The sequence below is a fragment of the Streptomyces sp. NPDC003034 genome (assembly GCF_053591375.1).
This window is the reverse complement of record NZ_JBSFTS010000015.1, coordinates 1-57,671: the sequence shown is the minus strand read 5'-3', so window position 1 is coordinate 57,671 and position 57,671 is coordinate 1. Positions and strand designations below refer to the sequence as shown.

The window sequence follows — 57,671 nt, the reverse complement described above, 5'->3', positions numbered from 1 at the left end:
GCCACCTGCGCCTTGCCCTCTCGGGACTTGGCGTGCTGGGCGAAGATGTCGAGGATGAGAGCGGTGCGGTCGACCACCTTCACCTTGACGACGTCTTCGAGGGCGATGAGCTGGCCGGGGCCGAGCTCACCGTCGCAGACGACCGTGTCGGCGCCGCTCTCCATCACGATGTCGCGCAGTTCCCGCGCCTTGCCGGAGCCGATGAAGGTGGCCGGGTCGGGCTTGTCGCGACGCTGGATCACACCGTCGAGCACGAGGGCACCCGCCGTCTCGGCGAGCGCGGCGAGCTCCGCGAGGGAGTTCTCCGCATCGCTCACCGTGCCGGAGGTCCAGACACCGACGAGTACGACCCGCTCCAGGCGGAGCTGGCGGTACTCGACCTCGGTGACGTCTTCGAGCTCGGTGGAGAGGCCGGCCACGCGGCGCAGGGCCGCGCGCTCCGAGCGCTCGTACTGCTCGCCGTCCCGGTCTCCGTCGATCTCGTGGCTCCAGGCGACGTCCTCTTCCATCAGGGCATCGGCCCGAAGGCTCTCGGTGAAGCTCTGCGGGTCCGGCACGTCCTGGGCCGCCCGCGGGTCCTGGGAAGGGGAAGAAGAGGAGGTCATTGGATCCTTACGTCGTCTCGAATGGTCCGCGCCGGCTCGGCGTCCGGGGCTGCCCGGAGCCGCTGCCACACGTCCCTGAACTGCTATGTCCAACGTTTCACACCATCGGGAGATTCCCCGAACGGCCTTGTCGATGGTGACATGCCCGTTCCTCGCCCGTCACACCCTTTTCGGGCGTCCGGGGCGGTCACCGCGGCTCAGGCCTTCTTCGGACCGCCCCACTCCGGGCGGCCGGGCATCGCCGGGGTCGTCGCCCCGTACAGCCAGGGCTCCAGGAAGGCCTGGAGGTCCCGGCCGGCCTCCTGCGAGGCGAGCCGTACGAAGTCGGCCGTGCCCGCGACCCCGTCCCGGTGCTCCAGCACCCAGCGCCGCTCGACGCGGTCGAAGGCCGCGGCGCCGATCTCCTGCCGCAGGGCGTACAGGATCAGCGCGGCCCCGTCGTAGACCGCCGGCCGGAACAGCCCGATCTTTTGGCCCGGGGCGGCGGCCTTCGGGGCGGCCGGGGGGCCTCCGGCCGCCCGCCACTGGTCGGAGCGCTGGTACGCCTCGCGCATCCGCCGCTCCAGGGAGTACTTGCCGAGCCCGTCCGCGTACAGCGCCTCATACCAGGTGGCGTGTCCTTCGCTGAGCCACAGGTCGGACCAGGTCCGCGGGGAGACGCTGTTGCCGAACCACTGGTGGGCCAGCTCGTGGATCATCACGGACTCGACGTACCACTCCGGGTAGCCCTCGCCCGAGAACAGGTTGCGTTCGAAGAGGGAGAGGGTCTGCGTCTCCAGCTCGAAGCCGGTCTTCGCGCGCGCGATCAGCAGCCCGTAGTTCTCGAAGGGGTAGGGGCCGACCCGCTTCTCCATCCACTCGACGTGCCCCGGGGTCTTCCTCAGCCAGGGCTCCAGCCGCTCGCGGTCCGCGGCGGGCACCACGTCGCGCAGCGGCAGGCCGTGCGGTCCGGTGCGGTGGACGACGGCGGAGTCGCCGACCGAGACCTGCGCGAGCTCGGTGGCCATCGGGTGCAGCGTCCGGTAGGTCCACGTCGTAGCGTCGGCGGCCGCGCGGTGGGCCGGCCGTGCGGTGGGCACCCCGTTGGCGACGGCTGTCAGCGCGGCGGGGGCGGTGATCCGGAAGGTGAAGTACGCCTTGTCCGCGGGGTGGTCGTTGCACGGGAAGACGCGGTGGGCGGCGTCCGCCTGGTTGGCCATCGCCAGGCCGTCCTCGGTGGGCACCCAGCCCCCGTCGCCGCGGCCCCGCGGGTCGCTGGTGTGCCGGATGGTGATGTGCAGCGGCATGCCGTCCGCCACCGCGCGGGCGGGGGTCAGTACGAGATCCTCGCCGACGCTCTCGAACCGGGCCGGATGCCCGTTGACCTCGGCGGTGGCCACCTTCCCGTGGGTGAAGTCCAGGTTGATCCGCTCCAGCGCCCCGAGGGCGCGCGCGTCGATGACGGTCACCGCGTCGAGCGGGGTGCGGTTGTCCTTGTAGGTGAAGGACAGGTCGTACGAGAGCACGTCGTAGCCCGGGTTCCCGAGCTCCGGGAAGAGCCGGTCTCCGATGCCCAGGGGCCGCGGCGGCGGCAGGACGGCGGCGACGAGCGTGAGGGAGGCCGCGGCGAGCAGGGCCGCGCGCAGGCGGGGGGAGGTGAGCTGCATCCACCTCGCTTACCAGCGCGCGGGGGGCGGCCGCGTACGGCGCGCGACGGCTCCACCCGAACGGGTCAGTCCGGCGATGAGGCGGACTACACCGCGCTAGGTCCTGTCGTCGAAGTAGCTCCGGTAAGGCGCGGGGCGTCTGGTGCCGTGCATCGCAAGGCGGAGGGGCGCCCGTGTACTGGACGTACTCGGGCGCTCCGACAACGCAGGGAGGTGCGGTGCCGGGCGCCCCGGGCCGGGAGGGACTTTGCCGACAGCGCCTAGGCCCGGCTGACGTCGTACACGCCCGGTACCTCCCGCATCGCCCGCATCAGAGCGGGCAGCCCCGTCGCGTCGGGGAGCTGGAGCGTGTAGGTGTGCCGGACCCGCTGTTCCACCGGGGGTTCCACGGTCGCGGAGACGACCTCGACCCCCTCGCGGGCGATGGCTTCGGTCAGGTCGGCCAGCAGGTGCGGGCGGCCGAACGATTCCGCGACCAGCGTGACCCGGCAGTCCGCCGTCGCCCGCCAGTGCACGGCGACGGAGGTGCGCCCCACCGCCCGCATCCGGGCCACCGCCTCGCAGTGGACGCGGTGCACGGTGACGGCCCCGCCGCGTACGACGAACCCCGCGACCGCGTCCGGCGGCACGGGGGTGCAGCACCCGGCCAGCCGTACGGTGGCGTTCGGCAGGTCGGCGACCGCGTTGCCCCCGCCGCCCCGGACCCCGACCACGGACAGCGGCGCCCGCGCGGCCGTGGTGTTGGCCATCGCGCGGTCGGGATGCGACTGGAGCCAGGTGCTGATGGCGATCCGGGCGGCCGGGGTCCGCGCGTGCTCCAGCCATTCGGCGGCGGGCCCCGAGGAGGCGTCGTGTGCGAGCAGCAGTTGCACCGTGTCCCCGTCGGACAGCCGGGAGGCCAGCGAGGTGAGGCGGCCGTTGACCCGGGCGCCGATGCAGCCGTGGGCCGCTTCGCCGTACCGCGCGTAGGCGGCGTCGATACAGCTGGCCCCGGCCGGGAGGCTGATCGTGCCGGAGGCGCCCGCGTCCTCGGTGAAGACGGCGATCTCGCGGTCCTGCGCCAGCTCCGCGCGCAGGACGCTCCAGAAGGTGTCGGGGTCGGGCGCGGACTGCTGCCAGTCGAGCAGCCGGGACAGCCAGCCGGGCCGGGTCGGGTCGATCCGCTCCTCGTCCGCGTCCTCCGCGGCGGCTTCGGACGTGCCGGTGGCGTACGGATTGCCGAGCGCGACCACGCCCGCCTCCGCGACGCGGTGCATCTGCCGGGTCCGCACGATGACCTCGGCGACGTACCCCTCGGGCGTGGCGATGGCGGTGTGCAGCGACTGGTAGAGGTTGAACTTGGGGACGGCGATGAAGTCCTTGAATTCGGAGACGACCGGGGTGAAGCAGGTGTGCAGCTCGCCGAGCACGCCGTAGCAGTCGGCGTTCTCGCCGACGAGGACGAGGATGCGGCCGAAGTCGGAGCCGCGCAGCTCGCCGCGCTTGAGGGCGATGCGGTGCACCGAGACGAAGTGCCGCGGCCGGACCTGCACCTCGGCGGTGATGCCGGAGTCGCGCAGGACGGCCCGTACGGAGTCGGCGATGGCCGGCAGCGGGTCGCGCTCCCCCGTGTGGGCGGCGATGAGCGCGCGGGTGCGCTCGTACTCCTCGGGGTGCAGGATCGCGAAGACGAGGTCTTCCAGCTCGGTCTTGAGTGCCTGGACGCCGAGCCGTTCGGCGAGGGGGATCAGGACGTCCCGGGTGACCTTGGCGATGCGCGCCTGTTTCTCGGGACGCATCACGCCGAGGGTGCGCATGTTGTGCAGCCGGTCGGCGAGTTTGATGGACATCACGCGGACGTCGTTGCCGGTGGCGACGAGCATCTTGCGGAAGGTCTCGGGCTCGGCGGCGGCGCCGTAGTCGACCTTCTCCAGCTTGGTCACTCCGTCGACGATGAAGCGGACCTCGTCGCCGAACTCCTCGCGGACCTGATCGAGGGTCACCTCGGTGTCCTCGACGGTGTCGTGGAGGAGCGAGGCCGTCAAGGTGGTGGTCTCGGCGCCCAGTTCGGCGAGGATCAGGGTGACGGCGAGGGGGTGGGTGATGTACGGCTCGCCGCTCTTGCGCATCTGGCCGCGGTGCGAGGACTCCGCGAGGACGTACGCCCGCCGCAGGATGGAGAGATCGGCGTCCGGATAGTGGGCGCGGTGTGCCTCGGCGACGTGGCCGATGGCGTCCGGGAGGCGGTCGCGGGACGTGGGCCCGAGCAGGGCCGCGCGCCCGAGCCGGCGCAGATCGAGCCGGGTCCGTCCCCGTCTGCGGAGCTCAGGGCGCGCTTCGGGGTGTGCTTCGGGGTTCGTGGCCTCTGCACTCATGGGCACCTCCGGCGGCTTCGACCGGCGGTGGCGGGCTGGGTGAGCCCTCAGGGCCGGTGCCTGATGCTACCGACCCCACCACGTGGCTCAGTCCACCTCTCGCCCAGCGTGAAACGGATCACCCATTAGAGGGAAGCCTCAGCCGAAAGCCGTTTCGGTGAGCCAGGCCGGGTCGAACTCGCCCCTGGCGACGATGACGGCCGGTCCGGTCATGTCGATCTGCCCGTCGGGGTGTTCGGTGATGACCAGGGTGCCGCCGGGGAGGTCGACGGTGTACGCGACGGGCTCCCCCGTGACGGCGGGGTCCGCGCCGTCACGGCGGATCGCGGCCACGGCGACGGCGCAGGCGCCGGTGCCGCAGGAGCGGGTCTCGCCGGAGCCGCGTTCGTGGACGCGCATGGCGACGTGGCGGGGGGCCCGGTCGACGACGAACTCCACATTGACGCCGGTCGGGTAGGCGGACGCCGGGGTGAACTGCGGGGCGGTGAACAGATTCCCGGCGTCGTCAAGGCTTTCAACGAACGCCACCGCGTGCGGGTTCCCCATGTTCACGTTCCGGGCGGGCCAGCTCTGTTCCCCCACGGTGACGGTGACCTCGCCCTGCGGGAACCGTGCGCGGCCCATCGAGACGGTGACCTGCCCGCCCTTGTCGAGGTGGACCCGCTTGACGCCGCCGCGCGTGGCGACCGCGAGATCGCCGGCCTCCACGTGCCCGGCGTACTCCAGGTACCGCGCGAAGACGCGCACACCGTTGCCGCACATCTCGGCGACGGAACCGTCGCTGTTGCGGTAGTCCATGAACCACTCGGCCTCGTCGGCCAGGTGCGCCGCCTCGGGGTGCGCGGCGGACCGGACGACGTGCAGGACGCCGTCCGCACCGATGCCGGCCCGCCGGTCGCACAGCTTGGCGACGGCGGACGCGGGCAGGTCGACGGCGTTGTCCGGGTCCGGGACGATCACGAAGTCATTCTCCGTCCCGTGGCCCTTGAGGAAGGAGAGGGTGCTCTGCGTCACCCGTCCATGGTACCGAGCCGCTGGTCAGCAGCTCGGAGCGGTCCCGTACGGCGGCGCGCGCGCCAGGGCGGGACGGCCGGGTCGCGTCCGGGCCGTGCCCGGGGCGTCGAGGCGGGGCCTACGGGCGGAGCCGGGCCACGCGGTACACGGCGAGGGTGACGACGGCCAGCGCCATCACGGCGTACAGGGCGGCCATGCGCCAGTCCGGGCGGCGGCCGCTGCCCCGGGGCGGGAAGCCGGGCCAGGTGTAGCCCACCCGGCGGGCGGCCATCATCCCCCAGCCTCCGGCGCAGCAGCTGATGAGGAAGCCGAGCATGGCCACCACCGCTCCGCCGTCGCCGAACTCGAAGGCGAGCGGGAAGGCGAACATCAGCGAACCGGCGGCACCGAGCATGACGATGGGGGCGATCTGCCACAGGCGCAGGCGGCGCTGCGGGCGCAGCTCCACCTCGAACTCGGGTCCGGAGGCGGCCTCGGCCTCCGTGGAGTCCGGCGCGTCCGGACCGTCGGGGCTCAGGCGCGACGGGTTGGCGGGCAGTCCGAGCCCGTCGGGCACGTCTGGGCCGACGGCCACGTCCGGCCTGTCGGCTGCGTCGGTCCCGTCCGTCCCGTCGAGAAGCATCGGGTCCGCTTCCCGCGGGGCGTCGTCCCGCCCGGTGTCGCGAGGGCCGGCCTCCATCACCACGCGCCCTCCCCACTCGGACTTCGTACGCCGCCGTTCACCGCCGGTGACCGCACCGGCAGAAGTTCGATGATGGCACGCCCCCGACCCCCCGACGGGCGCCCGGGGCGTCCCGATGCCATCACGTGATCAGGCTGTGACCGGTCGTTCGACCAACGACTGTGCGCGTCCCAGGAGTTCCCCCCGGTCGGCCGCGGCGCCGCTGAGCCAGTGCACCCGCGGGTCCCGGCGGAACCAGGAGTCCTGGCGGCGCGCGAACCGCTTGGTCGCCCGGACCGTCTCGGCCCTGGCCTCGTCCTCGGTGCACTCCCCCGCCAGGGCCGCCAGTACCTGCTGGTAGCCGAGCGCCCTGGAGGCGGTGATTCCGTCGCGCAGCCCGCGCGCCTCCAGGGCCCGCACCTCCTCGACCAGCCCGGCTTCCCACATCCGGTCCACGCGCAGCGCGATCCGCTCGTCGAGCTCGGGCCGGGCCACGTCCACGCCGATCTGCACGGTGTCGTAGACGGACTCGTGGCCGGGCAGGTTGGCGGTGAAGGGCCGGCCGGTGATCTCGATGACCTCCAGCGCGCGGACGATGCGGCGGCCGTTGCTGGGCAGGATCGCCCGGGCGGCGGCCGGGTCCGCGGCGGCGAGCCGCGCGTGCAGGGCGCCGGGGCCGCGCAGCGTGACCTCCTCCTCCAGGCGGGCGCGGACCTCGGGGTCGGTGCCGGGGAACTCCATCGCGTCCAGGGCCCCCCGGACGTACAGGCCGGATCCGCCGACGAGGACCGGCGTACGGCCCTCGGCGAGGAGCCGGTCGATCTCGGCGCGGGCCAGGCGCTGGTACTCGGCGACGCTGGCGGTCTCGGTGACGTCCCAGATGTCGAGGAGGCGGTGCGGGACACCGCCGCGTTCCTCGGTCGTCAGCTTGGCGGTGCCGATGTCCATCCCCCGGTACAGCTGCATGGAGTCGGCGTTGACGACTTCGCCGTCGAAACGGCGGGCCAGGGCGACGCCCAGATCGGACTTTCCGGCCGCGGTGGGACCGACGACGGCGATGACCCGCGGGGCGGGGGCTGCTTTCCTCACCGCCTTAGTCTCGCAAACCCCGCGGCATGTACCCGATCGAGTTACGTGACGGGGTGGAGGAGCGGTCGTTGCCCTGGCGAGGTTCCGCCCGGCGTACGCCCGGCGGCGACCGGTCGGGTCAGGGTGGAACTTCACTCACACGAGTAACGTTATGGGAGTAGACATGGGCGTTTTTGATCGGTTTTTTCGTCGTAAGGACGAGGCTTCGACCGCGGAGGTCGCAGCCGAGGCACTGACGGCGGAGCCCGCCACGGCCGAAAAGGCAGCCGAAAAGGCAGCGGCCGAGGCCGAGCCTGTTGGCGCGGAGGCTCCGGCGGCGGACGCCGTGGAGATTCCGAAGCAGCAGTCGGCCGAGGTGGCCGCGGACAGCGAAGCCGGCGAGGGCGCCCGTACGTAGATCCGCCAGTGGAAGGTGGCCCATGGGCCTGCTCGACAATCTGAAGGCCAAGTTCGCTCCGGCGAAGGAGAAGGTCGGCGACCTCGCCCAGCAGCACGAGGGCAGGATCGGCCAGGGTCTGGACAAGGTCGCGAAGGTCGTGGATTCCAAGACCAAGGGCAAGTACAGCGGCCCCATCGCGAGCGGCGCGGGCAAGGCGAAGGACGCCCTGGGCAAGATCGCCCACAAGGACACTCCCGGCGGTCCGCCGACGACGCCGACGACACCACCGGCGGCGGGCTGACGCTGGCCTGGAAGGGGCGCGGGATCGGCTGATCCCGCGCCCCTTCCACGCGTCCGGAGGCCCTGCCCAGGACAGGCCGGGGCAGGCAGGCCCGGGCGGCCTCAGGACCAGGCAGCCACGAAGTAGCCGACGCCGTAGGGCGCGTCCTCGTACAGCAGGCGCCCGTCCAGGTCCGCGCCCTCGGACGCCCCGGCCAGTACCTGCCACGGGGCCCGGCCGGCGGCCTGCAGCTCGTGCGCGAGCTCCGCGTCGAGGTCGGCGAGTGCGGCCGCGTCAGCGGCGCCCAGCGCGCGGGCGGCGGCGGCGTCGAAGGCGGCGGCGCGCTCGTCGAGGTATCCGGGGGCCTTCAAGGACCGGCGGGCGCTGCCGTCGCCCATGACGAGCAGCGCGACGCGCGGGGCGCGCGCGGCGAGCTCCCGCCCGGTGTCCAGGCACCGCCGGGTGTCCAGCCGCTCCGCGATCCCGAGCCCCTCGACCAGGGAGGCGCCCCACCGCGCGTGCTGGAGCAACCAGGCGCCCACGGCCAGCGAGGCGGGCAGCGGGCGCTCACCGCCCGCTCCGCCCTCCCCCAGCTGTACGTCGGTCTCGACGCCGAATCCGCGGAAGGTGCCGCGGGATCCCTGCGGGTAGGGCCCGGGCTCGTCCTCCCCGGCGGTCCCGACGACGACCAGCAGGTCGGGCCGGGAGGCGGCCAGTACGGCGAGCGCGTCGGAGCAGGCGGTACGGGCCTCACCGAGTTCGGCGGCGGCCCCCGCGGCCACCTCCGGCACGAGCAGGGGCGGGGCAGGGCAGACGGCGGCGGCTACGAGCATGATCCCCAGCCTAGGGGGTGCTTTTCGGTTCGTGCCGGGCGCCACGGGAGGCCACTGCGTTCCATGGCGGCCACGGTCTCGGAGGCAGGGCGCAGCAGACCGCTGCGACGCCGGGCCGAGGGGTGTTCTCGGATCTCCGAGAACACCCCTTCATCGATTCAATCGATCGCGCAGCCGGAGGTCGCGGCCGGCAGCGGGGCCGGGACGCCGAGCGTCGGGATGCCGAGCATGACGCCCGCCGGCTGGGCCGGTGCGGCGTTGCGCTTCTCCCAGGCGTCGCCGGCGCGGGTGCGCCGTACGGTCAGGGTCGGCCCCTCGGCCAGCAGGTGGTGCGGGGCCGCGTAGGTGATCTCCACGGTGACCACGTCACCCGGCCGGACCGGCGCCTCGGGCTTCGTGAAGTGCACCAGGCGGTTGTCGGGCGCCCGGCCGGAGAGGCGCAGCGTCGCGCCGTCCTTGCGGCCCTCGCCCTCCGCGACCATGACCTCCAGCGTGCGGCCGACCTGCTTCTTGTTCTCCTCCCAGGAGATCTCCTCCTGGAGGGCGACCAGGCGCATGTAGCGGTCCTGCACGACCTCCTTGGGGATCTGCCCGTCCATGTCGGCAGCGGGGGTGCCGGGCCGCTTGGAGTACTGGAAGGTGAAGGCGTTCGCAAAGCGGGCCTCGCGCACGGTGTGCATCGTCTGCTGGAAGTCCTCCTCCGTCTCACCGGGGAAGCCCACGATGATGTCGGTGGAGATCGCGGCGTGCGGGATCGCGGCGCGGACCTTCTCGATGATGCCGAGGAAGCGCTCCTGCCGGTACGAGCGGCGCATCGCCTTCAGGATCCGGTCCGATCCGGACTGCAGCGGCATGTGCAGCTGCGGCATCACGTTCGAGGTCTGCGCCATCGCCGCGATCACGTCGTCGGTGAAGTCGCGCGGGTGCGGAGAGGTGAAGCGCACCCGCTCCAGGCCCTCGATCTCGCCACAGGCGCGCAGCAGCTTGCTGAACGCCTCGCGGTCGCCCAGGTCGGAGCCGTACGCGTTCACGTTCTGGCCGAGCAGGGTGATCTCCGAGACTCCCTCGGCGACCAGGGCTTCCACCTCGGCGAGAATGTCGCCGGGACGGCGGTCCTCCTCCTTGCCGCGCAGCGCCGGGACGATGCAGAAGGTGCAGGTGTTGTTGCAGCCGACGGAGATCGAGACCCAGGCGGCGTACGCGGACTCGCGGCGGGTCGGGAGCGTGGAGGGGAACGCCTCCAGCGACTCGGCGATCTCGACCTGCGCCTCCTCCTGAACGCGTGCGCGCTCCAGCAGCACGGGGAGCTTGCCGATGTTGTGCGTACCGAAGACGACGTCGACCCAGGGGGCCCTCTTGACGATCGTGTCGCGGTCCTTCTGCGCGAGGCAGCCGCCGACGGCGATCTGCATGCCGGGGCGCTTGGTCTTCATCGGAGCCAGCCGGCCGAGGTTGCCGTACAGCTTGTTGTCGGCGTTCTCGCGGACGGCGCAGGTGTTGAAGACGACGACGTCGGCGTCCCCGTCGGAGCCCTCGGGTGCGCGGACGTAGCCCGCGTCCTCCAGCAGACCGGAGAGCCGCTCGGAGTCGTGCACGTTCATCTGGCACCCGTAGGTGCGCACCTCGTATGTGCCCTTGAGGTCCACTGCCGATGTTTCCTTGAGGTCCGCTGCCGGGCTCCGGTCGCTGCTGCTGGTCATGCAATAAGGGTAGGCGGTACGCGGGAGCCCTCCGGTCCCCCGTTCAGCCGCCCCGCGGGCAGGCGGCGGCCGAAGAGGACGAGCAGCACGTCCTGCGCGCTGCCGTGGACCGGTGTCCCCTCGCCGTGGGACCAGTCGAGGTCGTCGGCGCACAGCCGGATGCCGGTCAGGTCCACGCCGAAGAAGCGCAAGGCCCGGGGGGCGGTCGCGGCGGCGAGGAGGGGCCGCAGCCGGTCCTCGGGGACGCGGCGCGGGTGGCCGAGCGCGACGGTGATGTCCAGGCCGTGCACGACGTCGTGGGCCAGTCCGGCGGTGGGGCCGCCGGCCGGCGGCTTCCAGGGGTGGCGGGCGTTCTCGCGCAGCAGCTCCGCCAGCTCCTTCGGGGTGAACGCGGCGGCGTCGCGGCGGGCGGTGCGGTCGGTCATCCGGTGCAGGCTTCCGCGCGCCCGCAGCAGTTCGGCGGCGAAGCCGGGCAGCGAGGTGCGCAATCCCAGCGACATGTGGGCCGCGACCTCGCGCACGCGCCAGCCCGCGCAGAGGGACGGGGCGTCCCATTGGGCGGGGGCCAGGGTGTCGAGCAGGTCGGCCAGCTCGCGGCGCTCGGCGGCGGTGGCCGTGAGGATGTCGGTGGTGGGTCGGCTCATGGGCTCAGCGTCCGTGCCGGGCGGCGTGGAGGCGGGCGCCGCTCCGGAGCCGGGTTCTCCGAGCAGCCCCCTGGTGGATCCGGTCGCCGCCGCCGGTTTGCGCGCGCTGCGGATCACCGAACCGGGGCTGAGGGGGCGGGTGGCGCTGGCGTGGCGTACGGACGGCCCGTCCGGACCCGCGGCACGGAAACTGCTGGCACGGCTGCGCTCGGGGGCGGCGAACGGGGCCGGGGGGCCGGGTGCCGAGCGGGGCCCGCGGTGCGCGGCGCCGGCCGCGCCGTGACAGGACGGCGGGCGGGTGGCAGGATCGCGGCCATGCCTCTCGTACCGCCCCGGATCAGCAGGCGCCGCGCCCTGCAGGGGCTGGTGGGCCTGCTGGCCGTGCTCGGACTCCTGGTGTGGTGGCTGAAGCCGTTCGGTGAGCCGGAGCTCAAGGGCCAGCTGACCTTCAGTACGGGTGTGCGCACCGGGGTCTACCACCGGTACGGAGAGCTGCTGGAGGGGGCGCTCAAGCGGGACATGCCCGGGGTGAAGGTACGGCTGGAGACCAGCGAGGGCTCGCAGGAGAATCTGGAGCGGGTGGCCTCGGGCAAGGCCGACTTCACCATCGCCACGGCGGACGCGGTCGCCAAGTACCGCCTCGACGGGAAACCGGGCGCCCAGTGGCTGCGCGGCTGCGCGCGGCTGTACGACGACTACGTACAACTGGTGGTGCCGGCCGGCTCCCCTGTGCAGTCGGCGCGCGACCTTCGGGGCAAGCGGGTCGCGGTGGGGCAGCCCGGGTCCGGGGTACGGCTGGTCTCGGAGCGGCTGCTGACGGCGGCGAAGCTCGACCCGGTGCGGGACCTCGTCCCCGTGCCCATCGGCATCGACACCATGCCGGCCGAGCTGGAGGCCGGGCGGATCGACGCCTTCTTCTGGTCCGGCGGTCTCCCGACGACCGCGGTGCGCGAGCTGTCGGAGCGGTTCGACATCCGCCTCGTGCAGCTCGGCGACCTGGTGGAGCAGTTGCAGGGCAGCGGCAGCCCGGCGCGCTACTACCGGGCGGCGGTCATGCCGCAGGACGCCTACGCGCGGGCGCGCAACACCAGCGCGGTGTCGACGCTGGCCGTCCCGAACCTGCTGGTGACCACGGAGGCAACGGACCGGGGGCTGACGGAGCAGTTCACGCGGACGGTCATCCTCAGCCGCGACGTCATCGGGCGCAAGGTACACGCGGCGCAGCTGGTGGACCTGCGGACGGCGATCTACACGGACCCGCTGGCCCTGCACGAAGGTGCGCGCCGGTATTACCGCTCCGTCAAGCCGTGACGGCCGCGTCCGGGCGTCCGCCATCCGGGCGTCCGGCGCACTGGCTTCCCGGCGCACTGGCTTCCCGGCGCCCTGGCGTCCGCTTCCTGGCACCGGGGCTCTGACGACCGGATTCCGACACCGGCCCTGACCTTCTGAGCTGGCGGCGGGCGCTTGCGTACATGGCGGGACACCCCGCTCACCCACCGGCGTCACGACCCCGTCGCCGTCCCTGCGTCCAGGCGTGGCGCCCTACGCCGCGGCGTTTGCGGAGGGCAGCAGCATCGTCGCCGCCGCGGCCGCGCCGATCAGGCCCGCGTGGGTGCCGAGGGCGGCCGGCACCACCTGGAGCTCTTTGACGAAGGAGAGCGTGGCGTAGGACGCGAGGTGGGTGCGGATCGGCGTGAAGAGGGTGTCGCCGCTGGCGGCGACGCCGCCGCCGATGACCGCGATCTCCGTTTCCACGAGGGTCGCGGTCGCCGCGATGGCGGCGGCCAGGGCGCGCCCGGCGCGGTCGAAGGCGGCGAGGGCGATCGGATCGCCGTCCGCCGCGGCCGCGGCCACACCGGCCGCCGTGGCATCCGCGGCCGGGGTCCAGCCCTGGGCCAGGGCCCAGCGGGCGATCGCCGTGCCGGAGGCGATCGACTCGACGCAGCCGTGGCCGCCGCAGACGCACTTCTCACCGTCGAAGGCCACGCTCATGTGGCCGATGTGACCGGCGTTGCCCGTGGGGCCGGGGTGGAGCTGGTTGTTCAGGACGAGACCCCCGCCGACGCCCGTGGAGACCACCATGCAGAGCGCGTTCGCATGACCCCGGGCCGCCCCCAGCCAGTGCTCGGCCGCGGTCATCGCCACGCCGTCACCGGCCAGCACCGCCGGGATGTCTGCGCCGCGCGCCGCCAGCTCCGCGGAGACCCGGGCGAGGACCGGGAACTCCCGCCACGCCCCGATGTTGACCGGGCTCACGGTGCCGACGGAGGTGTCCACCGGGCCGGCGCTGCCGATCCCGCACCGGACCGCCGCCCGCCACAGCGGCGAGCCCGACAGGTCCCCGATGACCTCCGTCACCGCTGCCATGACGGCGTCCGCGTCGGCTCCCCGCGGGGTCGGGCGGCGCGTGGTGGCCGTCATCGTGCCGTCGGCGTGCACCAGGGCGCCGGCGATCTTCGTACCGCCGATGTCGATCGCCACCGTCACTCCGGGGGCCGCGGCGCGGGGTCGCGGCGCGGGCGAGGGGGCGGCGGGGGCGGTGGGGGTGATCACGGTGGCGGCTCCAGGGAGGGATCAGGAATCAGTATGCGCCGGGGGCGGCGCCGTACTCTCGCGAGGCTCCAGCCGGGGCCGCTCACTCGCCCGGACCCTAGGCTGGCTCCCCCCGAGAACGGCCAGGAGTTCTTCAGCGGCGAGGCGGCCGAAGCCCGCGGTGTCACGTACGAGGGCCGTGAGGCGCGGGTGGGTGACCCGGCACAGCGCGGAATCGTCCCAGGCCACGATCGACAGCCGCCCGGGCACCGGGATGCCCAGTTCCGCGGCGACCGCGATACCGGCTACGGCCATCACGTCGTTGTCGTAGACGAGCGCGGTCGGGGGCCGGGGCTCGGCGAGGATCCGGCGGGTGGCCGCCGCGCCCTCGGCGTCGGAGTAGTCGGTGACGGTCGAGCGCACCTGCTCGGGGTCCAGTCCGCGCCGCGCTGCCTCGCTCCGCAGCGACTCGATCCGGCGGGCGGTGTGGGCGAGGCCCGGCAGCCCCGCGATGTGGGCGATGCGGCGGTGGCCGAGGGTGTACAGGTGGTCCAGGACCTGGGCCATGGCCCCGGCATCGTCCGCTGCCACGCAGGAGAGCGCGTCCCCGGCCGGGGACGACGGCGAGGCCGTGGACGACGCGGAGGGCTCGGAAAGCGCGTCGGACGTACGCGGCTGTGGCGTACGGGCCTGCGCCGTATGGGCCACCGCTGTGCGGGCCTCTGGCGTACGGACCTCCGCCGTACGGACCTCCGCCGTACGGGCCGCTGAGGCGCCCTCGGCACGGCCGCCCGTCGCCTCCGGGACGACGGCGTGCGCGGCGCGGGGTGCGGCCGCTCCCACGGTCACCGCCGGCAGGCCGAGCTGCCCGAGCAGCGCCGGGCGCGGGTCCTGCGTCCGCGGGTCGACGACCAGGACGCCGTCCACGCGCCGTTCGGCCCACCACCGGCGGTAGACGGCGCATTCCGCGTCGATGTCCTCGACCACCTGGAACAGCAGGGCGATCCGGGCGGCGGAGAGGACTTCCTGGATGCCGGAGACCAGTTGCAGGAAGAAGGACTCCACACCGAGGGTGTGCGCGGGCCGGGCCAGCACGAGCCCCACCGCGCCGGAGCGTTCGCCGGACAGGGCGCGGGCGGCGCTGTTGGCCTGCCAGCCCAGTTCCTCGGCGACTCGGCGGATCCGGGCGCGCGTGTCCTGGGAGACGCCGGGCCGGCCGTTGAGCGCGAAGGACACGGCGCTCTCGGACACCCCGGCCTGGCGGGCGATGTCCTTGATGGTGGGTCTGCGGGCCATGGCCTGCCTCGTCATCTTTCGGGTGCTTGCGCTGCCGGGTCGGTGGACGGCAATGGCCGGACGGTACGCGATCCTGCCCCGGCGGACCTCCCCGGCGGCGGCCCGTACCCCGCGACCCCCACAGGTGGCCTCACGTGCGGGCCGACCGAACACGGGCCCGCAGCGTCCGGGCCACGATGGCTCGCGCATCGCGCTCGACGGGCCTCCCGGCAACCGCGCCGGGCGCCGAGCCGCGCCCGTGCGCAGCCCGAAAGCCGGAACAAAGGCTGATACGGCTGCCCTTCACCGGACCCCGGGGCGGTTACCCCGCCGACACGGCCAACCCCCGCACGGCCGTTTTTCGGACGGTTTCGTGAACAGGCGGCAGGGGTGAGCGCCCTGACCGAGATACCACTGTCCCCTTTTCGCCCACTTCCTCATGTGCAGTCATTGCGCGAGGCCAGCTAAAGCGCATTAGCCCGCCTCAGCTTGAGACGCCCCATCCCTTCTGTCAACGCTGCTGAAGCGCATAAGTACCCGGACGTGGAAAGTCGCTGCTTTCACCGCCCCCACCGGAACCACCGGCAGCGGACGCCCTGTTGACTTCCCCCTCGGGCACGCGGGAGGTTGTGGGTCATCCGGTGAATTCCTCAGAACTCCAGGATCCCCTTATGCAGGACGAGGCCGCCTCCCGCCCGCTCCGCTTCGGCGCCAACTACACGCCGTCCCGCGGCTGGTTCCACCACTGGCTGGACTTCGACCTCGACGAGGCTAGAGCGGACCTGGACTCGATCGCCTCGCTCGGACTGGACCACATCCGCGTCTTCCCGCTGTGGCCGGTGTTCCAGCCGAACCGGACGCTGATCCGGCCGCGCGCCGTCGAACAGCTCGTCGCGCTCGCGGACGCGGCCGCCGAGCGCGGGCTCGACGTCCATGTGGACGGCCTGCAAGGGCATTTGTCGAGCTTCGACTTCCTGCCCGCCTGGATCAGGACCTGGCACCGGCGGAACGTCTTCAGCGACCCGGACGTCATCGCCGGCGAGGAGGAGTACCTGCGCACCCTCGCCGCCGCTCTCGCCGACCGGCCGAACTTCCTGGGCATGACCGTCGGCAACGAGATCAACCAGTTCTCCGGTCCCCCGCACCCCGACCCCGACCCGATCACCCGGGACCAGGCCGCCCGTTGGCTGGAGCGGATGCTCGCCGCCTGCGAGAAGGGCGCTCCGGGCCGGTTCCACCTGCACGCCGAGTACGACGCCGCCTGGTACCAGGACGGCCATCCGTTCACCGCGGACCAGGCGGCGCGGCTGGGCGCGGCCACCGCCGTGCATTCCTGGGTGTTCAACGGGACCGCCCAGAGCGGACCGACCGGCACGGCGACCGAGCACCACGCCGCGTACCTGATCGAGCTCTCCAAGGCCTGGGCCCGCGACCCGCACCGCCCCGTATGGCTCCAGGAGGTCGGCGCGCCCGCGCCGCTGATCGGGCCGGAGCAGGCGGCGCGGTTCACCGAAGCCACCGTGGAGAACGCCCTGGACTGCCCGGACCTGTGGGGTGTGACCTGGTGGTGCTCGCACGACGTATCCCGGGAGCTCGCGGACTTCCCGGAGCTGGAGTACGGCCTCGGCCTGCTCACCGACCGGCGCCGGGCCAAGCCGGCCGCAGCCGCCCTGGCCCGGATCGCGGCCCGGTGGCACGGCCGGGCGCACCGCCCGGCCGTACGGTCCACCGCGCTGGCCGTCGACGTCGGCGGGGCGCTGGCCGCGCCGCGGCGCTCGGTGTGCGCACCCGGCGGCGCGTTCTTCGAGGCCTGGGCGGCGCTCACCGCCGAGGGCGTCCGGCCGGCCGTGGTCCTCGCCGAGCGGGCCGAGGACCCCGCGCACCTTTCCGCCCGCGGCATCACCGAGGTGCTGCGCGTCCCCGAGGTCAGCTGACGCCCCCTTCCCGAGGAGCCCCGCATGTCCGAGACCGACCACGGCGCCGAACCCCGTACCGCCGCCCGTCCTCGCACCGCCGGCGCTCCCACCGCCCGCGCCCGCAGCGGTCCGGCGGCCCCCGGCCCGTCCCGGCGCGGGGTGCTCGCCGCCGGGGCGGGGGCGGGAGCCGCCGCCCTGCTGGGCGCCCCGGGCGCGAGCGCCTGCGCCGCCGAGGTGCCGCCGGCCGGGTCCACGAGCCCGGCCGACCTGGCCCCGTACGCCTCTTACTGGTTCCCGGACTCGCTCCCCGAGGGCGCCCCCGGCCCGGGCATCACCTGGCGCTCCCTCAAGCAGTGGACCCCCGAGAACGACCCCGACCTTGCCCACAACACCGCCAGCGTGCCGCTCGCGGAGCGGTTCACCCCGGTCCCGCCGCATCCGGACGCGCGCGCCGGGCAGGCCCGGATTGCCTCCCTCGTCTCCTTCGGGCCCACCGCCGGGAATCCGTCCCAGGGCTCCCCGACCGCCGACTACTACGCCCTCACGCACTGGGCGTACCTGGACGAGCTCGTCTTCTGGGGCGGCTCCGCGGGCGAGGGGATCGTGCTCGCCCCGAACGCGCCCGTGGTCGACGCCGCCCACCGCAACGGCGTCCGGGTCATGGGCAATGTGTTCCTGCCGCCCGTCCCCTACGGCGGTGATCTCCAGTGGACGCGGGACCTGGTCCAGCGTGATTCCCTCGGCCGCTTCCCGATCGCCGAGAAACTGGTGCGGGTGGCGTCGGCGTACGGCTTCGACGGATGGTTCGTCAACGCCGAGACGGAGGGCGGCGACAGTGGACTCGCCGCGCGGATGCGGGACTTCCTGCGGGCTCTGCGGGCTGCGGGGGAGCCGGAAGGGCTGCGGATCACCTGGTACGACGCCATGAACACCACCGGCCGGGTCGGCTGGCAGGGCGCCCTGAACGCGCTCAACCAGGAGTTCTTCGAGGACCGGGCGGGCAAGGTCGCGGACACCCTCTTCCTGGACTTCCGCTGGACCCCGCAGAAGCTTGAGTCCTCCGGCGCGCTCGCGGACCGGCTCGGGCGCAGCCGCCACGAGCTGTGGGCGGGCGTGGACGTGGAGTCCAAGGGGTGGGACAGTCCGGGGCGTTGGGACGCGATCATCCCGCGCGGCCGCGACCATGTCGTGAGCTACGGCTTCTACCGGCCCGAGTGGACCCGCAATCACCTCACCGACCGCTCCCCCGGCGCCTTCCACCACGCCGACGACCGGTTCTGGACGGGTGAGTCCCTGGATCCGGCCCGCCCCGCGCCCGAGGGGGGCGGCTGGCGGGCGCCCGCCACGGCCGTCGCCGACCGGTCCACGGTCACCGCCCTGCCGTTCGCCTGCGCCTTCAACACCGGGCACGGAGAGCGTTGGTACGAGGGCGGCCGGGTCACCTCCGACACCCCGTGGAACCACCTCGGCCTGCAGGACCGGCTGCCGGGCCGCCGGTGGGTCGTGGAGACCGCCGGGGAGCGCCCGGCCGTCGCCCTGGACTTCGCGAGGGCCTGGCGCGGCGGATCCAGTGTGCTCGTCGTGGGCCGGCTGACCGCGCCGGCCGCCGTCGGGCTGCACTCCACGCGGCTGCCGCTGGGCCGCTCCGCCGTCCTGGAGCTGGTGCACGCCACGGAGTCCGGCCCGGTCTCGGTCGAGGTCGGCGTGGCCACCCGCGAACCGGCGGCCCCGGGCGAGCCCGTCCCGTACGTCTGGCTGCCCGCCGAAACCCCGGGCACCGCAGCCGGAACGGGGGCCGGGAGGGGGGCCGGGCGGGGCTGGCGCACGACGCGGGTCGCCCTCGCGTCCCTGGCGGGCAGGACGGCGTACGGACTGGCCGTACGGATCACCGCGCGCGGGAAGCAGCCGGTGCGGTGGCGGCTCGGGGCCCTGTCGGTACGCGAAGCCGCCCACCAGCGGCGCCCGGCCCCGCCCACCGCGCTCAGGGTGGACGCCTCGGCCCGGCGGGACGACAGGTTCTGGCTCCGCCTGTCGTGGCGCCGGGCGGCCGGGCCGGTCCGCCATTACGAGCTGTCCCGGATCCTGCCCGACGGCTCGCGCCGCTTCCTCGGCGGCACCTGCGCCGCCGCCCTCTACGTCCCCGCCCTGCCCCGCGCCGGCCGGGAGCGGGAGGCCGCCTTCGAGGTCCGGGCCGTCGACGAGCTGTACGCGCTCTCGGCGGGAGCGCGCACCGCCCTGCCCTGGTAGGGGCGCGCAGCGACGGTCAGGAGGAGCCGTGGGGGGCGGTGCGCGGGACGGCCACCGTGACACGCAGCCCGTGCGGCGGGTTCGTCTCGTACGAGAGGGACCCGCCGCCGGCGGCGAGCAGGGCGCGGGAGATCGACAGGCCGAGTCCGGAACCCTTGACGTTCTGGTGGCGGCCGCTGCGCCAGAACCGGTCCCCCACGCGCAGCAGCTCCTCCTCGGTGAGGCCGGGCCCCCGGTCGGCGACGACGACGCGTACGGAGCGCCCTTCCGCGAGGACCGACACCTCGACCTCCTCACCGGCGGGGGTGAACTTGAGGGCGTTGTCGATGACGGCGTCGAGCGCGCTGGAGAGGGCGATGGGGTCGGCCCAGCCCGTGACGGCGGTGCGGCCCGTGCTGGTGAGCCGTACGCCCTTCTCCTCCGCGTACGGGCGCCAGGCGGCCACCCGCTCGGCGGCCAGCGCGCCGACGTCGGTGAGGCTGATCTCGGCGGATGCGTGCTCGGCCAGCGCCAGGTCGAGCAGGTCGTCCAGGACCTGTGTCAGGCGCTTGCCCTCGGTGCGCACGGAGGCGATCTCCTCGTTCCCCTCGGGCAGTTCGAGGGCGAGCAGTTCGATCCGCAGGAGTAGCGCGGCGAGCGGGTTGCGCAGTTGGTGGGAGGCGTCGGCGACGAACGCCCGCTGCTGCTCCAGTACCTCTTCGACGCTGTCGGCCATCTCGTTGAACGAGCGGGCCAGGCGCTGGAGTTCCGGGGGGCCGCCCGCGGCGGCGACGCGGGAGTTCATCCGCCCGGTGGCGATGCCGTGGGCCGCCACGTCCAGGGTCCGCACGGGCTTGAGCACCCAGCTGGTCAGGCGCAGGGCCGCACCGAAGGCCAGCAGCATGGCGGCGCTGAGCCCGCCCGCGATGATCAGCCAGCCCCGGAGGATGCGGCCCCGCATCTGGTCGGTGGGCGATTCGGTCGCGACGACGGCGACGACGTCCCCGTCGAGGACGACCGGGGAGGCGACGAGGAGCTTGCCGTCGCTCTGCCAGGGCCAGACCTGGGCGGGGTCGTGGCTGCGCCGCCCGGCGAGCGCCGCCTCGAAGGCGAGGCGGTCCTCGCCCGCCTCCGGCAGCTGCCACCAGCCGGGGGCCCGCTCCAGGGCGTTGTCATCGCGGTAGAAGATGCCGACGCGGATGCCGTACAGCTCCTGGTAGCGGGCGAGTTCGAGCCGGAGGGTCTCGCGGCGCTCGTCGGCGCCGGTGGATCCGGAGCCCTCCGCGTCGATGACGAACTGGGCGAGGGCGGCGAACCGGGCGCTGTCGTCGATCCGGTCGACCACCACGTGCTGCTGCTGCCCGGCGGCCAGGCTCACGGCGAGCGGGAAGCCGAGGGCGAGGAGCACGCCCGCCATGAGGACGACGAGCAGCGGGAGCAGCCGGGCGCGCACGACAGGGCCCGCTAGGGGGCGGCCGGGGTGACGAGCCGGTAGCCCACCCCGCGGACCGTCTCGATGAGCGCGGGCAGGCCCAGCTTGGAGCGCAGCGAGGCGACGTGGACCTCCAGGGTCCGCCCGGTCCCCTCCCAGCTGGTGCGCCAGACCTCGCTGATGATCTGCTCGCGGCGGAAGACCACGCCGGGGCGCTGCGCGAGCAGGGCCAGCAGGTCGAATTCCTTGCGGGTGAGGGGCACGTCGGCGCCGCCGACGCTGACCCGGCGGGTGGGCAGCTCGATGCTCACCGGTCCGAGCCGGACCACGGCGGGCGCACCGGTGCCGTTGGCGGCGGCCTCCTCGGAGGCGCCGGTGCGGCGGGCGACGGCGTGGATGCGGGCGAGGAGTTCGCCGGTGTCGTACGGCTTGACCACGTAGTCGTCGGCGCCCATGTTCAGGCCGTGGATGCGGGAGCGGACGTCGGCCCGCGCGGTCACCATGATGACGGGCGTGGCGGTGCGCTTGCGGATCTTGCCGCACACCTCGTAGCCGTCCTGGTCGGGCAGGCCGAGGTCGAGCAGGATCACACCGTAGGGAGAAACGCAGGGCGGGGATCCGGCGGGCAGCAGTGCCTGGAGGGCCTCTTCGCCGCTGCGGGCGTGGGTCACCTGGAAGCCGTGCCGGGCTAGGATCGCGGACAGGGCGGCGGCGACGTGGTCGTCGTCCTCGACGAGCAGCAGCCTCATGGCGTCCCCCTCTCCTCTTCGTCCTCTTCGGCTTCCGTACAGATGACCACCCTGCATCCACGCCGATGCGGACTCCCACGTCAAGGGGGTTCCGGTCCGACGGCGCTTCCGTTATGCACCCGGTACGAGTGGATGGGGAGCGGCGCGGGCGTGCGCACGGAGGGTATCCGGTTGAGGCCGTATCGTTATGCTCAATTCTCCCTCAGATGTGATGACGTTGTGCGCATGTCGTCACTACTGTCCTCCCAACCGACGGAGGACGGAGCAAGAAGCCGATGAGCGGAGTATCAGTGGCCAAGGACGTGCAGGAAGCGGCCGGTGCCGCGGACGACCTGGTCGTACTGAGCAACGTCAACAAGCACTTCGGCGCGCTGCACGTGCTTCAGGACATCGATCTGAGCATCGCCCGCGGTGAGGTCGTCGTCGTGATCGGTCCTTCGGGATCGGGCAAGTCGACGCTGTGCCGGACCATCAACCGCCTGGAGACGATCGACTCGGGCACCATCACGCTCGACGGGAAGCCGCTGCCGGCCGAGGGCAAGGAACTGGCCAGGCTGCGCGCCGACGTGGGCATGGTGTTCCAGTCGTTCAACCTCTTCGCGCACAAGACGGTGCTCCAGAACGTCATGCTGGGTCAGCTCAAGGTCCGCAAGATGGACCAGGCCGCCGCCCTGGAGAAGGCCAAGTCGCTGCTGGACCGGGTGGGGGTCGGCTCACAGGCCGACAAGTACCCGGCGCAGCTCTCGGGAGGCCAGCAGCAGCGCGTGGCGATCGCCCGCGCGCTGGCGATGGACCCGAAGGTGATGCTCTTCGACGAGCCCACCTCGGCGCTCGACCCGGAGATGATCAATGAGGTGCTGGAGGTCATGCAGCAGCTCGCCCGGGAGGGGATGACCATGGTGGTCGTCACGCACGAGATGGGCTTCGCCCGCTCGGCCGCCAACCGGGTCGTCTTCATGGCCGACGGCAAGATCGTCGAAGAGGCCACGCCCGAGCAGTTCTTCAGCAACCCCCGCAGTGACCGCGCCAAGGACTTCCTGTCGAAGATCCTGCACCACTGACGGTTTCGTCTGGTAGTGATCCGGTCGACGGAGCATGTCCCGCTCGTCGCTCAACCACGTCTCACCCGAGGGAAGTTCACCATGAAGGTTTCCAAGGCCGGTGCGGCCGCGGCCATCGCCGCCACCCTTGCCCTGACCGCGACCGCCTGCGGCGGCGGATCGAACGGCGACCAGAAGGACAAGGTCGTCATCGGCATCAAGTTCGACCAGCCGGGTGTGGGCCTCAAGACCCCCGACGGCAAGTACACGGGCTTCGACGTCGACGTGGCGACCTACGTGGCCAAGGAGCTCGGCTACGAGCCCGGTCAGATCGAGTTCAAGCAGGCGGTCAGCTCGGAGCGCGAGAACCTCATCTCCAACGGCGACGTCAAGTTCATCGTCGCCAGCTACTCGATCAACGAGAAGCGCAAGGAGAAGGTCGACTTCGCCGGCCCGTACTTCCTCGCGCACCAGGACCTGCTGGTCCGCGCCGATGACACCAGCATCACCAAGGCCGAGGACCTGAACAAGAAGAAGCTCTGCTCGGTCGCCGGCTCGACCTCGGCGCAGAACGTCAAGAACAAGCTGGCCCCGGAGGCCGACCTCAAGGAGGAGCAGGGCTACTCCGAGTGCCTGACCGGGCTGGAGAACAAGTCCCTCGACGCGCTGACCACGGACAACTCGATCCTGGCCGGTTACGCGGCGCAGGAGAACAACAAGGGCAAGTTCAAGCTGGTCGGGCTGAACCTGAGCAACGAGAACTACGGCATCGGCCTGAAGAAGGGCGACACCGAGCTCCAGACGAAGATCAATGCCGCGCTCAAGAAGATGGTCTCGGACGGCTCCTGGGAGGCGGCCGTGAAGAAGAACTTCGGGCCGGCCGACTTCAAGAGCGAGCCTGCGCCGCAGATCACCGAAGGCAGCTGATTTCCCGGTGAGGTGCCTCGCCGCCCGCCTGCCGTGGGCGGCGCCGCACCTCACCGGCCATCTTGGGGAGAGCGCAGGGCAACGTGTTCGACTTTCTTGATTCCGGGCAGTACGACCTGCTCGGAGCCTTCTGGGTGACGGTTCAGCTCACCCTCTACTCGGCGGCCGGATCCCTCATATGGGGAACCATCCTGGTCGGGCTGCGGGTCAGCCCGGTCCCGCTGCTCCGCGGCTTCGCCACGGCCTACGTCAACATGGTGCGCAACACCCCGCTGACGGTCCTGATCATCGCTTGCTCGCTGGGCCTCAGCCAGACCCTCGGCATGAACATGGGCGGCGAGACCTTCAAGGAGACCGGCTTCCGGCTGGCGGTCTTCGGACTGAGCGCCTACACCGGCACCTTCGTCTGCGAGGCCCTGCGCTCGGGCATCAACACCGTGCCCGTCGGCCAGGCCGAGGCGGCCCGCGCCCTGGGGCTGAGCTTCTTCCAGGTGCTCAGCCTGATCGTGCTCCCCCAGGCCTTCCGGGCGGTGGTCGCGCCGCTCACGAACGTACTGATCGCACTCACCAAGAACACCACGGTGGCGGCGGCCATCGGCGTGGCCGAGGCGGCCCTGCTGATGAAGGAAATGGTCGAGAACGAGGCGGACGCGCTCTTCGCCGTCTTCGGCGTCTTCGCCCTCGGCTTCTGTCTGCTGACCCTGCCCACCGGCCTGCTGCTGGGCTGGGTGGCCAAGCGAGTGGCGGTGAAGCGATGACCTCCGTGCTGTACGACACCCCGGGCCCCAAGGCCAAGGCCCGCAACTGGGTCTACAGCGGCGTCTTCCTCGTCCTGTTCGGACTCGGTCTGTGGTGGATCCTGTCCGTGATGGCTGAGAAGAGCCAGCTCGACGCCGACAAGTGGACCCCCTTCGTCACCGACGGCAAGATCTGGACCACCTTCCTGATCCCCGGCCTGCTGGAGACCCTCAAGGCCGGCGCGATCGCCATGGTGATCGCGATCCCGCTGGGCGCGCTGTTCGGCATCGGCCGCCTCTCCGACCACGCCTGGGTGCGGGTCCCGGTCGGCGCCGTGGTCGAGTTCTTCCGCGCCATCCCGGTTCTGATGCTGATGCTGTTCGGCTCGGCCTTCTACGTACAGTTCACCAGCGTCTCCTCTGATGTCCGGCCGCTGTACGCGGTGGTCACCGGCCTGGTCCTCTACAACGCCGCCGTCATCGCCGAGATCGTCCGGGCGGGTGTGCTGTCCCTGCCCTCCGGCCAGACCGACGCGGCCAAGGCGATCGGCATGCGCAAGGGCCAGACCATGGTCCACGTGCTGATCCCGCAGGCCGTCACGGCGATGCTGCCGGCGCTGGTCAGCCAGCTCGTGGTGATCCTCAAGGACACGGCGCTGGGCGGCGCGGTGCTCGGCCTGGCCGAACTGATGTCGATGAACCGGCAGATCTCGGCCAACTACAGCAACACCATCGCGACTCTCGTCGTGATCGCGCTGCTCTTCATCGCGGTCAACTTCGCCCTCACCACCTTCGCCTCCTGGCTGGAGGGCCGACTGCGCACGTCGAGGAAGAGCACCGGCGCGACGGTCGCGATCTCGGAGATGGAAGACGTGGCCGGCGGCACGGCGAACCCGCCCGCGGGCACGACGAACCCGCCCGGCGGCCCTGACCGGGAATGATCCCGCCGCCGTGCGGCCGCCGCGAGGTCCCGTCCTCCCCGGCGGGCCCGCCCGGCCTCCCGGTCCGAGGTTCCCGCCCGAGGTCCCGATAGGCCTGACGTACGGTCAGTCGTAGTGTGTGGCACGTGTGGTGCGGCGGAGCTCTTGCGCCGCACCACACGGCGTTGTCCGGACCGGCGTCACTTGACGCAGGCACCTCCAGTGGGTTGCATACGTTCTGTGATCACATACCGGACATCGGGAGCCGCATCATGGACCCGGTGATCGTCGTCGGCGCGGGCCCCGTCGGACTGTCCCTGTCCCTCGCCCTCGCCGGCCAGGGCGTGCCCTCCCTCGTGCTCGACGAAGGACCCGGCAAGGAGGAGCCCCGGCCCGCCCGTACGGTCGTCCTGCACGCCGACACGGCGGCCATGCTGCACCGGCTGGGCTGTACGACGCTGCGCGACGAGGGCGCGTACTTCGCCGCCTGGCGCACCGTGCGGCGACGGCAGCCCACGCGGCGGATCACCTTCGAGGACCATCCCGCGCCCCTGCACCTGCCGCAGCACGCCCTGACGCGCGGACTGCGCGAAGCGGCCGCCACGCACCCGCTGGTCCAGCTGATCACCGACAGCCACCTGGACGCTCTTGAGCAGGACGGCCACGGGGTCACCGCCCACACCCGGGGCGCCGAGACCACCTGGTGGCGCGGAAGCCACCTGGTCGGCTGCGACGGCGCCCGCTCCACCGTGCGCAAACTGCTCGGCATCCGCTTTCCCGGCCGCACCGCCGTGGAACGGCACGCCGTGGCCGCGCTGCGCACCGAACTGCCATGGCCCGGCGAGGCCTTGCTGCACCGCGGCCCGGCGGACGGACCCTCCGAGGTCACCGCGCGCCCGCTGCCCGACGGGGTGTGGCGGCTCGACTGGCTGCTTGCGCCGCGCGGGGACCTGGTGACCCCCGACCTGCTGGTGACCCTCATCCGCGACAGCCTGGCGACGTGGTGCGGGGGCACGACGCCCCCGTACGACCTCCTCGACACCGGCGTCCACACCCTCCACCACCGCCTCGCCCGCCGCTGGCGCGACGGCCGCGCCTTCCTGGCCGGGGACGCCGCCCACCTGCTGGGCGCGGTCGGCACCCAGGGCGTGGAGGAGGGGCTGCGAGACGCCGAGAACCTGGCGTGGAAGCTGTCCCTCGCCTGGCACCAAGGGGCTTCCGAGGCCCTGCTCGACAGCTACGAGAGCGAGCGGCGCACCGCGGTCGCGGCCCGGCTGCGCGCGGCCGACCAGGCGGTGCCCGTCCTGCGCGGCGGGGGCGGGATCCGGGGCTACCTGCCCGGAGCCGGCCGCAGCGGTGAACTCATGCTCACCGACGGGCACCTCGGGCGGGGACCGCTGGGCGCGGAGCCGGTCTACGCCCCGCCGGTGGCCGTAGGTGAAGTCCCGACGGCTACGGAGCCGGGCGGTCCGGTGGCGAACGTACCGGTGACCGCGCCCGACGGGTCGACCGTCCCGCTGCGCGACCTGCTGGGCCGCGGCCGGCTGCTGGTGGTCCTGGTCGCTCCAGGTACCGGGGTCTGGGACCGGCGCCACTGGCTCGGTGCAGGCCTGATGCCCCGCCTCGCGGCGGCCGTGAGCGCCCTGCCGGTGCGCGCGGACCTCCTGGTGGCGGACGCCTACCCCGGAGCCCCGGCGCACACCGTGCTCCTCGTCAGGCCGGACGGGCACCTGACGGCGACCTTCGCGGGGGTCCGCCCCGCGGAGCTGTACGAGGCGGCGGACGCGGTCCGCGCGGGCGCACCGGCATCACGGGAGGCCGCGCCGGCGCCCTCGCCTTCCCCGGCACCGACCGCGGCGATCGACTGACCGTGGCTGCGCCGCTCATTCCGGTGGTCCTCGGTTCTGGCCGCCGGGATGGTCACCCGGGCTGCGGCGCCGGGTGCGGAGGGATTGCCGGCGGCGTCCTCGGCCCGGACGGTGAAGACGTAGGGGGTCTGCGGGGTGAGGCCGGTGACGCTGGCTGGACCCGCCGGCCGACGGGCGCGCACGCGGGTGGCTTTCCGCAGCTCTTCGCCCGGGACGCGGACGGCAGCCGGATCGGTTGACCGTCCCCCGGGAAGGTCAGCCCCCGAGGCCGCCCAGGTCGTCGGCGTCCTCGCCCTCCGCCTCCAGCGCGCGGCGGACCACCCGCAGGGCCATGCCCTCCGGGTAACCCTTGCGCGCGAGCATCCCCGCGAGGCGCCGGATCCGCTTCTCCCGCTCCAGGCCCCGGGTGGCGCGGAGCTTGCGCTCCACGAGCTCCCGGGCGGTCTGCTCCTCCTGCTCCGGGTCCAGATGCTCCAGCGCCTCCTGGACGAGGGTGGTGTGCACCCCCTTGGTCCGCAGCTCCTGGGCGAGCGCCCGGCGGGCCAGGCCCCGGCCGCGGTGCCGGGACTCGACCCAGGCCCCGGCGAAAGCGGCGTCATCGATCAGGCCCACCTCCTCGTACCGGGAGAGGACCTGCTGCGACACCTCCTCGGGGATGCCCCGCTTGGCGAGGGCGTCCGCGAGCTGCCGCCGGGTGCGGGGCATCCCGGTGAGCAGGCGCAGGCAGATGGCCCGCGCCTGCTCCTCGGGGCTCTGGGGCGGCAGCTCGGGCCGGCCTTCGCGGCCGCCCCGCCTCTCACCGCCGCCCCTTTCCTGCTCCCGCACGGTCAGCTCTTGGCCACGGCGGCCTTGGCCGTCGTCTTGGCCTTCGAAGCCGGGGCGGGCACGGCCGCGGCGTCGGCGGGCGCGCCCGCCGCCTCGGCACCGGACTCGCCGGCAGCGGCGTCCTTGCGGACCCCCACGCCCAGCTTCTCCTTGATCTTCCGCTCGATCTCGTCGGACAGGGCGGGGTTGTCGCAGAGGAACTTCCGCGCGTTCTCCTTGCCCTGGCCGAGCTGATCGCCCTCGTACGTGTACCAGGCACCGGCCTTGCGCACGAAGCCGTGCTCGACGCCCATGTCGATCAGGCCGCCCTCGCGGCTGATGCCGTGGCCGTAGAGGATGTCGAACTCGGCCTGCTTGAAGGGCGGCGCGACCTTGTTCTTGACGACCTTGACGCGCGTGCGGTTGCCGACCGCGTCCGTACCGTCCTTGAGCGTCTCGATGCGGCGGATGTCGAGGCGTACGGAGGCGTAGAACTTCAGCGCGCGGCCACCGGTGGTGGTCTCCGGCGAGCCGAACATCACACCGATCTTCTCGCGGAGCTGGTTGATGAAGATCGCGGTGGTCTTGGACTGGTTGAGCGCGCCGGTGATCTTCCGGAGTGCCTGGCTCATCAGGCGGGCCTGGAGACCCACGTGCGAGTCGCCCATCTCGCCCTCGATCTCCGCGCGCGGCACCAGGGCCGCCACCGAGTCGATGACGATCAGGTCGAGGGCACCGGAGCGGACGAGCATGTCCACGATCTCCAGCGCCTGCTCACCCGTGTCGGGCTGGGACAGGATGAGGTTGTCGGTGTCGACGCCGAGCGCCTTCGCGTACTCGGGGTCGAGCGCGTGCTCCGCGTCCACGAAGGCGACGGTGCCGCCGGCCTTCTGCGCGTTGGCCACGGCGTGCAGGGTCAAGGTGGTCTTACCGGAGGACTCCGGTCCGTACACCTCGATCACACGGCCGCGGGGCAGCCCGCCGACGCCAAGGGCGATGTCCAGTGCGGTCGACCCGGTAGGGATGACCTCGATGGGGTCGTTCGGCTTGTCGCCGAGGCGCATGACCGCACCCTTGCCGAATTGCCGTTCAATCTGTGCGAGAGCGGCGTCGAGAGCCTTCTCGCGGTCGGTGCCTGCCATGGGTTCCACCCGGTTTGCTTGAGTCGATCGCTTCACGCCATTGACGCTAATGCCTGCCACTGACAATGCGCCCCACGACCGGTTCGGCTGTGGATAACTCATCAGAATGGATGTTCGATTTCCCTGTCAAGCGCGCCACGCCCCACCCACCGGGCCACCCGCTGGCGCGGCGCCCGGACACCCCTTTCCCCCACTCCCGAGGAAGCAGATCCGGCGCGCGAGTGACAACCCAGAGTTGACGCTCGCCCGACTGTCAACCTAGGGTTGCATCATGACGAACCCCTCGACGGAACCCGTTCGCATGACCGTCCCGGTACGCCTCGACGACCTCATCGAGGCCATCAAGAAGGTCCACCCCGACACCCTGGAGCAGCTCAGCGGGGCCGTCGTGGCCGCCGAGCACCTCGGGGACGTGGCCGACCACCTCATCGGCCACTTCGTCGACCAGGCCCGCCGCTCCGGTGCCTCCTGGACCGACATCGGCCGCAGCATGGGCGTCACCCGGCAGGCTGCCCAGAAGCGCTTCGTCCCCAAGGCCGACAAGGGTGACAAGATCGGCGACAAGGGCGAGGGCGCGCTCGATCCCAGCCAGGGCTTCGGCCGCTTCACCCCCCGCGCCCGCAACGTCGTCATGGCCGCGCAGAACGAGGCCCGCGCGGCCGGCGGCACCGAGATCCGCACCGAGCACCTGGCGCTGGGCCTGCTGGCCGAGCCCGAGGGCTTCGCGGCGCTCGCCCTGCGCGCCCAGGGCATCCCGGCGCAGGACGTACGCGCCGCCGCCCTCGCGGCCCTGCCCCCGGCGCAGCCCGACGTCCCCGACCTCATCCCCTTCGACGCCTCCGCGAAGAAGGCCCTGGAGCTCACCTTCCGCGAGGCCCTGCGCCTGGGCCACGACTACGTCGGCACCGAGCACGTCCTGCTCGCGCTCCTGGAGCTGGAGAACGGCGAGGGGCTCCTCAGCGGCCTCGGCGTGGACAAGGCCGCCGTCGAGGCCACCGTCACCGAAGCCCTGGCAGCCGTACTCGGCGCCACGGACGACGCCCGGCCGTAGAGGCGTGCGCGTCCTCCGTCAGCTCGTACCGCTTCACGTACGCGCCGAGGAACGCCTGGAGCGTGGCGACGGCCGGGATCGCGATGAGCGCCCCGACCGCGCCCAGCAGGGCGGTGCCCGCGACGACCGAGCCGAAGGCCACCGCCGGATGGATGTCCACGGTCTTCGAGGTCAGCTTGGGCTGGAGGACGTAGTTCTCGAACTGCTGGTAGACCACGACGAACCCCAGGACGTACAGCGCGTACCAGGGGCTGACCGTGAAGGCGATCAGCATCGGCAGCGCGCCCGCGAGATAGGTGCCGATGGTCGGGATGAACTGGGACACCAGCCCCACCCACACCGCGAGCGCCGGCGCGTACGGCACGCCGAGGACGGCCAGCAGGATGTAGTGGGCGGCGCCGGAGATCAGCGCCATCAGCCCGCGCGAGTACAGGTAGCCGCCCGTTTTGACGACGGCGATCTCCCAGGCGCGCAGCACCTCGGACTGCTTGGCGGGCGGCAGTACGGAGCACAGCGCGCGCCGCAGCCGCGGCCCGTCGGCGGCGAAGTAGAAGGAGAACAGCGCGATCGTCAGCAGCTTGAACAGTCCGCCGAGCACGGTGGCGGACACGTCGAGCACGCCCGTCGCGCCGCTCTGCACGTAACTCTGCAGCCAGTCGGACTGCAGCAGGCTCTCCTGGATCTGCACCCGGGACACATCGGTGCCGAAGGTGCGGTTGAGGGAGACGATCACCGAGTCGAGGTAGCGCGGGAAGCTCCCCACCATGTCGACGATCTGTCCGGCGAGCATCGAGCCGAGCAGGACGACGAAGCCGGCGCTCGCGACGAAGACCAGCAGGAACACCAGGAAGGTGGCCAGCCCGCGGCGCATGCCGCGAGCGGCCATCCGGGAGACGGCCGGTTCGATCGCGAGCGCGAGGAAGAACGCGATCAGGATGTTGACCAGCAGCCCGATCAGCTGGTGGAAGGCCCAGCTGCCGAGCTGGAAGCAGCCGACGAGGGCCAGTACGAGGACCACTGCGCGCGGCAGCCAGGGCGGCATGCGGGCCGCGTCCCCGGCCGCGGCGGCGCGGTCGGCGGGCGGACCGCCCGCGGGCGGTCCGGCGGGCCCGGACCGTGCGGGTGCGGACGGTGCGGGTCCGGGCGGTGCGGTCTCGGGCCGGTCGTTCGTCTCATCGGTGGCTGCCACGCGGTCAAGTCTGGCTCACCAGCGGCCCGTACCGCGAAGCAGCGGCTCCGCCGGGCGGAACCTCAGCGGAGCGAGGCCGGTACGTCCATGGCCGAGCACACCGCGCGCCACACGTCCTTGGCCTCCCAGCCCGCTTCCAGCGCCTGGTGGACGGTCCGGCCGCCCAGCTCCGTCATGACGTGGTCCCGTGCGAAGGAGTCCGCGTAGGCGGCGCCGAAGTACTCCGCCATCCGCTCCCAGAAAATCGTCAGCCGCATGCCTCCAGTATCCCGCCCCGCGAAGCGTCCCGGCCCGGCGCTACCCGCCCAGGGCCCGTACGCCCGCGGTGACCAGCACCGCCGCGGCGACGACCACCAGGAACGGGGCGCGCAGCAGCAGTGCCACCCCGGCGGCGGCGAGCCCGGCGGCGCGGGCGTCCAGTACGAGACCGTGCCCGGTGCTGAAGGTCTGCTGGGCGGTGAGCGCGGCGAGCAGCGCCACCGGCAGCAGGGCGGCGAGCTGGCGCACCAGCGGCCGTTCCAGCGCGCCGGCCGGTACGAGCAGCCCGGCGAGCTTGACGGCGTAGCAGCCGACGGCGGTGAGCCCGATGGCGATCCAGACGTTCACGAGCGGCGTCCCTTCATCCACAGCACGGCGGGCGCGGCGAGCGCGGCGATCAGTACGGGCACTCCGGCGGGCAGCACGGGCAGGAAGCCGAGTCCCAGGACGAGCGCGAGGGCGGCGACCGCCCGCTCGGTGGAGGTCTTCAGCATCGGCGCGAGCAGGGCCAGGAACACGGCGGGCCCGGCGGCGTCCAGCCCCCATGCCGCGGTGTCGCCGATGGCCTCCGCGCCGAGCGCGCCCAGCAGGGTGGTGAGGTTCCACAGCACGTAGAGGCTCAGTCCGGTGACGGCGAAGCCGAGCCGGGCCGCCTTGCGGTCGGGCTGGGCCAGCGCCACGGCGGTCGTCTCGTCGATCACCCAGTGCGCCGCGAAGGGCCGCACCGCGCGCGGGAGCGCGAGCAGCTGGGACAGCCGCAGTCCGTAGAAGGCGTTGCGCGTGCCGAGGAAGAAGGCGCCGGCGGCGGCCGTGAAGGGGTTCCCGCCCGCCGCGACCGCTCCGACCAGGGCGAACTGCGAGGCTCCGGTGAAGACGAGCAGGCTCAGTACGCAGGCCTGCGCCACGCTGATGCCCGAGCCTGCCGCGGTCACCCCGAAGGCGAACCCGGACAGCCCGACGGCCACCCCTACCCCGAGCGCGTCCCGCACCACGGCGCGCGGCGGCGCGCCCGTGGTCCGCCATATGCCCGGCTCTTGCTTCGCTGGCTCCGTGACCATGTGTTCTCCCACGTCCCGAAGCTATCGGGGGCGGTCGGGAGCGGTCTTGTACGTTCTTGCGGGCCCGCGCCGACGCGCCGTCGGCGGCGCCGGGGGCGCGTCCGCTGCCGAGCCGGCGGTCCGCGCGCGCCGGTAGGCGCCCGGCGGCACGCCCACGATGCGCGTGAAGTGCCGGTTCAGGTGGGGCTGGTCGGTGAAGCCCACGGCGACGGCCGCCTCCGCCGGCGCGGTGCCCGCGTCCAGCAGGCGGCGCGCCCGCCGGACGCGGGCGTCGGTCAGCCAGGCGTGCGGCGGCATGCCGTACCGCTCGCGGAAGGCCCGCAGCAGGGCGAACGGGCTCGTCCCGAGCCCCGCGGCCAGCTGTCCCAGCGACGGCGGATCGGCCATCCGCTCTTCCAGTACGGCCCGGGCCGCCGCCGCATCGGCGGCGGCCGCGCCGAGCACCGTACGGGCGGGCAGCGGACCGGCGTGCCGCTCCAGCAGCCGCGCCACCGCCCCTCGCAGCAGCGTGTCGGCGGCCAGCGCGTTCCCGGCCTCGGCGGCCCGGTGCACTTCGGTGATCGCGTGCGCGGCCTGCGGGTCGGCCACCAGGTCGGCGGTGAAGCCGGGGGTTCCGCGCAGCGTGCCGATCTCGGCGGCGACCTCGGCGATCAGCTCCCGTGAGGGGTAGAGGGTGGCGTACGCCCAGCCCTCCGGGACTCCGGCCCGGGCGGTGTGCGCGACCTCGGGGTTGATCAGGGTGACGCTCCCCGGCCCGGCCCGCACCGTCCCGCCCGGCAGTCCGATCTCCTCGATGCCTCGCGTGACGGCCGCGATGACGTAGCCGTCGTGTGCGTGGCGCGGGAAGGTGTGGCGTACGTAGTGGGCGCGGAGCAGGTCCAGCCCGGGCAGCTCCGCGTACTGCCAGTGCCGCGCCCACTCCCGGCCGCGCCCGCCGCCGTCCGTCCCCATCCCCCCATTCTGCGCCCCGTCCCGCGCCCCTTCGCGCCCCGTTCCGCGCCCCCTGCCCCGCCCCGTTCCGCGCGTCGTGCCGCGCCTCGTGCCGCGCCCCGTCCGACAGGGGTGTCCTCGCAGGTCCGGCCCGTTGTCAGTGCCGGGGTGCACGATGGGGGCATGGCCGGCTCCGCGCTCGAATCGTTCTCCCCCGCGACCCGCTCCTGGTTCACGGGGGCCTTCCGTACGCCCACCTCCGCGCAGGAGGGCGCCTGGGAGGCCATCCGCGAGGGCTCCGACGTGCTCGTGGTGGCGCCCACCGGCTCCGGCAAGACCCTGGCCGCCTTCCTCGCCGCCCTCGACCGGCTGGCCTCCAGCCCGCCGCCGGCGGAGCTGAAGAAGCGCTGCCGCGTGCTGTACGTATCCCCCCTGAAAGCCCTCGCGGTCGATGTGGAACGCAATCTGCGCAGCCCGCTGACCGGGATCCGGCAGGAGTCCGTCCGCCTCGGGCTGACCGAGCCGGAGATCCGGGTGGGGATCCGCTCCGGAGACACCCCGCCCGCCGAGCGGCGCTCGCTCGCCACCCGTCCGCCGGACATCCTCATCACGACCCCCGAGTCCTTGTTCCTGATGCTGACCTCCGCGGCGCGGGACGCCCTCACCGGCGTCGAGACGGTGATCCTGGACGAGGTGCACGCGGTCGCCGGCACCAAGCGCGGCGCCCACCTCGCCCTCTCCCTGGAGCGGCTCGACGAGCTGCTGCCGCGCCCGGCGCGCCGGATCGGGCTGTCCGCGACGGTCCGGCCGGTGGACGAGGTGGCCCGCTACCTCGCGCCGCGCGGCAAGGTGACGATCGTCCAGCCGCCCTCGGACAAGGAGTTCGACCTGTCGGTGGTCGTACCGGTGCAGGACATGGGCGAGCTGGGCGGCTCCCCCGCCACCGAAGGCCGCGAGGGCGGCGACAAGCCGTCGATCTGGCCGCATGTGGAAGAGCGCATCGCCGATCTGGTGCAGGCACACCGCTCCACGATCGTGTTCGCCAACTCCCGGCGCCTCGCCGAGCGGCTGTGCAACCGGCTCAATGAGATCGCGTACGAGCGGGCCGTGGGCGAGAAGCTGCCGGAGGGATCGCCGCCGGCGGAGATCATGGCCCAGTCGGGGGCCGCGCAGGGCGCCCCGCCCCTGCTGGCCCGCGCGCACCACGGCTCGGTCTCCAAGGAGCAGCGGGCGCTCGTGGAGGAGGACCTGAAGGCGGGCCGGCTGCCCGCCGTGGTCGCCACCTCCAGCCTGGAGCTGGGCATCGACATGGGCGCGGTGGACCTGGTCGTGCAGGTGGAGTCCCCGCCCTCGGTGGCCTCCGGGCTCCAGCGGGTGGGCCGGGCCGGGCACCAGGTGGGCGCGGTCTCCACGGGCGTGGTCTTCCCCAAGTACCGCGGTGACCTGGTGCAGGCGGCCGTGGTCACCGAGCGGATGCGGAGCGGTTCGATCGAATCCCTGCGGATCCCCTCGAACCCGCTGGACGTCCTGGCGCAGCAGCTCGTCGCGATGGTCTCGATGGACACCTGGCAGCTGGACGAGCTGCTGGCCCTGGTGCGGCGGGCGGCGTCCTTCGCGGCGCTGCCGGAATCCGCGTTCACGGCGGTGCTGGACATGCTGGCGGGCCGCTATCCGTCGGACGCGTTCGCCGAGCTGAGACCGCGGGTCGTCTGGGACCGCGTCGCGGGCACCATCACGGGCCGGCCGGGCGCCCAGCGCCTCGCGGTCACCTCCGGCGGCACCATCCCGGACCGCGGGCTGTTCGGCGTCTTCCTCGCCGGCTCCGACCCGAAGAAGGGCGGCGGCCGCGTCGGCGAGCTCGATGAGGAGATGGTCTACGAATCCCGGGTCGGGGACGTCTTCACCCTCGGCACCAGTTCCTGGCGGATCGTGGACATCACCCGGGACCGCGTCCTGGTCACCCCCGCGCCCGGGGTGCCGGGGCGGCTGCCGTTCTGGAAGGGGGACCAGCTGGGCCGCCCGCTCGAACTGGGCCGCGCCGTCGGCGCGTTCCTGCGCGAGCTGAGCGGCCTGACCGAGGAGGACGCCCGGCTGCGGCTGCTCGCCGCCGGCCTGGACGCCTGGGCTTCGGACAATGTCCTGGCGTACCTCGCGGAGCAGCGGGAGGCCTGCGGCCACGTACCGGACGACCGGACCATCGTCGTGGAGCGGTTCCGCGACGAGCTCGGCGACTGGCGGGTCGTCGTCCACTCCCCCTTCGGCGCCCAGGTGCACGCCCCGTGGGCGCTGGCCCTCGGAGCCCGCCTCGCCGAGCGGTACGGGATGGACGCGCAGGTGATGCACGCCGATGACGGCATCGTGCTGCGCCTCCCGGACGCCGACCTGCTGAGCATGGACCTCCTCGACCAGGCCGCGCCCCGCCAAGACCTCGGGGGCGCACCGGGTTTCGAGTTCGATGACGAGCAGGCGCCTCTGGGCGCGGCCGATGTCGCCTTCGACCACGGCGACATCAACCAGATCGTCACCGACCAGATCGGCGGCTCGGCCCTCTTCGCCTCCCGCTTCCGCGAGTGCGCGGCCCGCGCCCTGCTGCTGCCGCGCCGCAATCCGGGCAAGCGCACGCCGCTGTGGCAGCAGCGTCAGCGTGCCTCCCAACTCCTCCAGGTGGCCTCGGAGTTCGGTTCCTTCCCGATCGTGCTGGAAGCCGTACGGGAATGCCTCCAGGACGTCTTCGACGTCCCCGGCCTGACCGAGCTCATGGGCGACATCGAGGCGCGCCGCGTCCGCCTCGTGGAGGTCACCACCCCCGAGCCCTCCCCCTTCGCCCGCTCCCTCCTCTTCGGGTACGTCGCGCAGTTCCTCTACGAGGGCGACTCGCCGCTTGCCGAGCGGAGGGCGGCGGCGCTCTCGCTGGACTCCCGCCTGCTCGCGGAGCTGCTCGGCCAGGCGGAGCTGCGCGAGCTGCTCGACGCGGAGGTACTGGAGGAGCTGGAGCGCGAGCTCCAGTGGCTGACCGAGGACCGCCGGGCCAAGGACATCGAGTCCGCGGCCGATCTGCTGCGCCTGCTGGGCCCGCTGACGGAGTCCCAGCTGGCCGAGCGAGGGGCGGATCCCTCCTGGGTGCGGGAACTGTCCGCGGCCCGCCGTGCCATCCGGGTGCGGATCGGCGGCGAGGACCACTGGGCGGCGATCGAGGACGCGGGCCGGCTGCGGGACGCACTGGGCACCGCACTGCCGGTCGGAGTCCCGGAGGCGTTCACGGAGCCGGTGAAGGACCCGCTGGGCGACCTCCTGGCCCGGTACGCGCGCACGCACGGCCCGTTCACCACGGCCGTGGTGGCCGCCCGCTTCGGCCTGGGCACGGCCGTCACCGACGGAGCCCTGCACCGGCTCGCGGCAGCCGGGCGGGTGGTCCAGGGCGAGTTCCATCCCGCGGGCATCGGCCAGGAGTGGTGCGACGCGGCGGTGCTGCGCAGACTCCGCCGCCGTTCGCTGGCCGCGCTGCGGCAGGAACTGGAACCGGTTCCGCCGGCTTCGCTGGCCACCTTCCTGCCGCAGTGGCAGCACGTGGGCGGAGCCCTGCGCGGCATCGACGGCCTGGCCCGTGCGGTCGAGCAGCTCCAAGGCGCCCCCGTCCCGGCCTCGGCGCTGGAGCGCCTGATCCTCCCCTCGCGCGTGGCCGGCTACTCGCCGGGCATGCTGGACGAACTGACGACGACCGGCGAGGTGGTCTGGGCGGGCGCCGGAGCCCTCCCGGGCAAGGACGGCTGGATCTCCCTCTACCTGGCGGACGCCGCCCAGCTGCTCCTCCCCCCGGTGCACCCCCTGGAGCTCACTCCCCTCCACCAGGCGCTGCTGGACGCCCTGGCGGGGGGTTACGGCCTGTTCTTCCGCCAGCTCACGCAGGCGGTCCGCGAGCGGTGGCCGGAGGCCACCGACGTGGAGCTGTCGGAGGCGGTGTGGGACCTGGCCTGGTCGGGCCGCCTCACGAACGACACCCTGGCGCCGCTGCGGTCCCTGTTGGGCTCGGGCCGTACGGCGGGGGCTACGGCCCACCGGGCGCGGCGCACCGTCCCCCGCGGCCGGTACGGCACGCTGAGCTCCACCGTGTCCCGCACCGGCCCGCCCACGGTCTCCGGTCGCTGGTCCCTCCTGCCGGCGCAGGCCCCCGACCCCACCCACCGGGCCCACGCCCTGGCCCGCACTCTGCTGGACCGGCACGGGGTGGTCACCCGGGGCGCGGTGGCGGCGGAGGGGGTGGAGGGCGGTTTCAGCGCGGTCTACCGCGTGCTGTCGGCCTTCGAGGACAGCGGACAGGCCCGTCGGGGCTATGTGGTCGAGGGACTGGGCGCGGCCCAGTTCGCCATGGACGGCGCGGTGGACCGGCTCCGGGCGGCCGAGCGGACCCCGCCGCCGCTGGAGGCCGTGGTCCTGGCCGCCGCCGACCCGGCGAACGCGTACGGCGCCGCTCTGCCCTGGCCGGAAGCTCCCGCCGGGGCCAGCCACAAGCCCGGCCGCAAGGCGGGCTCCCTGGTGGTCCTGGTGGACGGTGAGCTCACCCTCTACCTGGAGCGCGGCGGCAAGACCCTCCTGGCCTGGCCAACGCCGGAAGACCCCCGCCTCACAGCGGCCACGGCAGCCCTGGCGGCGGCCTCCCGCGCGGGCACCCTCCCCTCCCTCACGGTGGAACGCATCAACGCCGCCCCGGCCCTGACCTCCCCCTTCGGCCCCCCGCTCGAATCGGCAGGCTTCCACGCCACCCCCCGCGGCCTCCGCCTCCGCCCATAACCCCGGCCCGGCGCGACCCCAACCCCATCTGCGCGGCTCAACCCCGCGGGCCCGCCACCTGTGCCACCCAAACCCACTCCCCGGCCCCGGCCCCACCCCATACCTCCCCGCCCCGACACCAACCCCAGCCCGCCGGCGTTTGAGGCGCGGGGCCCGGGGCGGAGCCCCAGAGGGGTGCAGGGCGCAGCCCTCGGCGGGGGACGGGGCCGCAGGCCCCGGTTTCGGGAAGGGGCGGGGTGGGGGCAGGCCCGCGCAGCGCCCCGGACACCCCGCGGGAGCGACAATGGCGGTATGCCCGAAGGAGACAGCGTCTGGCGAGCCGCCGCCCGCCTCCACACCGCCCTCGCCGGCAAGCCCCTCACCCGCAGCGACCTCCGCGTCCCCCGCTTCGCCACCGCCGACCTCACCGGCCGCACCACCCTCGACGTCACCCCCCGCGGCAAACACCTCCTCGCCCGCTTCGAGGGCGGCCTCACCCTGCACAGCCACCTCCGCATGGACGGCGCCTGGCGCGTCTTCGCCACCGGCCAGCGCTGGCACGGCGGCCCCACCCACGAGATCCGGGCCATCCTCGGCACCGCCGAGCACACCGCCGTGGGCTACCGCCTCCCCGTCCTGGAGCTGCTCCGCACCGCCGACGAGGAGCGGGTCGTGGGCCACCTCGGTCCGGACCTGCTCGGCCCGGACTGGGATCCCGACCTCGCTGCCGCCAACCTCCTCGCCGCGCCCGCCCGCCCCCTCGGCGAGGCCCTGCTCGACCAGCGCAACCTCGCGGGGATCGGCAACATCTACAAGGCCGAGCTCTGCTTCCTCGCCCAGGTCACCCCGTGGACCCCGGTCGGCGCGCTCCCGGAAGCCACTCTCCCCCGCCTGGCCGCTGCGGCCCACCGCCTCCTGGCCGCGAACATCGACGGCAGCACGGACACCACCGGCACCACCGGCAACCCCACCCCCCGCGACGCCGAGCGCCGCAACACCACCGGCATCCGCCGCCCCGGCCGGAACCTCTTCGTCTACGGCCGCGCCCACCGCCCCTGCCTGCGCTGCGGCACCCCCGTCCGCGAAGCCCCCCAGGACGACCGCCCCACCTACTGGTGCCCCCGCTGCCAAACGGGCCCCACCCCCTGACCCCACGCGGGACGACGCAGTACCTAAGCGAAAATCAAGAATTGACGCCCCGTCAGAACACCCGTACCGTCCCGGCATGCCCTCACCCACAGCCCCGTACGACCTCACCGGCCGCACCGCCCTGGTCACCGGAGCCGCGAGCGGCATAGGCCGAGCCACCGCCCTGCTCCTCGCCGCGGCCGGCGCCGCCCTGCACTGCGCGGACCGCGACGAGCAGGGCCTCGCCGAGACGGCGGCGCTCGTGACCCGGGCCGGCGGCGCCGCCACGGTGCACGCGCTCGACGTCACCGACCGAGCCGCTCTGCGGGCCGCCGTCGACGCCGCCGGCCCCCTGGACATCACCGCCGCCATCGCCGGGATCATGCACACCAGCAGCGTGCTGGAGACGACCGACGAGGACCTGGACCGAGTCCTGGACGTCAACTTCAAGGGCGTCCTGCGCACCTGCCAGGAAGCCACCCGTTCCATGATTGAGGCCGGCCGGGACGGCTCGATCATCACGATGGCCTCCGGCGCCGTGGACGCCGCCCAGCCCGGCCTGCTCTGCTACAGCGCCGCCAAGGCCGCCGTCGTCCAGCTGACCAGGACCCTCGCCACCGAGGCGGGCCCGCGCGGCATCCGCGTCAACGCCGTCGCGCCGGGCTGGATCCGTGCGCCGATGACCAGCCGCCGCGGCATCGAGGCCCAGGAGCGGACGGAGGCGGTGATGACGCGCATGGCCCCCCTGCGCCGGGTCGGCGAGCCCGAGGACATCGCCCACGCCGTGCTCTACCTGGCCTCGAAGGCCTCGTCCTTCATGACGGGGCAGATCCTTCGCCCGAACGGCGGAGTCGCGATGCCCTGGTAACCCCGCCCGCCCCCGAATCCAACGGGTCCAACGAGTCCAACGGGCCCGGCGGGTCCAACCGGCCCGGCGGGTCCCCGCGGCTTCCGCCCCGGCTGCCGGCCGCCAATCGCCGTGCCCGCCGCACCGGCTCCGGCACGCAGTGCACCGGCAGCAGTCCCAGTCCCCACCCGCTCACGGCCACGGCGCCCTCCACGGGTCCGGACTGCGCCGGCGCGAGCGCCAGCCTCAGCACGGCCCACCACCACACCACCCCCGCCGCCACGGCAAGGGGTATCAGTAACCGCCGCACGGCTACCTCCAGGGGCCGGGACACGGACCGCCCCATCTTCCCGCACCCCTCTCGCCCCCGCACCCACAACGGCCCGTCACGGGCCCGCGTACGGGAGGGCGCCCCACCCGGCGCCGCGCCGCGCACAGCAAGAAGCCCCAGCCGGTGCTTCACGCACCACCCGGGGCTCCGGCAAGCTCACAAGTTCACACGCACGAGCTCATACCCACCAGCTCACACACAAACGCACACGCACGAACTCACGCACTCATCCTCACGGACTCAATCACGCTCAATCACGCGGCTACGACATTCACCGCTTCCGCAGGCGCCTTGATGGTCACCCGCTCCGGCCCACCAGTGACCGAAGCCATGGAGACCGAATTGAGCATCGGGCGGACCGGCGCGGGCACCGGTTCCCCGGCCGCGGCCGACTGTGCCAGCTCCGCCAGCGACAGTTCGTCACTGACCTCGCGCATCAGCTCGGACATCCGTACGTCCAACGCGTCGCAGATCGCGGAGAGCAACTCGGAGGATGCCTCCTTCTGCCCCCGCTCCACCTCGGAGAGATAGCCGAGCGAAACTCGGGCCGACGAGGAGACTTCGCGCAGAGTACGGCCCTGGCGCTGGCGCTGCCGACGCAGCACGTCACCCAGCAGGCGACGGAGCAGAATCATCGGTGGCTCCCTCCTCTGACCGTGTAGCCGCATCCTTCACGCCCCACCGTACCGCCTCGCGCCGCGGCCGTGCGGGGAGCGATGTCGTGTTCACTCAGGGCTGCAAACATCAAATCCCCCCGTTCTGTTCCGTATCCTGCCTCCGCGCATTGTCACGGAGTTGGCTTGAGAGGAGTTGGAGCACCGTCCGTGCACTCTCCCTACGGATTTCCGCACGGGAGCCGTTCAACCTCAGCCGGGCGGTTTTCCTGCCCCCGGGCCCGGCAACGGCAATGAAAACCGTGCCCACCGGCTGCCCGTCCTGCGGATCCGGACCGGCCACTCCGGTGGTCGCGATCCCCCAGGAAGCGTCCATCACGCGCCGCACTCCGGCCGCCATCTGGTCCGCGACCTGTGCGTTCACCGCACCCTCGGCCGCCAGCAGCCCGGCGTCCACTCCGAGTATCCGGTGCTTGAGCTCCGTCGCGTACGCCGTGACCGAGCCGCGGAAGGACCGGGATGCGCCGGGCACGGCTGTCAGCTCGGCCGCGACCATGCCACCGGTCAGCGACTCCGCGACGGCGAGGGTCTGGTCACGCTCCGCGAGCAGCCGCAGCACCTCCTCAGCCGCCGTGTCCGCCGTGCCGGCCGCGGTGTCCACCCCGGCCGCGCCTCCGTCACCCGTGCCGGCACCCTCGGCCGGACGGCCGGCCTCCGGAAAATCCCCCGCCGCGTATGTCACCTCGCGGTCCGCTCCTCGGCCATTCCCTCGCGGCGCAGCACGACCGCCTGCCGGATGTAGTCGAGACCGGTGACCACGGTCAGCACGACGGCGACCGCCATCACCCAGAAGCGCAAGGTGGCCAGCGGGCCCGTCAGCGCCAGTACGTACATGCCCACGGCCGTGCCCTGGGCGAGGGTCTTCACCTTGCCGCCTCGGCTGGCCGGAATCACTCCGTAGCGGATCACCCAGAAGCGCAGCAGCGTGATGCCGAGCTCCCGGCCGAGGATCACTCCGGTCACCCACCAGGGCAGGTCTCCGAGCCAGGAGAGGCAGATCAGCGCCGAGCCCATGATCGCCTTGTCGGCGATGGGGTCGGCGATCTTGCCGAAGTCGGTGACCAGGTCGTACGTCCGGGCCAGGTGCCCGTCGAAGATGTCCGTGATCATGGCCACGGCGAACGCGGCCCACGCCCAGGCGCGCCAGGCGGGGTCATAACCGCCCTCGGCGAGCAGCAGCAGGACGAACCCCGGCACGAGCAGGAGCCGGATCATGGTCAGGATGTTGGCGATGTTCCACAGACTGGCCTGATTGACCGCCGCGGCTCCCAGCTTCGCGCCGGGCGCGGGCCGGCGGCCGGTCCCGCCCGCCGCGGATGCCGGGACTCCGGTCATCCGGCCGCCTCCTCAAGATCCATGCCCAGGGGCTCGGCCACCAGGTCCACACCCAGGGTGCCGACCACCTTTGCCGTGACGATACTCCCGACGGTCAGGCCGGTGCCGTCCGTGAAGACGACCTGGCCGTCGGTCTCCGGTGCCTGGTGCGCGGCGCGCCCGTAGGCGCCCGCCTCGTCCTCGTCCCCGCCGACCGCTTCCACGGTTTCGACGAGTACTTCCAGACTCTCTCCGATCCGCTCCTCCGCGCGCTGCGAGGTGAGCTCCTCGGCGAGCCGCTGCATGTGCGAGAGGCGCTCGGCGATGGTGTCCGCGTCCAGCTTGTTCTCGTAGGTGACGGCCTCGGTGCCGTCCTCGTCGGAGTAGCCGAAGACGCCGATGGCGTCGAGACGCGCGTGGGTGAGGAAACGCTCCAGCTCGGCGAAGTCCGACTCCGTCTCGCCGGGGAAGCCGACGATGAAGTTGGACCGTACGCCGGCCTGCGGGGCCTTGGTGCGGATGGTGTCCAGCAGCTCCAGGAACCGGTCGGTGTCACCGAAGCGGCGCATGGCGCGCAGCACGTCGGGGGCCGAGTGCTGGAAGGACAGGTCGAAGTACGGGACGACCTTGGGGGTCGAGGTGAGTACGTCGATCAGCCCGGGCCGCATCTCGGCCGGCTGGAGGTAGCTGACGCGGACGCGCTCGATGCCGTCCACCTGCGCGAGCTCGGGCAGCAGGGTCTCCAGCAGCCGGATGTCGCCGAGGTCCTTGCCGTAGGAGGTGTTGTTCTCGGAGACCAGCATGATCTCCTTGACGCCCTGCTCGGCGAGCCAGCGGGTTTCGCCGAGCACGTCGCTGGGGCGGCGGGAGATGAAGGAGCCGCGGAAGGACGGGATGGCGCAGAAGGAGCAGCGGCGGTCGCAGCCGGAGGCCAGCTTCACCGAGGCCACGGGGCTCTTGTCCAGCCGTCGCCGCAGCGGGGCGCGCGGCCCCGAGGCGGGCGCGAGGCCGTCGGGAAGGTCGGCGGGCGCTTCGGCGACCCCCGCCGGCTCACCGGACGCGTTCTGGGCGTGGCCGGGAAGCGCCACCTCGGCGTTCTGGCGGGCCGCGGGGCTGATCGGCAGCAGCTTGCGCCGGTCGCGCGGGGTGTGGGAGGCGTGGATGCCGCCGTTGAGGATGGTCTGGAGGCGGTCGGAGATGTCGGCGTAGTCGTCGAAGCCGAGCACGCCGTCGGCTTCGGGCAGCGCTTCGGCGAGCTCCTTGCCGTAGCGCTCGGCCATGCAGCCGACCGCGACGACGGCCTGGGTCCGGCCGTCCCCGTCTCGGGCCGCGGCCTTGAGGTCGTTGGCCTCCAGGAGGGCGTCCACGGAGTCTTTTTTGGCGGCTTCGACGAAGCCGCAGGTGTTGACGACGGCTACGTCCGCGTCGGCGGCGTCCTCGACGAGCTCCCAGCCATCCGCCGCCAAGCGGCCTGCGAGCTCCTCCGAGTCCACCTCGTTACGGGCGCAGCCAAGAGTGACAAGGGCGACGGTACGGCGTTCGGGCATGGGCTCAAGACTACTTCGTCCCGGCGCCGGCCCCCGCCCCCGCTCGCGCTACCGCCCCGCACGGCAAGATCCCCGGGGTGCGGCGCGGCACCCCGGGGATCCGGAATTGCGTTTTCTGCCCTTGGGCCGTCCTGGCTCAGCCCGCCTGGGGCTGATCCACGAGCGGGTCCTGCTTGGTGTAGGTGAGGCGTTCCACCTGTCCCGGCTGGAAGTCTTCCTGGACCTCCTTGCCGTTCACGAAGAGCTTCACGGCCCCGGCGTCGCCGAGCACGAGGTTGACGGACTCCTTGTCCGTGAAGGTCTTGGACTCACCCTGGCTGAGGGTGCCGTCGAAGAGCGTCCGGCCGCTGTGGTCCTTCGCGGAGATCCAGCTCTCGCCGCTGTCGGCCGTCAGGACGACCGTGACGAGGTCCTTGGGCGCGGCGGCGATGGCGCTGTCCGAAGGTTCCGGCTTGGGCGCCTTGGGGGTCTGGGGTTGGGCGACGGCCGGATGCCCGCCGCTCTGCTTGGGTGCGGGCTTGGGCGAGACGGAACCTTCCGCCATCGGCCGCTTGGCGATCCCGTCCCCACCGCCGAAAGCGGTGAAGGCCACGAAGCCGATGACGGCGACGATGGCGGCGACCATGGCGGCGGTCCAGTTGGGCCGCTGCCGTTCGGGGCGGATGCGTTCCGCTTCGAACATCGGCGCGGCGGGCGTGGGTGCCGGCCGGCCGCCGTGAGCCGCGTCGTAGCTCTCGACCAGAGGTTCCGGATCGAGGTGGACGGCGCGGGCGAGCGTACGGATGTGACCGCGGGCGTAGACATCGCCGCCGCAGCGCGTGAAGTCGTCCTCTTCGATCGCGTGCACGATCGGAATGCGCACGCGGGTGGTGGAACTGACCTCGTCGACGGTGAGCCCGGCGGCGATCCGGGCCTTCCTGAGGGCCGTCCCGATGGACGGTCCTTCGACGGGAGGTTCGACGATGCGGTCCTCGGACCGGTCGTCGGTCGAAGGACGCTCTTCTTCGGGGGAGTTGAAGTTGCCGATGGACACGAGGGCGCCTTTCGAGCGTGTAGCCACCTGCTGGAGGTCCAGTCTAGGGGGGTGACGAAAGGGTGGAGCAACCGGAGGGTGCACTTCCTACGCCATCCGAATGGCGAAGAGAGGGCGGGACCGGTGCGGCGGCCCCGCGCCCTGCGCGCTGCCGCCACCTCCCTCAACTGGACGCACGCCCAAGGGAAACGGTTGCGCGTCCCAACGTGTCCGCGGAACTGGCCTTACGGGTGACCCTCTCCCCGGATGACGGCGAGCACCGCGTCGAGGTCGTCCGCCTTCAGCAGGACGTCGCGCGCCTTGGATCCCTCGCTCGGGCCGACGATTCCCCGGGATTCCATCAGGTCCATGAGCCGGCCGGCCTTGGCGAAGCCCACGCGCAGCTTGCGCTGGAGCATCGAGGTGGAGCCGAACTGCGTCGAGACCACCAGTTCCGCCGCCTGGCACAGCAGGTCCAGGTCGTCGCCGATGTCCTCGTCGATCTCCTTCTTCTGCTTCTGTCCGGCGGTGACGTCCTCCCGGAAGACGGGGGCCATCTGGTCCTTGCAGTGCTGGACGATTCCGGCGATCTCCTCCTCGGTGACGAAGGCGCCCTGGAGGCGGACCGGCTTGTTCGCCCCCATGGGCAGGAAGAGTCCGTCGCCCTTGCCGATGAGCTTCTCGGCACCCGGCTGGTCGAGGATGACCCGGCTGTCGGCGAGGGAGGATGTGGCGAAGGCGAGCCGCGAGGGCACGTTCGCCTTGATCAGGCCGGTGACCACGTCCACCGAGGGCCGCTGGGTGGCGAGCACCAGGTGGATGCCGGCGGCGCGGGCCAGCTGGGTGATGCGGACGATGGAGTCCTCGACGTCGCGGGGGGCCACCATCATCAGGTCGGCCAGCTCGTCGACGATGACCAGCAGGTACGGGTACGGGCTGAGCTCCCGCTCGCTGCCCGGCGGGAGTTTGATCTTGCCGTCCCGGATGGCCTGGTTGAAGTCGTCGATGTGCCGGTAGCCGAAGGCGGCCAGGTCGTCGTAGCGGAGGTCCATCTCGCGCACGACCCACTGGAGCGCTTCGGCGGCCCGCTTGGGGTTGGTGATGATCGGCGTGATCAGGTGCGGGATGCCCTCGTACGCCGTCAGCTCCACCCGCTTCGGGTCGACCAGCACCATCCGCACGTCCTCCGGGGTGGCCCGGACCATCACCGAGGTGATCAGGCAGTTGATGCAGGAGGACTTGCCGGAGCCGGTGGCTCCGGCCACCAGGACGTGGGGCATCTTGGCGAGGTTCGCCATCACGTAGCCGCCCTCGACGTCCTTGCCGAGCGCGACCAGCATCGGATGGTCGTCCTCGGCCGCGTCCGCCAGCCGCAGTACGTCGCCCAGGTTGACCATCTCGCGGTCGGTGTTCGGGATCTCGATGCCGACCGCCGACTTGCCCGGGATCGGGCTGATGATCCGGACGTCGGGCGAGGCCACCGCGTAGGCGATGTTCTTCGCCAGCGCCGTGATCCGCTCGACCTTCACCGCCGCGCCGAGCGTCACCTCGTAGCGGGTGACCGTCGGGCCCCGGGTGAAGCCGGTGACCGTCGCGTCGACCTTGAACTCCGTGAAGACGTTCGTCAGCGAGGCGACCACCGCGTCATTGGCGGCGCTGCGCGTCTTGCCGGGGCCGCCGCGTCGCAGCAGCTCCAGTGAGGGCAGGGCGTAGGTGATGTCCCCGCGCAACTGGAGCTGCTCCGCGCGGGGCGGCAGGGGCTCGGCCGGCGGCGGGGGCTTCGTCAGGTCGGGCACCGAGAGGGTCCCGGACACCGCGGAGGTGGTCGCGTGCGGCTCCTCGACGGGCGGCGCGGGGGCCGTGGGCGCTACCGGTGCCGTGGTCGGTACGGGTCGCTCGCGGGCGGGCGGCACGGGAGCGGTGCTCCGCGCACCCTCCCGCTCCACGCCGATCCCCTGGGTGAGGTCGGCGACGAGCGGGGAGGGCGGCAGCCCGCCGTACACCATGCCGTCGAGCGCGGCGGCGGCCGCCGCGGCCACGTCGACGGCGTCCATCTCGCGGTCCCTGGCCGGATGGTCCGCGGCCGGCCGGGCCGGAGCCCGCCGCGGCTTGCGCCGCCGGGCGAGCGCCTCGTCCTCGGCGGCCTCCGCCGGACCGGCGGGACCGGCGGGACCGGCGGCCGCGCCCGTGCGGGAGCGCCACCGCTCGGGGTCGTGCCGGGCGGCGGGACCGGCCGCGCCCTCGGCCTCCCCGTACAGGTCATAGCCGTCGGCATCCTCGTACGGCGCGATGATCCCGAGCCTGATGCCGAGCCGCCGCAGCCGCTGCGGGATCGCGTTGACCGGGGTCGCGGTGACCACGAGCAGCCCGAAGACGGTGAGCAGCAGCAGCATGGGCACGGCCAGCGGCGCGCCCATGGTGAAGATCAGCGGCTTCGAGGCACCCCAGCCGATGAGCCCGCCCGCGTTCTGCATCGCGGTGGTGCCCTCGTTCCGGCCGGGCGCACCGCAGCCGATGTGGACCAGCCCGAGGACGCCGATGACGAGTGCGGAGAGCCCGACGCCGATCCGGCCGTTGGCGTCGGTCTGCTCCGGGTGGCGGATGAAACGTACCGCCATCACCCCGAGCAGGACCGGCACGAGCAGATCCAGTCGGCCGAAGGCACCGGTGACCAGCATGGTGACCAGGTCCCCCACGGGACCGTTCAGATTCGACCAGGTTCCGGCCGCGACGATCAGCGCGAGGGCGAGCAGCAGGAGCGCGACGCCGTCCTTGCGGTGGGCGGGATCGAGGTTCCTGGCTCCGCGGCCGACCCCGCGGAAGACCGCGCCGACGGCGTGCGCGCAGCCGAGCCACAGGGCGCGCACCAGCCGCAGCACGCCCCCGGTCGGCGAGGGTGCGGGCTTGGCCGCGGCCTTCTTGACCGGGGCCCGCCTGGCGGCCGCGGCCTTCTTCGCGGGCGGCTTGCGCGCCGGAGCCGCCTTCTTCGCCGGCGCCGTCGTACGGCCGGTGCGGCCCTTCGCGGTGCCCGCGGTGCTCGGGGAACCCTTGCCGGACGTACGTGAGGCCATGGGCCCGAGATTACCGGTGCGCACGCCGGTGGACACGCGTGCCCACCCCTTCACCCGTTCGTGTCGCCCGCTCCGTACGCGCTTTGACGCGCCGCCAGACCTGACGCACGCGCAGGCGCCGGCGAGGCAGGACACAGCGCCAGACCTGGCGCGCTCGCAGGCGCCCACGGGGCAGGCACCGTCCGCGGACGCGGTCGGGATCTCCCCTTCAGTTCGGCGCGGGCAGCATCGCCGGTCCGCCGCCCGCCCCGGGCTCCAGCGCGTCGAGCGCCCGCCGCAGCCCGGTGAGCTTGCGCTCCAGATGGGCCGCGGTCGCCACCACCGCGGGGTCGGCGGCCTCCTCGCCGAGCTGCTTCGTCAGCGCCTCGGCCTGCTCCTCGACCGCCGCGAGCCGCGCGGAGAGCTCGGCCAGCAGTCCGGCCGTCTCCTTGCTGCCCTCCGCGCCGTTCGAACCGCCCTCCAGCTGGAGCCGCAGCAGCGCCGCCTGCTCCCGCAGTTGGCAGTTCTTCGTGTACAGCTCCACGAAGACCGAGACCTTGGCCCGCAGGACCCACGGGTCGAAGGGCTTGGAGATGTAGTCGACCGCACCGGCCGCGTAGCCGCGGAAGGTGTGGTGCGGACCGTGGTTGATCGCGGTGAGGAAGATGATCGGAATGTCCCGGGTCCGCTCCCGCCGCTTGATGTGCGCGGCCGTCTCGAATCCGTCCATTCCCGGCATCTGCACATCCAGCAGAATCACCGCGAAATCGTCCGTCAGCAGCGCCTTGAGCGCTTCCTCCCCCGACGACGCCCGGACCAGTGTCTGATCGAGCGCGGAGAGGATGGCCTCCAGCGCCAGCAGATTCTCCGGCCGGTCATCGACCAGGAGGATCTTGGCCTTCTGCACCATGCCCTGTCCTCCTCGCCCCGGCATGGGGCCTCCCCGGCTCCTGGCTCCGGCTTGTTCGCCGGGCCCCGCCCCAGAGGACGGCATCCTTGCGCCGTCCGTCCTTGTGCCGGTCATCGTAGCCCCAGTCCCGAGATCGCCACACCCTGTCACCAGGATGTCACTGTGCACGAAGCAGAAACGTGGCGGGAGAGCAGAAGGTTCCCGGTGTACCGCTCTCCCGCACCGCGGCCGGCACACTGCGTCAGCAGTCGGTACCAGTACGTCCGCAGGCCGATCACTTACCCCGCATCCACTGTTCCATCACCGACAGGAGATAGTCGGGGTCTACCGGCTTGGTGACGTAATCGGAAGCACCGGAGTCGATGGCCTTCTCCCGGTCCCCCTTCATCGCCTTCGCCGTGAGCGCGATGATCGGCAGCCCCGCGAACTGCGGCATCCGCCGGATCGCCGAGGTCGTCGCGTAGCCGTCCATCTCCGGCATCATGATGTCCATCAGGACCACCGTCACATCGTCGTGCTGCTCCAGGACCTCGATGCCCTCCCGGCCGTTCTCCGCGTACAGCACCGCCAGCCCGTGCTGCTCCAGCACGCTGGTCAGCGCGAAGACGTTGCGGACGTCGTCGTCCACGATGAGGACCTTCTCACCGTGGAAGTCGTACGTCCGGGGCGCCACCGGAAGTGCCTCCTCCGGGTTGCTCCACGCGTCCTCGGCCCCCTGGACGTTCGGCTGCCCGGGCACCGCCGTACGCGGCTCCCGCTCGCTCAGCGCCTTGCGCCGCCGCCGGAACAGCGCCGAACCGCCCTGCCCCTGCCCGGCCGGCTCGGCGGCCGGCAGCGCGGCCCGCGCCGGCGGTGCCTGTACGGGCTTCGCCACCGGCACGGGCGCCGGCGGTGCGGGCCGGGCCGCCTCGGCCGGCCTGCGGTAGAAGTCGCCCCGCGCCCCGCCGGGCGCGGGGGGCGCGTACCCCTGCGGCGGCAGCTCGCTCGGGTGCAGCGGCAGGTACAGCGTGAAGGTGGACCCGCGTCCGGGCTCGCTGGCCGCGTGGATCTCGCCGCCCAGCAGCCGTGCGATCTCCCGGCTGATGGACAGGCCGAGGCCCGTGCCGCCGTACTTGCGGCTCGTCGTCCCGTCGGCCTGCTTGAACGCCTCGAAGATCACCAGCATCTTGCTGGCCGCGATGCCGATCCCGGTGTCGGTCACCGAGAAGGCGATCAGGTCCCCGTCCGCCTCCCGCAGCGAGCCCGCTTCCAGCAGCTGCTCCCGGATCGCCTGCGGAACGTCCGCCCCGGCCGGCCGGATCACCAGCTCCACCGCGCCGTTGTCGGTGAACTTCACCGCGTTCGACAGCAGGTTGCGGAGCACCTGGAGCAGCCGCTGCTCGTCGGTGTGCAGGGTCGCGGGCAGCTCGGGCGAGACCCGGACCGAGAAGTCCAGGCCCTTCTCCGCCGTCAGCGGCCGGAAGGTGGCCTCCACGTAGTCGACGAGCTGCACCAGCGCGATCCGGGTCGGTGAGACGTCCATCTTCCCGGCCTCGACCTTCGACAGGTCGAGGATGTCGTTGATCAGCTGGAGCAGGTCCGAACCGGCGCCGTGGATGGTCTCGGCGAATTCCACCTGCTTCGGCGACAGGTTCCCGTCCGCGTTGTCCGCCAGCAGCTTCGCGAGGATGAGGAGCGAGTTGAGCGGCGTCCGCAGCTCGTGCGACATGTTCGCCAGGAACTCGGACTTGTAGCGCATCGAGACCGCGAGCTGCTCGGCCCGCTCCTCCAGGACCTGCCGGGCCTCCTCGATCTCGGTGTTCTTCACCTCGATGTCCCGGTTCTGCTGGGCCAGCAGCTCGGCCTTCTCCTCCAGCTCGGCGTTCGCCGCCTGCAGGGCCTTCTGCCGGTTCTCCAGTTCGTCGGAGCGCTCGCGCAGCTGCTCGGTCATCTCCTGCGACTGCTTGAGCAGCATCTCCGTCTTGGAGTTGACGCTGATGGTGTTGACGCTCGTACCGATCATCTCGGCGATCTGGCTGAGGAAGTCCTTCTGGATCTGCGTGAAGGGCGTGAAGGAGGCCAGCTCGATGACGCCCAGCACCTTCCCCTCGAAGAGCACCGGCAGCACGATGACATGCGCCGGCGGCGCCTCACCGAGACCGGAGGAGATCTTCAGGTAGCCCGGCGGGGTGTTCTCGACGAGGATGGTCCGCTTCTCCTCGGCGACGGTCCCGATCAGCCCCTCCCCCGGCCGGAAGGAGGTGGGCATCTGACCGCCCCCGTACGCGTAACTCCCGCGCATCCGCAGCTCGTACGAGCCGTCCGCGCCGCCCTCCGTCCCGATCTCGGTGGTACCGCCGGCCGGCAGCGCCAGGAAGAAGGCGCCGTGCTGCGCGGAGACCACGGGGGTCAGCTCGCTCATGATCAGCGAGGCCACGTCGTCCAGCTCGCGGCGGCCCTGCATCAGGGCGGAGATCCGCGCGAGGTTGCCCTTGAGCCAGTCCTGCTCCTTGTTGGCCAGGGTGGTGTCGCGCAGGTTGACGATCATCGTGTTGATGTTGTCCTGGAGGACCTGGATCTCGCCCGCGGCGTCCACGTCGACCTTCAGGCTGAGGTCGCCTCGGGTCACCGCGGTGGCCACGGCCGCGATCGCGCGCACCTGCCGGGTCAGGTTGCCGGCCATCTCGTTCACGGACTCGGTGAGGTCCCGCCACGTGCCGTCGACGTCCCGGACGCGGGCCTGGCCGCCGAGGATCCCCTCCGTGCCCACCTCGCGGGCGACCCGGGTCACCTGGTCGGCGAAGGACGACAGCTGGTCGACCATGGTGTTGATCGTGGTCTTGAGCTCCAGGATCTCGCCGCGCGCGTCGATGTCGATCTTCTTGGTCATATCGCCCTTGGCGATGGCGGTCGTGACCATGGCGATCTGCCGCACCTGACCGGTCAGGTTGGAGGCCATGAAGTTCACCGAGTCGGTGAGGTCCTTCCACGTCCCCGAGACACCCGGCACGTGCGCCTGACCGCCGAGGCGGCCCTCCGTACCCACCTCACGGGCCACCCGCGTCACCTCGTCGGCGAAGGACGACAGGGTCTTCACCATCGTGTTGACGGTGTCGGCGAGCTGCGCGACCTCGCCGCGCGCCTCGACCGTGACCTTCTTGGTGAGGTCGCCGTTGGCCACCGCCGCCGAGACCTGCGCGATCCCGCGCACCTGGGCCGTCAGATTGCCGGCCATGGTGTTGACGTTGTCGCTGAGGTCCTTCCAGATGCCGGTCACCCCGCGCACCCGGGCCTGGCCGCCGAGGATGCCCTCGGTACCCACCTCGCGGGCGACCCGGGTCACCTGCTCGGCGAAGGAGGACAGCTGGTCGACCATCGTGTTGACGGTGGTGACCAGTTCGAGGATCTCGCCCTTCGCGTCGACGGTGATCTTCTTGGAGAGATCGCCCATGGCGACCGCCGTCGTCACCTCGGCGATGTTGCGCACCTGCGAGGTGAGGTTGTTCGCCATGAAGTTGACGGACTGGGTGAGGTCCTTCCAGGTGCCGGAGACACCCTTCACCTCCGCCTGGCCGCCGAGGATGCCCTCGGTACCCACCTCGCGCGCGACGCGGGTCACCTGCTCGGCGAAGTTCGAGAGCTGGTCGACCATCGTATTGAGGGTGTTCTTCAGCTCCAGGATCTCGCCCCGGGCATCCACGTCGATCTTCTGCGAGAGGTCACCGCGCGCCACCGCCGTCGCGACCTGCGCGATGTTGCGGACCTGCGAGGTGAGGTTGCCCGCCATGCCGTTCACGGAATCCGTGAGGTCACGCCACACGCCGGCCACCCCGGGCACCTGCGCCTGACCGCCGAGGCGCCCGTCCGTACCCACTTCGCGGGCCACCCGCGTCACCTGCTCGGCGAAGGCCGAGAGCTGGTCGACCATCGTGTTGATGGTGTTCTTCAGCTCCAGGATCTCGCCCCGGGCATCCACGTCGATCTTCTGCGAGAGGTCACCACGCGCCACCGCCGTGGTCACCTGGGCGATCTGCCGCACCTGGGAGGTCAGGTTCCCGGCCATGAAGTTCACCGAGTCGGTGAGCTCCTTCCAGGTGCCGGACACCCCCTCCACCCTCGCCTGGCCGCCGAGCCGGCCCTCCGTACCCACGTCCCGGGCCATCCGCGTGACCTGGTCGGCGAAGGAGGACAGCTGGTCCACCATCGTGTTCACGGTGTTCTTCAGCTGGAGCATCTCACCGGAGACGTCCACCGTGACCTTCTGCGACAGGTCGCCGTTGGCCACGGCCGTCGTCACCTGCGCGATGTTGCGGACCTGCCCGGTGAGGTTGCGGAACGCCGTGTTCACCGAATCGGTGAGGTCCTTCCACGTCCCCGCGGCCCCCGGCACCTGCGCCTGACCGCCCAGCTCACCCTCGACGCCGACCTCGCGGGCCACCCGCGTCACCTCGGCGCCGAAGGACTGGAGCTGGTCCACCATCGTGTTGACGGTGTTCTTCAGCTCCAGCATCTCGCCGGCCACGTCCACGGTGACCTTCTGCGACAGGTCGCCGTTCGCGACCGCCGTCGTCACCTGCGCGATGTCCCGCACCTGCGTGGTGAGGTTGCGGAAGACGGTGTTCACCGAATCGGTGAGGTCCTTCCACGTCCCCGCGGCCCCCGGCACCTGCGCCTGGCCGCCGAGGAGGCCCTTCGCGCCGACCTCGCTGGCCACGCGCGTGACCTCGTCCGCGAAGGTCCGCAGCGTCTCGGTCATCTGGTTGATCGTTTCGGCCAGTTGCGCGACCTCTCCGCGCGCGCTGACCCGGACCTTCTGCGACAGGTCGCCGTTGGCGACGGCGGTCGTGACCTGGGCGATTCCCCGGACCTGGGCGGTCAGGTTGCCCGCCATGGTGTTGACGGAATCGGTCAGGTCCTTCCACACACCGGCGACCCCGGGCACCTTCGCCTGGCCGCCCAGCTCACCTTCCGTACCCACCTCGCGGGCGACTCGCGTCACCTCGGAGGAGAAGGACGACAGCTGGTCCACCATCGTGTTGACGGTGTTCTTCAGCTGGAGCATCTCACCGGCCACGTGCACCGTGACCTTGCGCGACAGATCACCCTTCGCCACCGCCGTCGTGACGAGTGCGATATCTCTCACCTGAGCGGTGAGCCGGTACGCCATGGTGTTGACCGAGTCGGTCAGATCCTTCCAGGAACCCGACATCCCGCGCACCTGGGCCTGGCCGCCGAGCTTGCCCTCGGTACCGACCTCCAGCGCCACCCGCGTCACCTCGTCGGTGAACGCGGACAGCTGGTCGACCAGGTTGTTGACCGTACGCCCGACCTTCAGGAACTCCCCGCGCAGCGGATGCCCCGCCCCGTCGGCCGTCTGCGTCCGCAGGTCCATCCGCTGGTCGAGATCGCCCTCGGCGACCGCCGACAGCACCCGGCCGACCTCGGACACCGGCCGGGCCAGATCGTCCACCAGCTGGTTCGAGGCGTCGATCGCGGCCGCCCAGGAGCCCTCACAAGCACCCGTTTCCAGCCGTTCGCTGAGCTTCCCCTCACGGCCCACCATCCGCCGCACCCGGGACAGTTCCCCGGTCAGGTGCAGATTGCGGTCGGCGACCTCGTTGTAGACGGCGGCGATCTCCGCCATCACACCTTCGCCGGACACCGTCAGCCGCTTGCGGAAATTCCCGTCCCGCATCGACACCAGGGCCGTGAGCAGCCGGTTCAGGGCAGCGGTATCGACCTCCGTCGTACCGCCCCGCCGGGACCTTCCCCCCTTGGGGCGCGTTCCCGTACGCCGCACCGCTGCGCCAGACTCCACCGTGTCCCTCCCGAAAGGGTCGACCGCTTTTCCACCGGACAGCTGACTCTCACAAGCCGGCTCTACAAGCCTGCCCAGTGTTTCACCTTGGCCGAACCAGGCCATAACACTTCGGCACCATCGCACACCGGCCGTACCCTCCGGGTGGAATCCCGGACGAGGGCACCATGACGACCGCGAAGGTAAGTAACCTGGCATCCGATGTCCAACCGCGTCGCAAGGAGACTCGTGATCACGGCACGGGCGGCTGCCAGCTTCGACCCCCTCGGGCGTTCGGTCGCCGCCGCTCGAACGTTCGTCCGCGACACCCTGCACGGATGGGGCTTCGCGGACATCGTCGACGACGCCGTGGTCCTCACCAGTGAGCTCGTCACCAATGCCGTGGTCCACGCCGGCACCCGCGCCGAGGTCCTGTGCCTGCGCGCCGCCGGCGGCGTACGGGTCGAGGTCGCCGACCGGTACCCGGAGCGCGAGCTCCCGCTCCAGCACCCCGGCAACCGCCCGTACGCCGACCCCGACCGCGAGAACGGCCGCGGGCTGATGCTCTGCGCCGCCCTCGCCACCCGCTGGGGCGTCGAGTACACGGCCACTCACAAGCACGTGTGGTTCCGCCTCGACCTGCCGGACCGGCCGGTCGGTACCCGCTCCGCGGGCCCCGTCGTCCCCGACCAGTTGCTTCCCCTCGCCGACAGCCGCGTCCGCGTCGCCGTCCTGCAGATCGACGCCTCGGACTGCATCGCCGCTTGGAACGAGGACGCCGAGCACATCTTCGGTTACCCCTCCGAGAAGACCGTCGGCCGCCCCCTCGCCGAGCTCGCCGCCTGGCCGCAGACCCCCGGCACCGGCACCGGCATCGCCGAGGCCCTGCGCCTGTCCCGCTGGGAGGGCAGCTACGGCATCCGCGGCGCCGACGGCCGCGTCATCCCCGTCTACGCCTCCCACCTGCGGGTCCGCGACGCCCACGGCGAGCCGTCCATCGTCTGCCTCCTGGTCCACGACGACGAGCGCGCCCTGCTCCAGACCCCCGTACGCGTCCCCGCTTCCGACAGCGGCCAGCTCACCGAGCCCCGCCCCGCGGACCCCTTCGAGGTCTTCATCGGCTCCCCCGCCCCCGACGACCTCGACGGCCTCCTCCAGCGGACCGTCGAACGGGCCCGCGACCTCCTCGACGCCGACGCCGCCTTCCTGTTGCTGGCCACCGACGACGAGACGGAGCTGGAGGTCCGCGCCACCACCGGGCTGCCCTCCACCCGCCAGCGCTTCGCCCGCGTCCCCGTCGAGGCCGGCACCAACCGGTACGGCTCGGCCCGCATGCCCGCCGTCCACGACGACCTGGCCGCCGTCCCCGGAGCCGTCCCGCTCCTGGAAGCCACCGGCATGCGCTCCGTGATCACCGTCCCCCTCAAGGTCGAAGGCCGCCTCACCGGCTCCCTCGGGGTCGCCGCCGAGGTCCCGGGCCGCTACTCGAACGAAGAGGCCCTGCGCCTGCAGTTCGCCGCCGACCGCATCGCCCTCGCCGTCGAATCGGCCCGCCTCGGCGAGCTGGAACGCCTGCGCCGCGGCTCGCTCTCCTTCCTCGTCGAGGCCTCCGACCTGCTGGCCGGCACCCTCGACCGGGACCAGACCCTGGCCCTCATGGCCCAGATGACCGTCCCCACCCTCGCCACCTGGTGCGCCGTCTACACCATCGCCGACCAGACCTCCGACCCGTACCTCTCCTACGTCCTGCACGAGGACGAGGATCGCATCGACGGCCTGAAGGACCTGCTCTCCCGGGTCAGCCCGCCCGAACCGGTCCGCGAGGCCGGCGCCCGCCCCTGGCCGGAGACCGCCCTGGCGGTCGGCGGTGAGACCGTCGTGCTGCCGCTCCTCGCCCGCAACCGCGTGATCGGCCTGCTGACCCTCGGCAAGCCGAGCGAGGAGCACTTCCGCCAGGAGATCCTGGAGCTCGCCGAGGACCTCTCCCGCCGAGCCGCCCTCGCCCTGGACAACGCCCGCCTCTACTCCGAGCGGACGGCCATCAGCCGTTCCCTCCAGCGCAGCCTGCTGCCTCCCGGCTCCCCCGCCATCCCCGGCATGGAGGTCGAGGTCATCTACCGCGCGGCCGGCGAGGGCAACGAGGTCGGCGGTGACTTCTACGACGTCTTCCCGATCCGGGAGGGCGTGTACGGCTTCGCCATCGGCGACGTCTGCGGTACGGGCCCGGAGGCGGCCGCGGTCACCGGCCTCGCCCGGCACGCTCTGCGCCTCCTGGCGCGCGAGGGCCTGGGCGGCCCGGCGGTCCTGGAGCGGCTCAACGCGGCCATCCTCGACGAGGGCGCCCGCAGCCGTTTCCTGACGCTCCTCTACGGCGAGCTCCACCCGCGGCCCGAGGGCGGCGCCGTGATGAAGGTCGTCTGCGCCGGCCACCCGCTCCCGCTGCGCCTGCGCCCCAACGGCGAGGTCACCTCCGCTGCGGAGCCGCAGCCCCTGCTGGGCGTGATGGAGGACCTGGAGCTCTACGAGCAGAACCTCACCCTGGAACCGGGCGATGTCCTGCTCTGCGTCACGGACGGGGTCACCGAGCGCCGCGAGGGCAGCCGCATGCTCGGCGACGACGGCCTCGCGGAGGTCCTGACCACCTGCACCGGCCTCACCGCCGGTGCGGTCGCCTCCCGTGTCCTGCGCGCGGTGGAGCGCTTCGCCGCCGAACCGGCCTCGGACGACATGGCCATCCTCGCCTTCCGCGTCCCCCACCAGCGCGAGGGCGAGTGACGCACCGGCGTCAGCCGGCCGGCCGTACCTGAACGCGAAACGGCACTGCCGCAGCGCTGCTGCAACGCAAGAAGGCCCCCGCCAATAGGCGGGGGCCTTCTTTGTTGGAGCCCTTTAACGGAATCGAACCGTTGACCTTCTCCTTACCATGGAGACGCTCTACCGACTGAGCTAAAAGGGCGGGTTGTTCGGCGGCGTCCTACTCTCCCACAGGGTCCCCCCTGCAGTACCATCGGCGCTGAAAGGCTTAGCTTCCGGGTTCGGAATGTAACCGGGCGTTT

The 57,671-nt window shown here is 72.4% G+C and carries 42 protein-coding genes, 1 tRNA gene, 1 rRNA gene and 1 pseudogene (1 of these 45 running past the window's edge); 15 read left to right on the top strand and 30 right to left on the bottom strand.

What is annotated here, in order from left to right; translation table 11 throughout:
• From hflX to miaA, 6 genes are all read right to left on the bottom strand, one after another.
• On the bottom strand, positions 1-605 hold the 5' portion of the coding sequence (gene hflX / locus ACWDX7_RS17080; protein WP_451492390.1) for a GTPase HflX. The gene continues 901 nt to the left of window position 1, outside the view; 605 of the gene's 1,506 nt are visible here — the first part of the coding sequence; the start codon lies at positions 603-605; its stop codon lies beyond the left edge, outside the window.
• 197 nt (positions 606-802) lie between these two features.
• Complete coding sequence (locus tag ACWDX7_RS17075) at positions 803-2,251, bottom strand: M1 family metallopeptidase (RefSeq protein ID WP_451492391.1); 1,449 nt, start codon at positions 2,249-2,251, stop codon at positions 803-805.
• A gap of 260 nt (positions 2,252-2,511) precedes the next feature.
• The gene (locus ACWDX7_RS17070) at positions 2,512-4,605 is read right to left on the bottom strand and encodes a RelA/SpoT family protein (RefSeq protein WP_451492392.1); all 2,094 of its coding nucleotides are present in this window, start codon (positions 4,603-4,605) and stop codon (positions 2,512-2,514) included.
• A gap of 138 nt (positions 4,606-4,743) precedes the next feature.
• A complete protein-coding gene (gene dapF, locus ACWDX7_RS17065; protein ID WP_451492393.1) occupies positions 4,744-5,619 on the bottom strand; it encodes a diaminopimelate epimerase in 876 nt (291 codons plus the stop codon).
• A 118-nt stretch (positions 5,620-5,737) separates the two neighbouring features.
• Positions 5,738-6,304, bottom strand: coding sequence for a hypothetical protein (locus tag ACWDX7_RS17060; protein ID WP_451492394.1), 567 nt, complete (start codon positions 6,302-6,304; stop codon positions 5,738-5,740).
• A gap of 126 nt (positions 6,305-6,430) precedes the next feature.
• Positions 6,431-7,369 (bottom strand): tRNA (adenosine(37)-N6)-dimethylallyltransferase MiaA, encoded by a 939-nt coding sequence (miaA, locus tag ACWDX7_RS17055; protein ID WP_451492395.1) that lies wholly within the window; start codon positions 7,367-7,369, stop codon positions 6,431-6,433.
• Between the two features lie 163 nt (positions 7,370-7,532).
• On the opposite strand from miaA, the gene ACWDX7_RS17050 reads away from it, so the two are divergent.
• Together ACWDX7_RS17050 and ACWDX7_RS17045 are read left to right on the top strand one after the other, a co-directional pair.
• On the top strand, positions 7,533-7,766 hold the full coding sequence (locus ACWDX7_RS17050; protein ID WP_451492396.1) for a hypothetical protein: 234 nt from the start codon (positions 7,533-7,535) through the stop codon (positions 7,764-7,766).
• A 22-nt stretch (positions 7,767-7,788) separates the two neighbouring features.
• A complete protein-coding gene (locus tag ACWDX7_RS17045; RefSeq protein ID WP_451492397.1) occupies positions 7,789-8,049 on the top strand; it encodes an antitoxin in 261 nt (86 codons plus the stop codon).
• Between the two features lie 101 nt (positions 8,050-8,150).
• Here ACWDX7_RS17045 and ACWDX7_RS17040 read toward each other — a convergent pair whose 3' ends face one another.
• The 3 genes from ACWDX7_RS17040 to ACWDX7_RS17030 all read right to left on the bottom strand — a co-directional run bounded on the left by ACWDX7_RS17040 (position 8,151) and on the right by ACWDX7_RS17030 (position 11,205).
• Positions 8,151-8,861, bottom strand: coding sequence for a hypothetical protein (locus ACWDX7_RS17040; RefSeq protein ID WP_451492398.1), 711 nt, complete (start codon positions 8,859-8,861; stop codon positions 8,151-8,153).
• A 158-nt stretch (positions 8,862-9,019) separates the two neighbouring features.
• Positions 9,020-10,561, bottom strand: a complete 1,542-nt coding sequence (gene miaB, locus ACWDX7_RS17035) for a tRNA (N6-isopentenyl adenosine(37)-C2)-methylthiotransferase MiaB (protein WP_451492399.1) — start codon at positions 10,559-10,561, stop codon at positions 9,020-9,022.
• Positions 10,558-11,205 (bottom strand): maleylpyruvate isomerase family mycothiol-dependent enzyme, encoded by a 648-nt coding sequence (locus ACWDX7_RS17030; RefSeq protein ID WP_451492400.1) that lies wholly within the window; start codon positions 11,203-11,205, stop codon positions 10,558-10,560. The genes miaB and ACWDX7_RS17030 overlap by 4 nt, the downstream gene beginning before the upstream one ends.
• 315 nt (positions 11,206-11,520) lie before the next feature.
• On the opposite strand from ACWDX7_RS17030, the gene ACWDX7_RS17025 reads away from it, so the two are divergent.
• The gene (locus ACWDX7_RS17025) at positions 11,521-12,516 is read left to right on the top strand and encodes a TAXI family TRAP transporter solute-binding subunit (protein ID WP_451492401.1); all 996 of its coding nucleotides are present in this window, start codon (positions 11,521-11,523) and stop codon (positions 12,514-12,516) included.
• Positions 12,517-12,747: 231 nt separating this feature from the next.
• Here ACWDX7_RS17025 and ACWDX7_RS17020 read toward each other — a convergent pair whose 3' ends face one another.
• Together ACWDX7_RS17020 and ACWDX7_RS17015 are read right to left on the bottom strand one after the other, a co-directional pair.
• Positions 12,748-13,692: an ROK family protein gene (locus ACWDX7_RS17020; RefSeq protein ID WP_451492430.1), complete on the bottom strand. Its 945-nt coding sequence runs from the start codon at positions 13,690-13,692 to the stop codon at positions 12,748-12,750.
• A gap of 87 nt (positions 13,693-13,779) precedes the next feature.
• Positions 13,780-15,033: a LacI family DNA-binding transcriptional regulator gene (locus ACWDX7_RS17015; protein ID WP_451492402.1), complete on the bottom strand. Its 1,254-nt coding sequence runs from the start codon at positions 15,031-15,033 to the stop codon at positions 13,780-13,782.
• A gap of 650 nt (positions 15,034-15,683) precedes the next feature.
• Between ACWDX7_RS17015 and ACWDX7_RS17010 the strand changes: the two genes are divergently transcribed.
• Positions 15,684-16,946 (top strand): glycoside hydrolase 5 family protein, encoded by a 1,263-nt coding sequence (locus ACWDX7_RS17010; protein ID WP_451492431.1) that lies wholly within the window; start codon positions 15,684-15,686, stop codon positions 16,944-16,946.
• 24 nt (positions 16,947-16,970) lie between these two features.
• Positions 16,971-19,175 carry an endo-beta-N-acetylglucosaminidase gene (locus ACWDX7_RS17005; RefSeq protein ID WP_451492403.1) on the top strand — a complete coding sequence of 735 codons (2,205 nt, stop codon included), beginning with the start codon at positions 16,971-16,973 and terminating at the stop codon, positions 19,173-19,175.
• A 16-nt stretch (positions 19,176-19,191) separates the two neighbouring features.
• Here ACWDX7_RS17005 and ACWDX7_RS17000 read toward each other — a convergent pair whose 3' ends face one another.
• Both ACWDX7_RS17000 and ACWDX7_RS16995 read right to left on the bottom strand, forming a co-directional pair.
• Positions 19,192-20,607 (bottom strand): ATP-binding protein, encoded by a 1,416-nt coding sequence (locus tag ACWDX7_RS17000; protein ID WP_451492404.1) that lies wholly within the window; start codon positions 20,605-20,607, stop codon positions 19,192-19,194.
• 11 nt (positions 20,608-20,618) lie between these two features.
• Positions 20,619-21,335 carry a response regulator transcription factor gene (locus ACWDX7_RS16995; protein ID WP_451492405.1) on the bottom strand — a complete coding sequence of 239 codons (717 nt, stop codon included), beginning with the start codon at positions 21,333-21,335 and terminating at the stop codon, positions 20,619-20,621.
• 275 nt (positions 21,336-21,610) lie between these two features.
• On the opposite strand from ACWDX7_RS16995, the gene ACWDX7_RS16990 reads away from it, so the two are divergent.
• From ACWDX7_RS16990 to ACWDX7_RS16970, 5 genes are all read left to right on the top strand, one after another.
• Complete coding sequence (locus ACWDX7_RS16990; protein ID WP_451492406.1) at positions 21,611-22,396, top strand: amino acid ABC transporter ATP-binding protein; 786 nt, start codon at positions 21,611-21,613, stop codon at positions 22,394-22,396.
• Positions 22,397-22,477: 81 nt separating this feature from the next.
• Positions 22,478-23,302, top strand: coding sequence for a glutamate ABC transporter substrate-binding protein (locus tag ACWDX7_RS16985; protein ID WP_451492407.1), 825 nt, complete (start codon positions 22,478-22,480; stop codon positions 23,300-23,302).
• A gap of 83 nt (positions 23,303-23,385) precedes the next feature.
• On the top strand, positions 23,386-24,060 hold the full coding sequence (locus tag ACWDX7_RS16980) for an amino acid ABC transporter permease (RefSeq protein WP_451492408.1): 675 nt from the start codon (positions 23,386-23,388) through the stop codon (positions 24,058-24,060).
• The gene (locus ACWDX7_RS16975) at positions 24,057-24,980 is read left to right on the top strand and encodes an amino acid ABC transporter permease (RefSeq protein WP_451492409.1); all 924 of its coding nucleotides are present in this window, start codon (positions 24,057-24,059) and stop codon (positions 24,978-24,980) included. Before ACWDX7_RS16980 ends, ACWDX7_RS16975 begins: the two co-directional genes overlap by 4 nt.
• A gap of 251 nt (positions 24,981-25,231) precedes the next feature.
• Entirely contained in the window at positions 25,232-26,827 is a 1,596-nt protein-coding gene (locus ACWDX7_RS16970; protein ID WP_451492410.1) for an FAD-dependent oxidoreductase, read from the top strand.
• A 255-nt stretch (positions 26,828-27,082) separates the two neighbouring features.
• On the opposite strand, the pseudogene recX reads toward ACWDX7_RS16970, so the two are convergent.
• Positions 27,083-27,763: pseudogene (gene recX / locus ACWDX7_RS16965) on the bottom strand (recombination regulator RecX); the annotation flags it as partial.
• Entirely contained in the window at positions 27,655-28,773 is a 1,119-nt protein-coding gene (gene recA / locus ACWDX7_RS16960; RefSeq protein WP_451492411.1) for a recombinase RecA, read from the bottom strand. The pseudogene recX and the gene recA, both read right to left, overlap by 109 nt.
• Positions 28,774-29,044: 271 nt before the next feature.
• On the opposite strand from recA, the gene ACWDX7_RS16955 reads away from it, so the two are divergent.
• Complete coding sequence (locus ACWDX7_RS16955; RefSeq protein WP_451492412.1) at positions 29,045-29,824, top strand: Clp protease N-terminal domain-containing protein; 780 nt, start codon at positions 29,045-29,047, stop codon at positions 29,822-29,824.
• Here the strand turns inward: ACWDX7_RS16955 and ACWDX7_RS16950 are convergent.
• From ACWDX7_RS16950 to ACWDX7_RS16930, 5 genes are all read right to left on the bottom strand, one after another.
• Positions 29,772-30,866 (bottom strand): AI-2E family transporter, encoded by a 1,095-nt coding sequence (locus ACWDX7_RS16950; RefSeq protein WP_451492432.1) that lies wholly within the window; start codon positions 30,864-30,866, stop codon positions 29,772-29,774. The two genes, ACWDX7_RS16955 and ACWDX7_RS16950, sit on opposite strands and share 53 nt — an antisense overlap.
• A gap of 209 nt (positions 30,867-31,075) precedes the next feature.
• Complete coding sequence (locus tag ACWDX7_RS16945) at positions 31,076-31,270, bottom strand: DUF3046 domain-containing protein (protein WP_190186251.1); 195 nt, start codon at positions 31,268-31,270, stop codon at positions 31,076-31,078.
• Between the two features lie 40 nt (positions 31,271-31,310).
• Positions 31,311-31,619: an AzlD domain-containing protein gene (locus ACWDX7_RS16940; protein ID WP_451492413.1), complete on the bottom strand. Its 309-nt coding sequence runs from the start codon at positions 31,617-31,619 to the stop codon at positions 31,311-31,313.
• Positions 31,616-32,329, bottom strand: coding sequence for an AzlC family ABC transporter permease (locus ACWDX7_RS16935; protein ID WP_451492414.1), 714 nt, complete (start codon positions 32,327-32,329; stop codon positions 31,616-31,618). The genes ACWDX7_RS16940 and ACWDX7_RS16935 overlap by 4 nt, the downstream gene beginning before the upstream one ends.
• A gap of 21 nt (positions 32,330-32,350) precedes the next feature.
• On the bottom strand, positions 32,351-33,280 hold the full coding sequence (locus tag ACWDX7_RS16930; protein ID WP_451492415.1) for an AraC family transcriptional regulator: 930 nt from the start codon (positions 33,278-33,280) through the stop codon (positions 32,351-32,353).
• Positions 33,281-33,442: 162 nt separating this feature from the next.
• On the opposite strand from ACWDX7_RS16930, the gene ACWDX7_RS16925 reads away from it, so the two are divergent.
• The 3 genes from ACWDX7_RS16925 (at position 33,443) to ACWDX7_RS16915 (ending at position 40,022) form a co-directional block, all read left to right on the top strand.
• Complete coding sequence (locus ACWDX7_RS16925; protein WP_451492416.1) at positions 33,443-38,047, top strand: DEAD/DEAH box helicase; 4,605 nt, start codon at positions 33,443-33,445, stop codon at positions 38,045-38,047.
• A gap of 291 nt (positions 38,048-38,338) precedes the next feature.
• Positions 38,339-39,175 (top strand): DNA-formamidopyrimidine glycosylase family protein, encoded by an 837-nt coding sequence (locus ACWDX7_RS16920; RefSeq protein ID WP_451492417.1) that lies wholly within the window; start codon positions 38,339-38,341, stop codon positions 39,173-39,175.
• 76 nt (positions 39,176-39,251) lie between these two features.
• Entirely contained in the window at positions 39,252-40,022 is a 771-nt protein-coding gene (locus ACWDX7_RS16915; protein WP_451492418.1) for an SDR family NAD(P)-dependent oxidoreductase, read from the top strand.
• A gap of 564 nt (positions 40,023-40,586) precedes the next feature.
• Here ACWDX7_RS16915 and ACWDX7_RS16910 read toward each other — a convergent pair.
• The 8 genes from ACWDX7_RS16910 to ACWDX7_RS16875 form a co-directional block, all read right to left on the bottom strand.
• Positions 40,587-40,967 (bottom strand): helix-turn-helix domain-containing protein, encoded by a 381-nt coding sequence (locus ACWDX7_RS16910; protein WP_451492419.1) that lies wholly within the window; start codon positions 40,965-40,967, stop codon positions 40,587-40,589.
• A 109-nt stretch (positions 40,968-41,076) separates the two neighbouring features.
• A complete protein-coding gene (locus ACWDX7_RS16905) occupies positions 41,077-41,607 on the bottom strand; it encodes a CinA family protein (protein WP_451492420.1) in 531 nt (176 codons plus the stop codon).
• A 77-nt stretch (positions 41,608-41,684) separates the two neighbouring features.
• Complete coding sequence (pgsA, locus tag ACWDX7_RS16900) at positions 41,685-42,341, bottom strand: CDP-diacylglycerol--glycerol-3-phosphate 3-phosphatidyltransferase (RefSeq protein ID WP_451492421.1); 657 nt, start codon at positions 42,339-42,341, stop codon at positions 41,685-41,687.
• The gene (rimO, locus tag ACWDX7_RS16895; RefSeq protein WP_451492422.1) at positions 42,338-43,867 is read right to left on the bottom strand and encodes a 30S ribosomal protein S12 methylthiotransferase RimO; all 1,530 of its coding nucleotides are present in this window, start codon (positions 43,865-43,867) and stop codon (positions 42,338-42,340) included. Before rimO ends, pgsA begins: the two co-directional genes overlap by 4 nt.
• 136 nt (positions 43,868-44,003) lie before the next feature.
• A complete protein-coding gene (locus ACWDX7_RS16890; RefSeq protein WP_451492423.1) occupies positions 44,004-44,900 on the bottom strand; it encodes a helix-turn-helix domain-containing protein in 897 nt (298 codons plus the stop codon).
• A 224-nt stretch (positions 44,901-45,124) separates the two neighbouring features.
• The gene (locus ACWDX7_RS16885; RefSeq protein ID WP_451492424.1) at positions 45,125-47,950 is read right to left on the bottom strand and encodes a DNA translocase FtsK; all 2,826 of its coding nucleotides are present in this window, start codon (positions 47,948-47,950) and stop codon (positions 45,125-45,127) included.
• Between the two features lie 208 nt (positions 47,951-48,158).
• Positions 48,159-48,839, bottom strand: a complete 681-nt coding sequence (locus tag ACWDX7_RS16880; protein WP_451492425.1) for a response regulator — start codon at positions 48,837-48,839, stop codon at positions 48,159-48,161.
• Positions 48,840-49,113: 274 nt separating this feature from the next.
• Positions 49,114-54,636, bottom strand: a complete 5,523-nt coding sequence (locus tag ACWDX7_RS16875; protein ID WP_451492426.1) for a HAMP domain-containing protein — start codon at positions 54,634-54,636, stop codon at positions 49,114-49,116.
• A gap of 228 nt (positions 54,637-54,864) precedes the next feature.
• Here ACWDX7_RS16875 and ACWDX7_RS16870 point away from each other — a divergent pair, with 228 nt between their 5' ends.
• Positions 54,865-57,390, top strand: a complete 2,526-nt coding sequence (locus tag ACWDX7_RS16870) for a SpoIIE family protein phosphatase (protein WP_451492427.1) — start codon at positions 54,865-54,867, stop codon at positions 57,388-57,390.
• A gap of 105 nt (positions 57,391-57,495) precedes the next feature.
• Here ACWDX7_RS16870 and ACWDX7_RS16865 read toward each other — a convergent pair.
• Both ACWDX7_RS16865 and rrf read right to left on the bottom strand, forming a co-directional pair.
• Positions 57,496-57,571, bottom strand: a tRNA-Thr gene (locus ACWDX7_RS16865).
• A 5-nt stretch (positions 57,572-57,576) separates the two neighbouring features.
• Positions 57,577-57,671 (bottom strand): 5S ribosomal RNA (gene rrf, locus ACWDX7_RS16860); the annotation flags it as partial.

Excerpts from the sequence above, each read along its gene's own strand:
- ACWDX7_RS17050 (WP_451492396.1), top strand. The coding sequence starts at position 7,533 with ATGGGCGTTTTTGATCGGTTTTTTCGTCGTAAGGACGAGGCTTCGACC.
- ACWDX7_RS17015 (WP_451492402.1), bottom strand. The coding sequence starts at position 15,033 with ATGGCCCGCAGACCCACCATCAAGGACATCGCCCGCCAGGCCGGGGTG.
- ACWDX7_RS17025 (WP_451492401.1), top strand. The coding sequence starts at position 11,521 with ATGCCTCTCGTACCGCCCCGGATCAGCAGGCGCCGCGCCCTGCAGGGG.
- rimO (WP_451492422.1), bottom strand. The coding sequence starts at position 43,867 with ATGCCCGAACGCCGTACCGTCGCCCTTGTCACTCTTGGCTGCGCCCGT.
- ACWDX7_RS16925 (WP_451492416.1), top strand. The coding sequence starts at position 33,443 with ATGGCCGGCTCCGCGCTCGAATCGTTCTCCCCCGCGACCCGCTCCTGG.
- ACWDX7_RS17075 (WP_451492391.1), bottom strand. The coding sequence starts at position 2,251 with ATGCAGCTCACCTCCCCCCGCCTGCGCGCGGCCCTGCTCGCCGCGGCC.
- ACWDX7_RS16885 (WP_451492424.1), bottom strand. The coding sequence starts at position 47,950 with ATGGCCTCACGTACGTCCGGCAAGGGTTCCCCGAGCACCGCGGGCACC.
- ACWDX7_RS17005 (WP_451492403.1), top strand. The coding sequence starts at position 16,971 with ATGTCCGAGACCGACCACGGCGCCGAACCCCGTACCGCCGCCCGTCCT.
- miaB (WP_451492399.1), bottom strand. The coding sequence starts at position 10,561 with ATGACCAGCAGCAGCGACCGGAGCCCGGCAGCGGACCTCAAGGAAACA.
- recA (WP_451492411.1), bottom strand. The coding sequence starts at position 28,773 with ATGGCAGGCACCGACCGCGAGAAGGCTCTCGACGCCGCTCTCGCACAG.
- ACWDX7_RS16970 (WP_451492410.1), top strand. The coding sequence starts at position 25,232 with ATGGACCCGGTGATCGTCGTCGGCGCGGGCCCCGTCGGACTGTCCCTG.
- ACWDX7_RS16995 (WP_451492405.1), bottom strand. The coding sequence starts at position 21,335 with ATGAGGCTGCTGCTCGTCGAGGACGACGACCACGTCGCCGCCGCCCTG.
- ACWDX7_RS16990 (WP_451492406.1), top strand. The coding sequence starts at position 21,611 with ATGAGCGGAGTATCAGTGGCCAAGGACGTGCAGGAAGCGGCCGGTGCC.
- ACWDX7_RS16930 (WP_451492415.1), bottom strand. The coding sequence starts at position 33,280 with ATGGGGACGGACGGCGGCGGGCGCGGCCGGGAGTGGGCGCGGCACTGG.
- ACWDX7_RS17045 (WP_451492397.1), top strand. The coding sequence starts at position 7,789 with ATGGGCCTGCTCGACAATCTGAAGGCCAAGTTCGCTCCGGCGAAGGAG.
- ACWDX7_RS16920 (WP_451492417.1), top strand. The coding sequence starts at position 38,339 with ATGCCCGAAGGAGACAGCGTCTGGCGAGCCGCCGCCCGCCTCCACACC.
- pgsA (WP_451492421.1), bottom strand. The coding sequence starts at position 42,341 with ATGACCGGAGTCCCGGCATCCGCGGCGGGCGGGACCGGCCGCCGGCCC.
- ACWDX7_RS16915 (WP_451492418.1), top strand. The coding sequence starts at position 39,252 with ATGCCCTCACCCACAGCCCCGTACGACCTCACCGGCCGCACCGCCCTG.
- ACWDX7_RS17010 (WP_451492431.1), top strand. The coding sequence starts at position 15,684 with ATGCAGGACGAGGCCGCCTCCCGCCCGCTCCGCTTCGGCGCCAACTAC.
- ACWDX7_RS16880 (WP_451492425.1), bottom strand. The coding sequence starts at position 48,839 with ATGGTGCAGAAGGCCAAGATCCTCCTGGTCGATGACCGGCCGGAGAAT.
- ACWDX7_RS16935 (WP_451492414.1), bottom strand. The coding sequence starts at position 32,329 with ATGGTCACGGAGCCAGCGAAGCAAGAGCCGGGCATATGGCGGACCACG.
- ACWDX7_RS16985 (WP_451492407.1), top strand. The coding sequence starts at position 22,478 with ATGAAGGTTTCCAAGGCCGGTGCGGCCGCGGCCATCGCCGCCACCCTT.
- ACWDX7_RS16945 (WP_190186251.1), bottom strand. The coding sequence starts at position 31,270 with ATGCGGCTGACGATTTTCTGGGAGCGGATGGCGGAGTACTTCGGCGCC.
- ACWDX7_RS17030 (WP_451492400.1), bottom strand. The coding sequence starts at position 11,205 with ATGAGCCGACCCACCACCGACATCCTCACGGCCACCGCCGCCGAGCGC.
- ACWDX7_RS16910 (WP_451492419.1), bottom strand. The coding sequence starts at position 40,967 with ATGATTCTGCTCCGTCGCCTGCTGGGTGACGTGCTGCGTCGGCAGCGC.
- ACWDX7_RS16955 (WP_451492412.1), top strand. The coding sequence starts at position 29,045 with ATGACGAACCCCTCGACGGAACCCGTTCGCATGACCGTCCCGGTACGC.
- ACWDX7_RS16975 (WP_451492409.1), top strand. The coding sequence starts at position 24,057 with ATGACCTCCGTGCTGTACGACACCCCGGGCCCCAAGGCCAAGGCCCGC.
- ACWDX7_RS17070 (WP_451492392.1), bottom strand. The coding sequence starts at position 4,605 with ATGAGTGCAGAGGCCACGAACCCCGAAGCACACCCCGAAGCGCGCCCT.
- ACWDX7_RS16950 (WP_451492432.1), bottom strand. The coding sequence starts at position 30,866 with ATGCCGCCCTGGCTGCCGCGCGCAGTGGTCCTCGTACTGGCCCTCGTC.
- ACWDX7_RS17040 (WP_451492398.1), bottom strand. The coding sequence starts at position 8,861 with ATGCTCGTAGCCGCCGCCGTCTGCCCTGCCCCGCCCCTGCTCGTGCCG.